Source organism: Kitasatospora cinereorecta (assembly GCF_024172095.1).
GTDB classification, from domain to species: domain Bacteria; phylum Actinomycetota; class Actinomycetes; order Streptomycetales; family Streptomycetaceae; genus Kitasatospora; species Kitasatospora cinereorecta.
In genome coordinates this window covers 448,380-505,360 of the sequence record NZ_JAMZDX010000006.1, presented here as the reverse complement: position 1 = coordinate 505,360, position 56,981 = coordinate 448,380, and the positions used below count along the sequence as shown (strand labels likewise).

Annotated in this window: 47 protein-coding genes and 1 pseudogene (2 of these 48 cut by a window edge); 27 read left to right on the top strand and 21 right to left on the bottom strand. The window is 73.0% G+C overall.

Annotation, left to right across the window (positions count from 1 at the left end; translation table 11 throughout):
* The 4 genes from sigM to FHR36_RS31625 form a co-directional block, all read right to left on the bottom strand.
* A protein-coding gene (gene sigM / locus FHR36_RS31640; protein WP_253802764.1) for an RNA polymerase sigma factor SigM crosses the window boundary here: on the bottom strand, positions 1-397 show its 5' portion. 329 nt of this gene lie to the left of the window's left edge; only the first 397 of its 726 coding nucleotides appear in the window; its start codon is at positions 395-397; its stop codon lies off the left edge, out of view.
* A 100-nt stretch (positions 398-497) separates the two neighbouring features.
* Positions 498-2,798: a protein kinase family protein gene (locus tag FHR36_RS31635; RefSeq protein WP_253802762.1), complete on the bottom strand. Its 2,301-nt coding sequence runs from the start codon at positions 2,796-2,798 to the stop codon at positions 498-500.
* Positions 2,799-2,942: 144 nt separating this feature from the next.
* Positions 2,943-5,237: a murein biosynthesis integral membrane protein MurJ gene (murJ, locus tag FHR36_RS31630; protein WP_253802760.1), complete on the bottom strand. Its 2,295-nt coding sequence runs from the start codon at positions 5,235-5,237 to the stop codon at positions 2,943-2,945.
* A gap of 48 nt (positions 5,238-5,285) precedes the next feature.
* The gene (locus tag FHR36_RS31625) at positions 5,286-7,706 is read right to left on the bottom strand and encodes a DUF6049 family protein (RefSeq protein WP_253802758.1); all 2,421 of its coding nucleotides are present in this window, start codon (positions 7,704-7,706) and stop codon (positions 5,286-5,288) included.
* A 244-nt stretch (positions 7,707-7,950) separates the two neighbouring features.
* Between FHR36_RS31625 and FHR36_RS31620 the strand changes: the two genes are divergently transcribed.
* Both FHR36_RS31620 and FHR36_RS31615 read left to right on the top strand, forming a co-directional pair.
* On the top strand, positions 7,951-9,399 hold the full coding sequence (locus tag FHR36_RS31620) for a CCA tRNA nucleotidyltransferase (RefSeq protein WP_253803229.1): 1,449 nt from the start codon (positions 7,951-7,953) through the stop codon (positions 9,397-9,399).
* Between the two features lie 147 nt (positions 9,400-9,546).
* Positions 9,547-10,254, top strand: a complete 708-nt coding sequence (locus tag FHR36_RS31615) for a restriction endonuclease (protein ID WP_253802755.1) — start codon at positions 9,547-9,549, stop codon at positions 10,252-10,254.
* A 55-nt stretch (positions 10,255-10,309) separates the two neighbouring features.
* Here the strand turns inward: FHR36_RS31615 and FHR36_RS31610 are convergent, their stop codons facing one another.
* From FHR36_RS31610 to FHR36_RS31595, 4 genes are all read right to left on the bottom strand, one after another.
* Positions 10,310-11,410, bottom strand: coding sequence for an LppU/SCO3897 family protein (locus tag FHR36_RS31610; RefSeq protein WP_253802753.1), 1,101 nt, complete (start codon positions 11,408-11,410; stop codon positions 10,310-10,312).
* A gap of 75 nt (positions 11,411-11,485) precedes the next feature.
* Positions 11,486-12,781 (bottom strand): MFS transporter, encoded by a 1,296-nt coding sequence (locus FHR36_RS31605; protein ID WP_253802751.1) that lies wholly within the window; start codon positions 12,779-12,781, stop codon positions 11,486-11,488.
* Between the two features lie 154 nt (positions 12,782-12,935).
* Positions 12,936-14,018: an inositol-3-phosphate synthase gene (locus FHR36_RS31600; RefSeq protein WP_253802749.1), complete on the bottom strand. Its 1,083-nt coding sequence runs from the start codon at positions 14,016-14,018 to the stop codon at positions 12,936-12,938.
* A 130-nt stretch (positions 14,019-14,148) separates the two neighbouring features.
* A complete protein-coding gene (locus FHR36_RS31595) occupies positions 14,149-14,823 on the bottom strand; it encodes a PadR family transcriptional regulator (protein WP_253802747.1) in 675 nt (224 codons plus the stop codon).
* A gap of 271 nt (positions 14,824-15,094) precedes the next feature.
* On the opposite strand from FHR36_RS31595, the gene FHR36_RS31590 reads away from it, so the two are divergent.
* Both FHR36_RS31590 and FHR36_RS31585 read left to right on the top strand, forming a co-directional pair.
* Entirely contained in the window at positions 15,095-17,737 is a 2,643-nt protein-coding gene (locus tag FHR36_RS31590; RefSeq protein WP_253802746.1) for a transglycosylase domain-containing protein, read from the top strand.
* 82 nt (positions 17,738-17,819) lie between these two features.
* Positions 17,820-19,352, top strand: coding sequence for a glycosyltransferase family 87 protein (locus FHR36_RS31585; RefSeq protein WP_380232040.1), 1,533 nt, complete (start codon positions 17,820-17,822; stop codon positions 19,350-19,352).
* Between the two features lie 60 nt (positions 19,353-19,412).
* On the opposite strand, the gene FHR36_RS31580 is transcribed toward FHR36_RS31585, so the two are convergent.
* From FHR36_RS31580 to FHR36_RS31570, 3 genes are all read right to left on the bottom strand, one after another.
* Positions 19,413-20,468, bottom strand: a complete 1,056-nt coding sequence (locus tag FHR36_RS31580) for an alanine racemase (protein ID WP_253802742.1) — start codon at positions 20,466-20,468, stop codon at positions 19,413-19,415.
* 37 nt (positions 20,469-20,505) lie between these two features.
* Positions 20,506-21,624: a lipid II:glycine glycyltransferase FemX gene (locus tag FHR36_RS31575; protein WP_253802740.1), complete on the bottom strand. Its 1,119-nt coding sequence runs from the start codon at positions 21,622-21,624 to the stop codon at positions 20,506-20,508.
* A gap of 190 nt (positions 21,625-21,814) precedes the next feature.
* Positions 21,815-22,120 (bottom strand): hypothetical protein, encoded by a 306-nt coding sequence (locus FHR36_RS31570; protein ID WP_253802738.1) that lies wholly within the window; start codon positions 22,118-22,120, stop codon positions 21,815-21,817.
* 250 nt (positions 22,121-22,370) lie between these two features.
* On the opposite strand from FHR36_RS31570, the gene rpsF reads away from it, so the two are divergent.
* The 4 genes from rpsF to rplI all read left to right on the top strand — a co-directional run bounded on the left by rpsF (position 22,371) and on the right by rplI (position 24,115).
* Positions 22,371-22,661: a 30S ribosomal protein S6 gene (gene rpsF / locus FHR36_RS31565; protein ID WP_253802737.1), complete on the top strand. Its 291-nt coding sequence runs from the start codon at positions 22,371-22,373 to the stop codon at positions 22,659-22,661.
* Positions 22,662-22,767: 106 nt separating this feature from the next.
* The gene (locus FHR36_RS31560) at positions 22,768-23,352 is read left to right on the top strand and encodes a single-stranded DNA-binding protein (RefSeq protein WP_253802735.1); all 585 of its coding nucleotides are present in this window, start codon (positions 22,768-22,770) and stop codon (positions 23,350-23,352) included.
* Between the two features lie 62 nt (positions 23,353-23,414).
* Positions 23,415-23,651: a 30S ribosomal protein S18 gene (rpsR, locus tag FHR36_RS31555; RefSeq protein ID WP_030270170.1), complete on the top strand. Its 237-nt coding sequence runs from the start codon at positions 23,415-23,417 to the stop codon at positions 23,649-23,651.
* 17 nt (positions 23,652-23,668) lie between these two features.
* A complete protein-coding gene (rplI, locus tag FHR36_RS31550) occupies positions 23,669-24,115 on the top strand; it encodes a 50S ribosomal protein L9 (RefSeq protein ID WP_253802733.1) in 447 nt (148 codons plus the stop codon).
* 98 nt (positions 24,116-24,213) lie between these two features.
* Here the strand turns inward: rplI and FHR36_RS31545 are convergent, their stop codons facing one another.
* Entirely contained in the window at positions 24,214-25,563 is a 1,350-nt protein-coding gene (locus FHR36_RS31545) for an MATE family efflux transporter (RefSeq protein ID WP_253802731.1), read from the bottom strand.
* Between the two features lie 453 nt (positions 25,564-26,016).
* Between FHR36_RS31545 and dnaB the strand changes: the two genes are divergently transcribed.
* Positions 26,017-27,654, top strand: coding sequence for a replicative DNA helicase (gene dnaB, locus FHR36_RS31540; RefSeq protein ID WP_380232044.1), 1,638 nt, complete (start codon positions 26,017-26,019; stop codon positions 27,652-27,654).
* A gap of 69 nt (positions 27,655-27,723) precedes the next feature.
* Here the strand turns inward: dnaB and FHR36_RS31535 are convergent, their stop codons facing one another.
* Positions 27,724-28,290 carry a dihydrofolate reductase family protein gene (locus tag FHR36_RS31535; RefSeq protein ID WP_253802729.1) on the bottom strand — a complete coding sequence of 189 codons (567 nt, stop codon included), beginning with the start codon at positions 28,288-28,290 and terminating at the stop codon, positions 27,724-27,726.
* Between the two features lie 88 nt (positions 28,291-28,378).
* Positions 28,379-29,572 carry a mannose-6-phosphate isomerase, class I gene (gene manA / locus FHR36_RS31530; protein ID WP_253802728.1) on the bottom strand — a complete coding sequence of 398 codons (1,194 nt, stop codon included), beginning with the start codon at positions 29,570-29,572 and terminating at the stop codon, positions 28,379-28,381.
* 259 nt (positions 29,573-29,831) lie between these two features.
* Here manA and FHR36_RS31525 point away from each other — a divergent pair, with 259 nt between their 5' ends.
* The 3 genes and pseudogenes from FHR36_RS31525 to FHR36_RS31515 all read left to right on the top strand — a co-directional run bounded on the left by FHR36_RS31525 (position 29,832) and on the right by FHR36_RS31515 (position 33,101).
* Positions 29,832-30,767 (top strand): MBL fold metallo-hydrolase, encoded by a 936-nt coding sequence (locus tag FHR36_RS31525; protein WP_253802727.1) that lies wholly within the window; start codon positions 29,832-29,834, stop codon positions 30,765-30,767.
* A gap of 64 nt (positions 30,768-30,831) precedes the next feature.
* Positions 30,832-31,848: pseudogene (locus FHR36_RS31520) on the top strand (NTP transferase domain-containing protein).
* 5 nt (positions 31,849-31,853) lie between these two features.
* Complete coding sequence (locus FHR36_RS31515) at positions 31,854-33,101, top strand: molybdopterin molybdotransferase MoeA (RefSeq protein ID WP_407660875.1); 1,248 nt, start codon at positions 31,854-31,856, stop codon at positions 33,099-33,101.
* Positions 33,102-33,136: 35 nt separating this feature from the next.
* Here the strand turns inward: FHR36_RS31515 and FHR36_RS31510 are convergent, their stop codons facing one another.
* On the bottom strand, positions 33,137-34,159 hold the full coding sequence (locus tag FHR36_RS31510) for a potassium channel family protein (protein WP_253802726.1): 1,023 nt from the start codon (positions 34,157-34,159) through the stop codon (positions 33,137-33,139).
* 195 nt (positions 34,160-34,354) lie between these two features.
* Between FHR36_RS31510 and FHR36_RS31505 the strand changes: the two genes are divergently transcribed.
* From FHR36_RS31505 to FHR36_RS31480, 6 genes are all read left to right on the top strand, one after another.
* The gene (locus tag FHR36_RS31505) at positions 34,355-35,332 is read left to right on the top strand and encodes an NAD(P)H-quinone oxidoreductase (protein WP_253802725.1); all 978 of its coding nucleotides are present in this window, start codon (positions 34,355-34,357) and stop codon (positions 35,330-35,332) included.
* A gap of 61 nt (positions 35,333-35,393) precedes the next feature.
* Positions 35,394-35,879, top strand: coding sequence for a GNAT family N-acetyltransferase (locus FHR36_RS31500; protein WP_253802724.1), 486 nt, complete (start codon positions 35,394-35,396; stop codon positions 35,877-35,879).
* Between the two features lie 114 nt (positions 35,880-35,993).
* On the top strand, positions 35,994-36,935 hold the full coding sequence (locus tag FHR36_RS31495) for a hypothetical protein (RefSeq protein WP_253802722.1): 942 nt from the start codon (positions 35,994-35,996) through the stop codon (positions 36,933-36,935).
* Between the two features lie 127 nt (positions 36,936-37,062).
* Positions 37,063-37,656 (top strand): bacterial proteasome activator family protein, encoded by a 594-nt coding sequence (locus FHR36_RS31490; protein WP_253802720.1) that lies wholly within the window; start codon positions 37,063-37,065, stop codon positions 37,654-37,656.
* Positions 37,657-37,864: 208 nt separating this feature from the next.
* Positions 37,865-39,352: a protein kinase domain-containing protein gene (locus FHR36_RS31485; protein ID WP_253802718.1), complete on the top strand. Its 1,488-nt coding sequence runs from the start codon at positions 37,865-37,867 to the stop codon at positions 39,350-39,352.
* A 111-nt stretch (positions 39,353-39,463) separates the two neighbouring features.
* On the top strand, positions 39,464-41,179 hold the full coding sequence (locus FHR36_RS31480) for a protein kinase domain-containing protein (RefSeq protein WP_253802715.1): 1,716 nt from the start codon (positions 39,464-39,466) through the stop codon (positions 41,177-41,179).
* Positions 41,180-41,222: 43 nt separating this feature from the next.
* Here FHR36_RS31480 and FHR36_RS31475 read toward each other — a convergent pair whose 3' ends face one another.
* Together FHR36_RS31475 and FHR36_RS31470 are read right to left on the bottom strand one after the other, a co-directional pair.
* On the bottom strand, positions 41,223-42,308 hold the full coding sequence (locus FHR36_RS31475) for a phosphotransferase (RefSeq protein WP_253802713.1): 1,086 nt from the start codon (positions 42,306-42,308) through the stop codon (positions 41,223-41,225).
* 56 nt (positions 42,309-42,364) lie between these two features.
* Positions 42,365-43,024 (bottom strand): response regulator, encoded by a 660-nt coding sequence (locus tag FHR36_RS31470; RefSeq protein WP_253802711.1) that lies wholly within the window; start codon positions 43,022-43,024, stop codon positions 42,365-42,367.
* 315 nt (positions 43,025-43,339) lie between these two features.
* Between FHR36_RS31470 and pdhA the strand changes: the two genes are divergently transcribed.
* Genes pdhA through FHR36_RS39645 form a run of 3 tightly spaced genes read left to right on the top strand, consistent with a single transcriptional unit; the run spans position 43,340 to position 46,919 of the window.
* Positions 43,340-44,488 carry a pyruvate dehydrogenase (acetyl-transferring) E1 component subunit alpha gene (gene pdhA / locus FHR36_RS31465; protein ID WP_380232481.1) on the top strand — a complete coding sequence of 383 codons (1,149 nt, stop codon included), beginning with the start codon at positions 43,340-43,342 and terminating at the stop codon, positions 44,486-44,488.
* Positions 44,488-45,462: an alpha-ketoacid dehydrogenase subunit beta gene (locus FHR36_RS31460; protein WP_407660872.1), complete on the top strand. Its 975-nt coding sequence runs from the start codon at positions 44,488-44,490 to the stop codon at positions 45,460-45,462. The genes pdhA and FHR36_RS31460 overlap by 1 nt, the downstream gene beginning before the upstream one ends.
* A 14-nt stretch (positions 45,463-45,476) precedes the next feature.
* Positions 45,477-46,919, top strand: a complete 1,443-nt coding sequence (locus tag FHR36_RS39645) for a dihydrolipoamide acetyltransferase family protein (RefSeq protein ID WP_301330890.1) — start codon at positions 45,477-45,479, stop codon at positions 46,917-46,919.
* Positions 46,920-46,987: 68 nt separating this feature from the next.
* Here the strand turns inward: FHR36_RS39645 and FHR36_RS31440 are convergent, their stop codons facing one another.
* Positions 46,988-47,824 (bottom strand): hypothetical protein, encoded by an 837-nt coding sequence (locus tag FHR36_RS31440; protein ID WP_253802707.1) that lies wholly within the window; start codon positions 47,822-47,824, stop codon positions 46,988-46,990.
* A gap of 154 nt (positions 47,825-47,978) precedes the next feature.
* Between FHR36_RS31440 and FHR36_RS31435 the strand changes: the two genes are divergently transcribed.
* The 3 genes from FHR36_RS31435 to FHR36_RS31425 all read left to right on the top strand — a co-directional run bounded on the left by FHR36_RS31435 (position 47,979) and on the right by FHR36_RS31425 (position 52,045).
* A complete protein-coding gene (locus FHR36_RS31435) occupies positions 47,979-49,208 on the top strand; it encodes a benzoate/H(+) symporter BenE family transporter (RefSeq protein ID WP_253802704.1) in 1,230 nt (409 codons plus the stop codon).
* Positions 49,209-49,353: 145 nt separating this feature from the next.
* Positions 49,354-50,592 (top strand): M64 family metallopeptidase, encoded by a 1,239-nt coding sequence (locus tag FHR36_RS31430; RefSeq protein ID WP_253802702.1) that lies wholly within the window; start codon positions 49,354-49,356, stop codon positions 50,590-50,592.
* A 91-nt stretch (positions 50,593-50,683) separates the two neighbouring features.
* Positions 50,684-52,045, top strand: coding sequence for an MFS transporter (locus FHR36_RS31425; protein ID WP_301330889.1), 1,362 nt, complete (start codon positions 50,684-50,686; stop codon positions 52,043-52,045).
* 31 nt (positions 52,046-52,076) lie between these two features.
* On the opposite strand, the gene FHR36_RS31420 is transcribed toward FHR36_RS31425, so the two are convergent.
* Together FHR36_RS31420 and FHR36_RS31415 are read right to left on the bottom strand one after the other, a co-directional pair.
* The gene (locus tag FHR36_RS31420) at positions 52,077-52,898 is read right to left on the bottom strand and encodes a BRO-N domain-containing protein (protein ID WP_253802698.1); all 822 of its coding nucleotides are present in this window, start codon (positions 52,896-52,898) and stop codon (positions 52,077-52,079) included.
* A 153-nt stretch (positions 52,899-53,051) separates the two neighbouring features.
* Positions 53,052-53,885 carry a maleylpyruvate isomerase family mycothiol-dependent enzyme gene (locus FHR36_RS31415; RefSeq protein WP_253802696.1) on the bottom strand — a complete coding sequence of 278 codons (834 nt, stop codon included), beginning with the start codon at positions 53,883-53,885 and terminating at the stop codon, positions 53,052-53,054.
* 155 nt (positions 53,886-54,040) lie between these two features.
* On the opposite strand from FHR36_RS31415, the gene FHR36_RS31410 reads away from it, so the two are divergent.
* From FHR36_RS31410 to FHR36_RS31400, 3 genes are all read left to right on the top strand, one after another.
* Positions 54,041-54,838 (top strand): carbon-nitrogen family hydrolase, encoded by a 798-nt coding sequence (locus FHR36_RS31410; protein ID WP_253802694.1) that lies wholly within the window; start codon positions 54,041-54,043, stop codon positions 54,836-54,838.
* Positions 54,839-55,001: 163 nt separating this feature from the next.
* Positions 55,002-55,982, top strand: a complete 981-nt coding sequence (locus FHR36_RS31405) for a GntR family transcriptional regulator (protein ID WP_308199691.1) — start codon at positions 55,002-55,004, stop codon at positions 55,980-55,982.
* A 44-nt stretch (positions 55,983-56,026) separates the two neighbouring features.
* Positions 56,027-56,674, top strand: coding sequence for a putative DNA-mimic protein (locus FHR36_RS31400; protein ID WP_253802692.1), 648 nt, complete (start codon positions 56,027-56,029; stop codon positions 56,672-56,674).
* A gap of 40 nt (positions 56,675-56,714) precedes the next feature.
* Here the strand turns inward: FHR36_RS31400 and FHR36_RS31395 are convergent, their stop codons facing one another.
* Positions 56,715-56,981: the final stretch of an SLATT domain-containing protein gene (locus FHR36_RS31395; protein ID WP_380232488.1), read on the bottom strand. Its footprint extends 519 nt past the window's final position; the window shows 267 of its 786 coding nt (coding positions 520-786); the start codon falls outside the window, past its right edge; the stop codon is at positions 56,715-56,717.

Genomic DNA, 56,981 nt, shown 5'->3' with positions numbered 1-56,981 from the left:
CCAGCGCGGCCGCCACCTCCTGGCGCAGCTCGGCGCGGACCACCGGGGCGTCGGCCGGCTCGGCGCTGCCGAGGGCGCCCTCCAGTGGCCGCGGATCCTGGTCCAGCGAGCCGGCCCGGCGGACGGCGCTCTTGCGGGCCCGGTCGAGGCAGGCGTTGACCACGATCCGGTGCAGCCAGGTCGTGACGGCCGAACGGCCCTGGAAGGTGTGGGCGGAGCGGAAGGCGGAGACCAGGGCGTCCTGGAGGGCGTCGGCGGCCTCCTCGGGGTCGCCCAGGGTGCGCACGGCGACCGCCCAGAGCCGGTCCCGGTGCCGGTGGACCAGGAGGCCGAAGGCGTCCGGGTCGCCGGCGGCGTGCCGGGCGAGCAGGTCGGCGTCACCGGGTTCCGCTGCCATCCCCGCCCCCTCCCGCCCGGTCCGGTCGCCCGCTGCGGGCGCCGCAGTGGACATCGTTGGGGATGGCGTCGGCCGGATCAAGAGGGGCGACGGGTGAGGTTCACCCGTTGACCTGGATCTCGGCGACCTTGCCCTTGTAGCCGCCCTCGCTGTCGGCGGGAATGCCGGTCAGCCAGACCAGCAGGTAGCGGGCGGTCACCGGGGACTCGGGCTTCAGGGTCACCTTGGATCCGGAGCCTGAGGCGACCGAGGCGCCGAAGGCGCGGAATCCGGCCTCGTCGGCGCCCGGCGCGGCGGCGGTGTCGGCCGGGGCGGCCTTCAGTTCGACCTTGTGGTCGCCGAGGAACTGGATGTCGACCGAGCCGACGGACTTGGCGCTGCCGAGGTCGATCAGCAGTCCGGTGCCGGCCCGGTACCCGCCGGAGCCGAACGGGTCGTCGTAGCGCTGGGTGGTCCAGGCGGTGGCCGGGTTGCCGTCGGTGGCCTTGGGCAGGTCCGGGACGTGCTCGTCCTTGGTCTCGCCGAACGCGTTGAACGGGGCGAGCGCGGCGGGGACGAGCTTGGCGCCGGTCAGCGTCGGCTTGGGGGAGGACGAGGGCGCGGGAGCGGCCGCGGTGTGCTCGCCGGTGGTCGGGGTCCGGTCGGTGTGGTGCAGCCGGTCGACCGCCTGCCAGGAGGCGACGGCGATGGCGGCCAGGGCGACCAGCGAGGCGGTCCACTTGGCGGCGGCCTTCAGGGCGCGCCGGCGCGGCCGCGGACGGGGCACCGGGGCGGGCGGCAGGTCCTCGACCGGGGGCAGGACCTGGGTGGGGCGGCCGGCGGCGTACCGGGGCGGCGCGGCCGCCGGCAGCGGGCGCAGCGTCGGCGGGGCGGGCGGCTCGGGCTGACGGATCTTCGGCATCAGCGCGATCGCCTTGGCCAGCTGCTCGGGGCTGGTGATCGGCTCCTTCTGGTGCGGCGGGTTCTCGCACAGGATCCGGGCGGCCAGCTCCGACAGGCCCTTGTGCACACCGGCCTTCACCTGGTCCGGCGGGACGCAGCCGAGGTCCTTGGGCAGGCCCTGGAGGTCGTAGCGGTCCTCGGGGTAGGGCCAGCGGTGGGTCAGCGCGGCGTACAGCAGGGCGCCGATCGCGCGGACGTCGGTGAGTTCGGCGTCCTCGGTGGGCAGGCCGCGCAGGGCGGCGTCCACGGCGATGCCGTTGATCCGGTACTGGCCGCCGTCGGTGCGCAGCACGCAGGTCGGGGTGAGGCGCAGGTGCGCCTGGCCGCGCCGGTGGGCCGCGGAGATGGCGTCGGTGACCTGGCGGACCATCTGGTACGCGTCGTAGGGCTCCATCGCCCCGGCGGCGAGCAGCCGGCCGAGGTCGCTGGCGCCGGGCAGCCACTCGCGGACGACGTAGACCAGGTCGCCCTCCTGCACCGCGTCGAGGACCTGGACGAAGCGCGGGTCGTTCAGCAGGGCGGCCGAACGGGCGGCGGTGAGCACCGCCTTGGCGCGCTGGTGGCCGGCCGCGAGCAGGTGGACGCCGACGGCGCGGCGGAGCTTCTCGTCGACGGCGCGCCAGCTGCTGAACGAGTCCGACTGGGAGATGCACTCCTCCAGCCGGTAGCGGTCGCCGATCTTGTCGCCGCTGTGCCGCTGGGGAGCGGGCAGGAGGGCCGGGAGGGTGGCGGTGTCGGCGTCCAGGGTCTCGGTGCTGAGGCCCGAGCCGGTGGCGCGGCTGCGGGCGGTCTTCTGGCCGGCCCTGCCCGCCGCCGCGCCCTTGGTGGCGGCAGCGGCTGCGGCGGCCTTCGCGGCCTTTCCGGCCGTCAGCTCGGCGGCGATCTCCGCGGCGGAGAGCGGCGCGGTGGACTCCTCGACCTGCTCGGCGGCCTCGGCCTGCTCGACCTGCTCGATGGCCTCGGGGGCCTCGGCGGGCTCCGCGGGTTCCACGGCCTCGACCGGCTCGGTGGGTTCGGTGGGTTCGACCGGCTCGGTGGCCTTGGTGGCCTTGGTGGACTGTGCCGCCGCCGAGGGCTTGCTGCCCGGCTTCGCGGCCGCTGCCGGCTTGGCGACCGGCGTCTTGCGGGCGCCGGCCGGCTTGCCGCCGCCGGGCTTGCGCCCCGCAGCGGGCTTCGCGCCGGTGGTCCGCGCCGCCGGGGCACCGTCCGCGGCGGCCGCGGGGGAGGCGCTCTTCGCGGTGGCGCTCTTCGGCTTGCCGCTCTTCGCGGTGTCGTCCTTCACGGTGCCGTTCTTCCCGGTGTCGTCGGCGGGTTCGCCGGGCCGCTCGTCGGTCGCGCCGGGAGTGCCGGTCCCCGAGGAGGCCTCGGAGCCGTCGTCCGGGAGCCCGTCGAGAGCCGTGGCCAGCGCGGCCTCGTCCGCCACCGACGTGTCGACGACCGCCTTGGTGCCATCAGCCACCGTGGTCCAGCCTCCCCTTGGATCGCCCCGAGTGTGCCAGGACAATTGTGCCCACTCTTCGCCTCCTGGTACGACCGATGAGGCGGCCGACTGGTTGCGCGATCACGCACATTAGGGGGTCCGGTCCATTCGGTTGACGTCGGGTCAACGGCCCAGTCGACGGCGGACCATGGCGGTGAGGGCGCCCAGCTCCTCGATTCGCATACGGCGGGCCAGTACGAGGAACGCGGCGAGCTGCGCCGTACCGGCCACCACCAGGGTGATCACGCTGCCGGCCCAGCCGTCGACCAGGCCGCCGGCCAGCAGCTCGACGGCCACTCCGACCACCGCGGCCGGCACCGAGGCGATCGCCAACCGGATGTACGTCTTGGCGATCCGTCCGGTGTCCAGACCGCCGATCCTGGCCTTCAGCTTCGGGACGGCGACGGCCACGCCCACCGCGTAGGACAGGCCGTAGCCGAGCGCCATGCCGGTCACCGCCCACTGCGCGGGCAGCACCAGCCAGCAGAGCACCGCGGTGCCGGCCTGGGTGACGGCCACCCAGACCGTGTTGGAGAACGGGGTGCGGGTGTCCTCGTACGCGTAGAAGCCGCGCAGCAGCACGTACTGCACCGAGTACGGGATCAGGCCGAGGGCGAAGGCGGAGAGCATGAAGCCGACGGCCGTGGTGCCGTGGGCGACCGCGCCGCCGTTGCCCAGGCCGTAGATGGCGGAGCCGATCACCGGGCCGAGCGCGAGGAACAGGAAGGCGGCCGGGACGATCGCCACCGCCGAGGTGCGCAGCCCGTACGAGAGGTCGTCGCGGACGGCGCCGGCGTCGTGGTCGGCGGCGGCCCGGGAGAGCCGGGGCAGGACGGCGCTCATCACCGAGACGGTGATCACCGCCATCGGCAGCTGCCAGATCAGCAGCGCGTTGGAGTACGCGGCGAGGCCGACGCCCAGGAAGCCCTTGGCCTCGGCGGCCTGGCCGGAGGCGGTGGCGAGCTGGGTGACCACCAGGTACCCGGCCTGGTTGGCGAGGACGAACAGGAAGGTCCACTTGGCCAGTCGGGCGGCCTTGCCCAGGCCGTGCCCGCGCCAGTCGAAGCGCGGCTTGAAGCGGAAGCCCGAGGCCCGCAGGTAGGGGATCATCGACAGCGCCTGCACGGCCAGGCCGAGCAGGGTGCCCACGCCGAGCATCCGGACGCCCTCGGGCGACACCGTCGCCGGGGTGACCTCGCTGTGCTCGAAGGTGCCGTAGACGGCGATGTACATCGTGAAGGTGAAGATCACCACGATGTTGTTGAGGACCGGCGTCCACATCATCGCGCCGAACCGGCCACGGGCGTTGAGGATCTGCCCCATCACCACGTGCACGCCCATGAAGAAGATGGTCGGCAGGCAGTAGCGGGCCAGCGCCACCGTGGTCTCGGCGCTCGCCGGGTCGCGCATCAGCGAGTGCGAGATCAGTTGCACCAGCACCGGCGCGGCCAGCACCGACACGAACACCACCCCGGCCAGACCGGTCATCACCAGGGTGAGCAGCCGGTTGGCGTAGGCGGTGCCGCCGTCCTCGTCGTTCTTCATGCTGCGCACCAGCTGCGGGACGAACACCGCGTTGAGCGCGCCGCCGCCGATCAGGATGTACAGCAGGGTGGGCAGGGTGTTGGCGGCGTTGTACGAGTCGCCCATGGTGCCGACGCCGATCGCGGCGGCGATCACCATGGTCCGCAGGAAGCCGGTGCCCCGGGAGACCAGGGTGCCGGCGGCCATCACCGCGCTGGAGTTCAGCAGGCTCGCGACCTTGCCGCCGGCGCCGCCGACGGGTGGGGCGGTGGGCAGCTCGGCCTCGATCGCCGCGTCGGCCTCCAGCACCGCCGCGTTGGCCTGGATGACCGCCTCCTCCTCGGACAGCGGCGGGTCGAACTCGATCGGCGGGACGTAGGGCCGCCGCTCGGTCTCCGGCTGCTCTTCGGAGGGTTCGTCCCCGGCCGGCTGCTCCGCCCCCGCCGCCGCGGCGTCGCCGCTCAGCAGCGCGTCCACGCCGACGTACTCGGTGGTCTCGGTGTCCCAGCGCGAACCCTCGGCGGCGGCGAGCGCCTGAGCGGCCGGGCCTGCCCCTGGCGCGGAATCGTCCCCCGGTGCGGTCGGCGCGGGGGGACCGGGCGGGGTGCTCTCCGCCGCCGCGGCACCGGCCCAGCGGGCGGCCGGGGCGGTCAGGCGCGGCGCGGCCTCCGGCTCCGGGGCGCTCGGCTGGCCCGGGACGGCGGCCGCGGACTCCTCCGGCGCCTGTGGCGCCGTGGACGCAGACGCCGGGGCCGCCGGTGCCGGGGGCGCGGCCGAGCCGTACGGATCCGGCTCGCCCGTGCCCGTGAACGCCTCGGCGGCGTACGGGTCACGGGCGTAGGTGTCGGCCACGTACCAGTCGTCCTGAATCGGTCGCTCGCTGCGCTCGTTCATGCCACCAATCCACGGCTAGGAGGGTGGAGGCCGCAGGAGGGGACGACCTCAGTGACCCACCTTCTCATCACCGGCGACCCGATCGCGGTCATCTGCGGTCTGCGGGTCGGCCTGCGGGGCATCGCCCGGGCCGTCCTCCGCAAGGGTGTCCGGGGCGGCCTGTGCGGCGCTCTGCGGGCCCTTCCCGGGCTCCTCGCCCGCGCCGCCCTGCGGGGCGGTGGGCGGGTTGTCCAGCAGGCGCTCGGGGTCCTCGTCGGCCTCGCCCGCGGCGGCCCGCTTGCGGCGCTGCAGGGAGAACCGGAGGCCGGCCAGCACCATCAGCACCAGGCCGCCGCCGATCACGTACCAGACGCCGCTGGCCACCGAGGTGACCTCGACCGTGAAGACCACCGGGTCGCCGTACTTCTGCGCGTGCGGGCCGGTCGTCCACAGCTGGGCGGTCACCTGGACCGGCCCGTTGACCTGGGCCTCGGCGGGGAAGCGGTAGGTCTTGCTGGTCATGGCGTCCAGCACCACCGGCTGCTTGTCGCCGACGTTCAGCCGGTTCACCTGGCTGGAGGTCAGCCGAAGCTCCAGGTTGCCCACCGACTGGGTGAGGTCGTTCTTGACGCTGACGAGCAGGGTGGCGTTGTCACCGGGGAGGGTGACGGCGGTCTTCAGCGGGACCTTCACCGCGGTCCGCAGGCCGTGCAGGTACTCGCGGACCGAGACCCGGTAGTCGGCGCCGGCCTTCGGCTGGTCGCGCCACTCGGTGGACATCGAGCGCACCATCGCGGCGCTGAACGGCCCGCGGACCCGCTGCGGCTGGGTCAGGATCACCATCAGCTGGTCGACGCCGTCCTGGACGCCCATGGTGTCGGCGAGCTCCCCGGCGGACAGCTCCGAGCCGGCCAGCTCGTGCGAGTAGCCGTCGGGCACCGAGGTGTTGGCCTCGGGGTCGGCTGCGGTGCCCGCGACCGAGTCCAGCGAGGCCGGGCTGACCCAGCCGCCCGCCTGCGACTTCAGCACGGCGTCGTGCAGCGCCGTCGCCGTGCCGGCGGTCAGTGAGCGCGGCGGCAGCACCAGCAGGCCGCGCGGCTGCTCCGGCTCCTGGTCGCTGATCATCATGGTCTCGGCCAGGAAGCGCTGCACGGTCGCGGTACGGGCCGAGTCGCCCGCCAGGTCGCCCTGGAACAGGCCGGAGACGGTCGGGTCGGCGACCACCGCGGTCTGCCCGTTGCCGATCGGACGGGCCGCGTTCGGGGTGTAGGGCAGGTCCTTCGACTCCGGCATGCTCGCGCCGTTGACCAGCACGACCTTGCCGCCGGTGGTGGCGGCGACGCCCGCCGTCGCCTTGTCCAGCCAGCCCTGGTACGGCCAGGCCACGTTCGCCTTCACCTCGACCGACAGCCGGCCCTCGGCGGTCACCTGGCCGGCCGTGGCCGCCTTGCGCAGCGCGGTCTCCATCCCGTTCAGCCCGGCGCCGTTGTGGGCGATCGAGGCCAGGTCGGGGTCGGCGTACGGCAGCGAGACCACCTCGTCGCCCGTCCGGGCGACCGCGGTGCGCAGCTTGGTCAGCCACGCGGTGGCGGCGTCCTTGCCGGTGCCCGGGACGGTGTTGTCCTCACGCGCGGACTCGCCACCGGTGTCGGGCTTCTGCACCCGGTACGGCTTGGTCATCGCGTACACGGTGTCCAGCAGGTCGGGGTCGACCACCCAGGTCAGGTTGGGCAGGTCGGCGCCCAGGGTGACCAGCTGGTCCAGCCGCCCGCCGGGAGCCAGCTCACCGACCAGGGAGTCGTCGCGCAGCACCGGCATCTGGTCGTTGTCCGGCATGGTCTGGGCGACCAGCTCGGGCGCGTGGGTGATCGGCCACACCACCGACACCTGGGTCGGCTTGGCGGTGAAACCGCTCTGGTACGGCAGGAAGGTCCGGGTGATGCCGAGCTGCTGGGCCTTCTCGCCCGTGCCGCTGTGGACGTCGACCGCCAGCTCGTACACCCCGGCGTGCTTCAGACCGAGGTCGGCGACCGCGACGGGGATGCTGAAGCTCGCGCTCCGGCCGGGGGCGAGGTCGCCGACGTCCTGCTGGGCGTGGTCCAGGGCGACGCCGTCCTGGCCCATCGGCGTGGTCCGGGTGGCGATCAGGTTGAGGTCGCTGCGGGTCTTCAGCGGCCGGCCCTGGACCGGGCCGCGTACCGCGACGGTCGGGGACTTCAGCGTGGACTTGCCCGAGTTGGTGACCTTGCCGGTCACCACCACGGTGCCGTTGTCGGCGGCGCTCTGCGGCGTCACCGTGTCGATCTCGATGGTGGCCGGGTACTCGGGGGACGCCGTCAGCACCGAACCGACGGCCGACGCGGTGGTCGCGGCAGAGGTCGCCAGCAGGCCGCCCGCCACCAGCGCGGAGGCGGCGGCCCTGGCCAGCCGCCCCGTGCGCCGTCCGCGAAGCGCGCGCCCTCCAACGCTCCGCCCGGTCCGCTCGTCCACGCGTCCTCGCCGTTCTCGATCGTGCTCGATCAGTTCACGCACCGCCGCGGTCGCCCGGTGGCACCGGGCCCCCGAGGAGCGTCCCCCAGGCATGGTAACGACGCGGCCGGGCCCGCAGTGTTGCGGGCCGGAAGCTGACCGGACGCACCCCGGCGGGCGAAACGCGAAAGCGGCGGGGGAGGCCGGGCACGTACCCTTGTGAGCCGTGTCCACTGCCAACGCCTCCAGCGCCAATCATTCCAGCATCGCAGCCCCGGCCGCCCTCCCGGGCCTCACCGAGGCGCAGGCCCTCGGGCTGCAGGAACTGCTCCGGGTCTCCCCGGTCGCCGACGAGATCGCCCGCCGCTTCGAGTCGGCCGGCTTCCGCCTCGCGCTGGTCGGCGGCTCGGTACGGGACGCCCTGCTGGGCCGGCTCGGCAACGACCTGGACTTCACCACCGACGCCCGCCCGCAACAGGTCCTCAAGCTGGTCAAGGGCTGGGCGGACGCCGTCTGGGACGTCGGCATCGCCTTCGGCACCGTCGGCGCCCGCAAGGACACCGCCGACGGCTCCTTCCTGATCGAGATCACCACCTACCGCAGCGAGGCGTACGACCGCACCTCCCGCAAGCCCGAGGTCACCTACGGCGACACCATCGAGCAGGACCTGGTCCGCCGCGACTTCACCGTCAACGCGATGGCCGTCGACCTGCCCGGCCGCGGCTTCGTCGACCCCCACCACGGCCTGGAGGACCTCGAGGCCCGGGTGCTGCGCACCCCCGCCACCCCCGAGGAGTCCTTCTCCGACGACCCGCTGCGGATGATGCGCGCCGCCCGGTTCGCCGCCCAGCTGGACTTCGACCCCGCCCCCGAGGTGGTCGCCGCGATGACCGCCATGGCCGAGCGGATCACCATCGTCTCCGCCGAGCGCGTCCAGGCCGAACTCAACAAGCTGCTGCTCGCCGCCCACCCGGTCAAGGGCCTGCGGCTCCTGGTCGACACCGGCCTCGCCGACCACGTGCTGCCCGAACTGCCCGCGCTGCGCCTGGAGCGCGACGAGCACCACCGCCACAAGGACGTCTACGAGCACTCGCTCACCGTCCTGGAGCAGGCCATCGCGCTGGAGACCGACGGGCCCGACCTCGTCCTGCGGCTCGCCGCGCTGCTGCACGACATCGGCAAGCCGCGCACCCGCCGCTTCGAGCCGGACGGCCGGGTCTCCTTCCACCACCACGAGGTGGTCGGCGCCAAGATGACCCGCAAGCGGATGCGCGACCTCAAGTACTCCAAGGACATGGTCGACGAGGTCTCCCACCTGGTCGAGCTCCACCTGCGCTTCCACGGCTACGGCGGCGGCGAGTGGACCGACTCCGCCGTCCGCCGCTACGTCACCGACGCCGGCCCGCTGCTCGAGCGCCTCCACAAGCTGACCCGCTCCGACTGCACCACCCGCAACAAGAAGAAGGCGGCGGCGCTGGCGCGGACGTACGACTCCCTGGAGGAGCGGATCACCACGCTGAAGGCGCAGGAGGAACTGGACGCGATCCGCCCCGCGCTCGACGGCAACCAGATCATGCAGCTCCTCGACCTCAAGCCCGGCCCCGCCGTCGGCCAGGCCTACAAGCACCTGTTGGAGCTGCGCCTGGAGCACGGCCCGATGGACCACGACACCGCCGTCGCCGCCCTCCGCGAGTGGTGGGCGGGACAGCAGTGACGGCTGGTACGTGAGTCGCTTGAGCAAATCCGCTCGATCGTGTTGATCGCCGTCGATCGGGTGATCGGCTGAGTCATGGCCGTGTTGCCTTCTGTTCGAGGGCGGGGGACGGTCTCCCGCTCGCGGAGCGAGAGGAGCGACACGGCCATGGCTGTGGACGCGGTGCTGCTGGAATCCCCGACCATGCGGGCCCGGGTTGTCGAACGCGTCGAGGTGCTCGACCGGGTGAAGGCCCTGGCGCTGCTGCCGGACGGGATGCACGTCACGACGCAGGGCGTGGCGGCGTACTTCGGCGTCGACGAGACGGTGATCAAGGCGATGGTGTTCGACCATCGGCAGGAGCTCACGGCCAACGGGTACCGGGTCGTCAGCGGCGTGCAACTGGGTTACTTCAAGCAACTCAGTGGAATCCAGTCGCGGGCGCGGTCCCTGGCGCTGTTCACCCGGCGTGCCGTGCTGAACGCCGCAATGCTGCTGCGCGACAGCGAAGTCGCACGTCAGGTGCGCTGCCACCTGCTCGACGTCGAGGAGACCGCCCGTCGCGAGGCAGTGGAAAAGCCACCCGCACCGCCTGTGGAGAACCCGCCCGAGGGCAGTGTCGACGCGGCGGTGGCACGGGTGGCCGAGAGCGTGGTCCGGAAGGTGATCGGCACGGCGGTGGTGCCGTTGCTGAACGCGTTGGCGGCCGAGGTCGGGCGCAACAGCAGCAAGCTGGACGCGGTGGCCGACCGGGTGGACCGGCTCGAGCGGATGGTGCTCGACGACGACGCGAAGGCGGTCGCCCGGCGGCGGGTGCGGTTGATGCGGGCCCTCGACGAGGGCGCGGACGAGGACCTCGACGAGCTGCTGGGCTGAGCGAGGCGACGGGCCGCGACTGACTTCCTTCGAGGAAGTCAGTCGCGGTGGGGTGTCAGGAGGTGCCGCCGCTGCCGGGCTTGAGGGACTTCAGGCAGAGGACCCAGTCGTCGGACCCGGTGGAGTCGTGGACGAAGTTGGAGTCGCTGTCGGGGTACTTCTCGCAGGAGCCGCGGCCGTCGGTGGTGCCGCGGACCTTGGCGAGCACCTTGTAGTCGGCGGTGGCGCCGGTACAGGGCACCACGTTGACGATCGGGTCGGAGTCCGTGCCCGCGTTGTGGATGCAGTCGCCGGCCACCGCGGTGCTGACCGTGCCGCCGGTGCTGCCGCTGCCGCCGGGGCTCGCGGACCCGCTGTGGGTCGGACGCGGGGCGGAGGAGCTGTAGCCGGGGGTGGGGGTGTAGTGGTACGGCGCCGGGGTGGGCCGGTCGGCGAAGGCACCGATCAGCAGCATGGTGAAGACGAAGCCCCAGGACAGGATCGGGAACAGCAGCATCAGGATCGCCGGCCGCTGGGTCAGCGGCTTGCCCGGGTCGAGCTGCGGGCCGAGGGTGCCCGGGGTGGCCGGGGGCAGGGCCTTGATCTTGTTGTAGGCGCCGATGTTGCGCAGCAGGGTGATCGGGGTGATCACCGAGGAGAAGTAGCCCCACCAACCGCGGACCAGGGTCTTGGCGGACATGTCGCGCAGCACCGCGAGACCGCAGGTGCGGCAGAACGGTCCGGGCTGCTTCAGGAACTGCATGATGATGATCAGTCCGCGGTGGCCGCGCACGGTGGCCTCGACCGCCGGGAACCCGCCGCAGAAGCGGCAGCTGAGCATTCCGGCCGGGGCAGGCTGGCCGAACGGCCCCGGCTGCCCGTACGGCGCCGGCTGTCCGTACGGAGCGGGCTGCCCGTACGGCGGCGCCGGCTGGGCGTACGCGCCGGGCTGGCCGTAGGGCTGCGCGGGCTGAGCGAGCGGTGCGGGCTGGGCGTACGGTCCCGGCTGCGCCTGCGGGCCCGGCGGCGGGGGCGGCACGGCGGGGTAGCCGTAACCGGCCGGCGGCGGGGGCGGGACGGGTGCGCCGTAGGGCGGCTGGCCGTACCCCGGCTGCGGGGGAACGGGCGCGCCGGGCGGCGCGGAGTACGGGTTGTTGGGCGGGTAGGGCGACGTCAAGGCAGGGTTCCCCGTTGGTTGTTGGCAGGCGCGCCGCGACGGCGCGCCCCCGTACCCTAGCGAGGTGCCGGGCCGTCAGCCGCGTCGGGCCGCGCGGGAGTAGAGAACCGCGCCCAGGGCGTACACCACCGCGACGCCGATCACCACCGCCGCCGATCGGCCGTTCAACGGGAGGACCGCGGCGGTCACGCCGGCCGCGGCGACGAACGAGACGTTGAACAGCACGTCGTAGATGGCGAAGACGCGTCCCCGGTACTCGTCCTCCACCGACTCCTGGACCAGGGTGTCGGCGCAGATCTTGGTGCCCTGGGTGACCAGCCCGAGCAGCAGGGCGGCGATCATCGCCGGGACCTCGGCGAACGGCAGGCCCAGGGCGGGGACGAAGACGGCGGCCGCGGCCAGGCAGGTGGTCATCCAGCCGGTGAGGCCGAGCCGGCGGGTGCACCAGGGGCTGACCACGGCGGCCAGGAAGAAGCCGACCGCGGAGAAGAGCACCGCCCGGCCGAGGGTCGCCAGCCCCCCGGCGCTGTCCTCGGCGCCGTTGAAGGTGTACCGGGAGAGCATCAGCACCACCACGATCAGCACGCCGTAGCAGAACCGGGCGACCGTGACGGCGGCGAGCGCGTGGACCGCCGGACGGCAGTCGCGGACCAGGTGGCGCACGCCGGCCAGCAGCTCGTGCCAGGCGGTGCCGAGGGCCTCGGCCAGTGAGGGCCGGTCGGGATGGATCTCCGGGCCGAGCAGGTCGGGGGAGATCCGCTGGGCGGCCAGCGCGGCGGACAGGTACAGCATCGCGGCCACGGTGACCAGGGCGGCGTCGGTCCGCCCGCCGGGCGGCAGGAGCTGATGGACCACGAAGCCGAGGCCTCCGCCGGCGGCGGCCGCGACGGTACCCAGGGTGGGGGAGAGCGCGTTGGCGGTAACCAGCCCCCCTGGCTCCACCACCCGGGGCAGGGCGGCCGACAGGCCGGCCAGGATGAAGCGGTTGAGCGCTGTGACCAGCAACGCGGCCATCAGGAAGAGCTGATCGGAGGCGTTGGCGAGAAGCAGCCCGGCAGTTGCCAGGCCGAGGACGAAACGGGCCAGGTTGCCGAGCAGGAGAACCTGGCGACGACGCCAGCGGTCCAGCATCACTCCGGCGAACGGGCCGATCACCGAGAACGGCAGCAGCATCACCGCGAGCACGGCGGCGATGTCCGCGGGGGAGGACTCCTTCTCCGGCGAGAAGATGACGGACGCGGCCAGCGAGACCTGGAAGACGCCGTCGGAGAGCTGGGAGAGCATCCGGACGGCGAGCAGGCGGCGGAAGTCCCGGCCGTGCAGCAGCCCGCGGAGGGTCGCCTCCTCGGGCCGGCTGCTGTCGGTGATCACCCGCCAAGGGTGCCACGCCCGGTGCCGATGTTTCACGTGAAACATCGGCCAACAAACGGTGCAGGGCCCCGGTCTGACGACCGGGGCCCCACAGTTGGCGCATCAGCCCGAATGCTCAGCGCTCAGGCCGAACAGCGAGCAGGCTTCGCTGCGCTCAGCGCTCGACCTCGCCGCGGATGAACTTCTCGACGTTCTCCTTGGCCTCGTCGTCGAAGTACTGCACCGGCGGGGACTTCATGAAGTACGAGGACGCCGACAGGATCGGGCCGCCGATGCCGCGGTCCTTGGCGATCTTCGCGGCGCGCACGGCGTCGATGATGACACCGGCCGAGTTCGGGGAGTCCCAGACCTCGAGCTTGTACTCGAGGTTCAGCGGAACGTCGCCGAAGGCGCGGCCCTCGAGGCGGACGTACGCCCACTTGCGGTCGTCGAGCCACGCGACGTAGTCGGACGGGCCGATGTGGACGTTCTTGGCGCCCAGCTCACGGTCGCGGATCTGCGAGGTGACAGCCTGGGTCTTGGAGATCTTCTTGGACTCCAGGCGCTCGCGCTCGAGCATGTTCTTGAAGTCCATGTTGCCGCCGACGTTCAGCTGCATGGTGCGCTCGAGGATGACACCGCGGTCCTCGAACAGCTTGGCCATCACACGGTGGGTGATGGTGGCGCCGACCTGGGACTTGATGTCGTCACCGACGATCGGCACGCCGGCCTCGGTGAACTTGTCCGCCCACTCCTTGGTGCCGGCGATGAACACCGGGAGGGCGTTCACGAAGGCGACCTTGGCGTCGATGGCGCACTGCGCGTAGAACTTGGCGGCGGCCTCGGAGCCCACCGGCAGGTAGCAGACGAGGACGTCGACCTGCTGGTCCTTGAGGACCTGCACGACGTCGACCGGGGCCTCGTCGGACTCCTCGATGGTCTCCAGGTAGTACTTGCCCAGACCGTCGAGGGTGTGGCCGCGCTGGACGGTGACGCCGGTCGGCGGCACGTCGCAGATCTTGATGGTGTTGTTCTCGCTGTTGCCGATGGCGTCGGCCAGGTCGAAGCCGACCTTCTTGGCGTCGACGTCGAAGGCGGCGACGAACTCCACGTCGCTGACGTGGTACTCGCCGAACTGCACGTGCATCAGGCCCGGGACCTTACCGGCCGGGTCGGCGTCCTTGTAGTACTCGACACCCTGCACCAGCGAGGCGGCGCAGTTGCCCACGCCGACGATGGCTACGCGAACCGAACCCATTCCGGTTGCTCCCTGAATCTCATGAGGTCCGCCGTGGTGCGGTGGTTCCTCGTTCAACATCTGTTCTGACTGTCTGACGGGCGCACGGAGCGCCCTCCACCCGCCGCGCGCACAGGGCCGACGCGGCGTGTCAGCGCTCCAGGTCGGAGCGCCCCGGGCGGTCGTGCGGTGGCCTCGGCGGGTCCGAGGACCCGGCCTCCTGGCCACGGCCGTCCGAAGTCTTCTGGCCGGCGCCCGTCCGCCCGGTGCGGGTGGCGCGCTCGGTCTCGATCAGCTCGTTGAGCCAGCGGACCTCGCGTTCCACCGACTCCAGACCGTGCCGCTGGAGCTCCAGCGTGTAGTCGTCGAACCGTTCGCGGGTGCGGGCGATCGAACTCCGCATCCGCTCCAGCCGCTCCTCCAGCCGGCTGCGGCGACCCTCCAGGACGCGCATGCGCACGGCCCGGTCGGTCTGGCCGAAGAAGGCGAAGCGGACACCGAAGTGCTCGTCCTCCCAGGCCTCGGGCCCGGACTCGGCGAGCAGCTCCTCGAAGCGTTCCTTGCCCTCCGGGGAGAGCCGGTAGACGATCTTCGAGCGCTTGCCGTTGAGGGCGGTGGCCGGAACGTACTCGACGTCCGGGTTGTCCTCGACCAGGAAACCCTGGGCCACCAGGCTCTTCAGGCAGGGGTAGAGCGTTCCGTAGGAGAACGCCCGGAACGAGCCGAGCAGGACGTTGAGACGCTTGCGCAGCTCGTAGCCGTGCATCGGTGCATCGTGGAGCAGGCCGAGGACGGCGAACTCCAGCACACCCGAGCGCCTCGTCATGCTGTCGGCCTCCCTTCCCCACACTATGCCGGACCGATGTGTCGCGCCGATGTATCGGCTCGATATATCGAGAACAGTAAACCTGGGTCACGGAACGGGCAAGGGGGGCACGCGTAACAGTGATCACAGGATGTTGGGCAACGGGCGTGTAATGATCTGCCGTCGATTCGTGGGTCTTCGTCCCCGGTGCCTGATTGGTCCGGTTTCAGGGGTGCGTACGCTGTCGCGTGTGCACGAGGACCACCTGCGGGTACCGAGGAGTGGCTGAGAGATGAGCGGACAGCGGCGGAGGCCGACCAACCCGGGCGGCGAACAGCCCCCGGGCCGCGGCCCTGACAGCGGGCGTCCGTACGCCTACGGAAGCCCGGTGGAGGGCGCTCCCAGTTACGACCGGTCCGGGGGCGACGAGCTGCGCTCCGAGGGGATCCGTCGCGGTGTGCGGGAGACCGCCCAGCAGCCGCGGCTGACCCGCGCCGAGATGCGCCGGCAGGGCGGCCGCCGGGGCGGACCCGCGGACGCGGGCGGCCCGGGCGGCCCGGGCGGTGCGGGCGGTGCGGGCGGTTCGGGCGGCGGCGGTCGCCGCGGCGGCGGGGCCGGCAGCGGTCCCGGTGGTCGCGACGGCAAGCCGGGCAAGAAGCGCTTCATCGACTACCCGCGGTTCGGCAAGAGCGGGTTCAAGCGCTGGATCCCGTCCTGGAAGCAGGTCATCACCCTCTTCCTGGTCTTCTTCGGCGGCGGTGTGGCCGCGGTCGGTGCCGCGTACGCCATGACGCCGGTGCCGAACCCGAAGGACCTGATCCACGACCAGAACAACATCTACTACTGGGCCGACGGTTCGGAGATGACCCGCAAGGGCGACACCAACCGGCAGCTGGTCGAGCTCTCCGCGATAAGCCGCCCGGCGCAGGACGCCGTCATCGCCGCGGAGAACGAGACCTTCCGCACCGACAGCGGCATCGACCCCAAGGGCATCGCCCGCGCCGTCTACAACATGGCGACCGGCGGCGAGACCCAGGGTGGCTCGACCATCACCCAGCAGTACGTGAAGAACGCCTACCTGAGCCAGGATCAGACCCTGACCCGGAAGCTCAAGGAGTTCTTCATCACCCTGAAGATCAACGGTGAGAAGGGCAAGGACGAGATCCTCACCGGCTACCTGAACACCAGCTGGTACGGCCGCGGCTCGACCGGCATCCAGGCCGCCGCCCAGGCCTACTACGGTGTCGACGCCAAGGATCTGAACGCCTGCCAGGGCGCCATGCTCGCGGGTCTGCTCAAGGGCGCCGCGCTCTACGACCCGTCGCTGAGCACGGCCAACCACGACCGGGCGGTGGCTCGCTGGAAGTGGATCCTGGACCGGATGGTGGTCACCAAGGCGCTCACCCAGGACGAGCGCAACAAGTGCACCGACTTCCCGGATCCGGTCAAGCAGAAGGCATCGGCGACGATGAACGGCGAGGTCTACTACCTCGTCGAGACCGCCAACAAGTACCTGACCAGCAAGGACCCGTCGCTCACCCAGCAGGTGATCGACCGCGGCGGCTTCCAGATCTACACGACCTTCGAGAAGGACAAGGTCGACGCGCTGAAGAAGGCGGTCGACGACGTCAAGTCCGAGTCGCTGAAGCCGGACAAGCGCGAGGCGGACAAGTTCGTCCAGGTCGGTGCCGCCTCGGTGGTGCCCGGTGACGGCCGGATCGTGGCGATCTACGGCGGCGACGGCATCGAGAACGGCCACTACACCAACAACGCCGACTCCACCGGTATCCCGGTCGGTTCGACGTTCAAGCCCTTCGTGCTGGCCACCGCGATGCAGTACGGCGTGCTCACCCAGAACGGCCCGGACGGCAAGCCGGCCCGGATCAACTCCGACTCGCAGTACCTGGCCGACGACAAGTCCGAGATCCACAACAAGGACGGCGCCCCGGTCATGGGCGACGACGGCAAGCCCTACCACCAGAAGAACGACAGCCCGGGCAAGCCCGGCTACGTGACGCTGAAGAAGGCGATGCAGTTCTCGTACAACGTCCCGTTCGTCCAGCTCGGGCAGGACGTCGGCGGCTCCAACGTCGAGAAGATGGTGCTCTCGCTGGGCCTGCGCAAGGAGAGCCTGGCGCCCTCCTCGACCATCACCTACCCGCTGGGCACCTCGACGCCGAGCGCGATCCGGATGGCCTCCGCGTACTCCGTCTTCGCCGCCCGCGGGCAGCAGAACGACCCGTACTCGGTCGGCAAGGTGCTGAAGGACGGCAAGGAGCTGCCGACCTTCGCCAAGAACCCGCCGAAGACCGTGCTCGACCAGGCCGTCGCGGACAACATCACCGACGTGCTGGAGAACGTGGCCAAGGCCGGTACCGGTACCAAGACCAACCAGTTGGGCCGCCCGGTGGCCGGCAAGACCGGTACCACCGACGCCGGCACCTCGGCCTGGTGGACCGGATACACCCCGCAGCTGGCCACCTCGGTCGGCATGTGGCGGGAGGAGCCGGGCAAGCCCCAGCTGCTCTCGCTGAACGGCACGGCCGGCCACGAGTCCGTCCACGGTGGTGACTTCCCGACCGACATCTTCACCCGGTACATGAAGGTCGCGCTGGCCAACCAGCCGAAGGCCGACTTCCCGGACCCGGAGCCGTTCGGCCAGCAGGTCAACTCCTCCGGCTTCTCGGCCAGCCCGTCCGCGTCCGCCTCGGACTCGGCGTCGCCGACCGCCGCGGCCACCGCTCCCACCGACCCGACGCCGAGCGCCACCACCGGGCCGAGCCCGAGCACCTCGCCGTCGGCGTCGGCCTCGCAGACCTGCCTGGTGCCCGGTCTGTGCCCGACCAGGGGCCCGAAGCCGTCCAAGTCCGGCACCGCCACGGGCACCGCGACCGACACCGCACCGGCCAGTCCCGGAGGGGTGCCGGGGCAGTAGCGACAGCCGACACAGGGGCGCGGGGAGCAGTTTCCCCGCGCCCCTGTTCGTTTGCGCCGAACCGTGCGGCAGTATGTCCGCCATGACGTCCAGCACGCGTGACGAGACTCCCGGGCCCGCCGCGGTGCCGGCCGAAGGACCGCTGCCCAACACCGTGGTCGTTCCCGCGGACGAGGACCCGGTCTCCGCGGCCGGCAGCGAGGTGTTCGGCGGGCCGCCCGGACGGCGCGCGCTGCTCGGTGTGAACTGGTGGACGCCGGCCAAGTTCCTGGTCCTGATCGCCATCGCCACCTACGTGCTGGGCATGATGCAGAAGCTGCCCTGCTACGAGGACGGCTGGTTCCACGGCGCCACCACCCAGTACACCCACGCCTGTTACAGCGACATCCCGCACCTGTTCTCGGGCCGCGGCTTCGCCGACGGGCTGCACCCGTACCTGGACCCGCTGCCGCAGCCCTCGCCGGACATGCAGTACCTCGAGTACCCGGTGCTGACCGGCCTGTTCATGCAGATCGCGGCCTGGCTGACCACCACCGGCGGCACCATCCAGGACCGCGAGCAGTGGTTCTGGATGGTCAACGCCGGGATGCTGATGGTCTGCGCGGTGGTCACCGTGGTGGCGCTCTCCCGCACCCACCGCCGCCGCCCCTGGGACGCCCTGCTGTTCGCGCTGGCGCCCTGCCTGGCGCTGGACTCCACCATCAACTGGGACCTGCTGGCGGTCGCCCTCACCGCCGTGGCGATGGCCTACTGGTCCGGCTCCCGCCCCGGCTGGGCGGGCGTGTTCATCGGGCTGGCCACCGCCGCCAAGCTCTATCCGGTGCTGCTGCTCGGACCGATCCTGGTGCTCTGCTGGCGGTCCGGCAGGTGGCGGGCGTTCGGCCAGGCGCTCGGCGGTGCGACCGCCGCCTGGCTGCTGGTCGACCTGCCGATCATGGCCGCCAACTTCAAGGGCTGGGCGACGTTCTACACCTTCAGCCAGACCCGCAAGGAGGACTTCGGGTCCTTCTGGCTGATCCTGATGCAGGACCGCGGCCGGCAACTGTCCACGCTGAACACCTGGATCGGCGCGCTGCTGGTGCTGTGCTGCCTGGGCGTCGGCTGGCTCGCCCTCAGCGCGCCGCGCCGCCCGCGCCTGGCCCAGCTGGCCTTCCTGGTGGTCGCCGCCTTCGTGCTCACCAACAAGGTCTACTCGCCGCAGTACGTGCTCTGGCTGGTCCCGCTGGCCGCGCTGGCCCGGCCGCGCTGGCGCGACTTCCTGATCTGGCAGACCTGCGAGGTGCTGTACTTCCTCGGCGTCTGGTCCTACCTGGCCTACAGCGGCGACTCCAAGCAGCACGGCATCGGCCAGGACTGGTACCACCTGGCGATCGTGCTGCACCTGGTCGGCACGCTCTACCTCTGCTTCCTGGTGGTCCGCGACATCCTGCACCCGGACCGCGACCCGGTCCGCTGGGACGGCAGCGACGACCCCTCCGGCGGCGTGCTGGACTTCGCCCCCGACCGCTTCGTGCTCGGCACCGCGCGCCGCCTGCGCGAGGACGAGAGCTACGCCGAGTACGCCCCCGAGGGCGAACTCGACTGGCTGGTGGAGGTCGACACCACCAAGCGCTGACTTCCGGGAAGCGCCGAGCCCGGCCGCGCGTGGCGCGGCCGGGCTCCGTGCTGCGGTGGCTCAGGCCGCCTGGCGGTCGGCGCTGCGCCGGTCGGCCACCCGGTCGAAGTGCGTGGTGGTGTGCCGGACCTGGAGGACGAGTTCGTCCCCCACCGCCGGCGGCTTCGCCTCGCCCGGCAGGAAGAGGATCGACACCTGCATGTGCGGCGGCTCGGCGAACCAGAGCTGGCGCCCCTCCCACAGGTAGGGGGAGAGCGTGCGGTTCACCGTGGCGAGGCCGGCCCGGGCCAGGCCCTTGGCGCGCGGCACCACCCCGTGCACGTACTTGGGCGCCTCCAGGCCGACCCCGTGCGCGGTGCCGCCGGTGACCACCAGCAGGTGGCCGTCGGACGGCGCCTTGTGCTGGCGGTAGCCGTAGCGGTCGCCGCGGGCCACCGGGGTGACGTCCAGGACGGTGGCCCGGGACTGCAGGGCCTCGTGGTCGCCGAGCCACAGCCGGGTGCCGATCCGGGAGCGGAACACGGTGTCCGGGAAGAGCAGGCCCAGCCGGGCGACGTCCTTCGCGCCGAGGTGGCTCAGGTAGACGGTGCGGGTCGGCAGCCCGGCCGCGGCGATCGCCCGGACCCACTGGGCGCACTCCGCCACCGGGTCGGACCCGTCCGGCCGGTCCAGCGGCAGGTGCAGGGCGAAGCCCTCCAACTCCAGGTGTCCGGTGGACAGCCGGGGCAGGTCGGCGGGCGCGACACCGTGCCGGCGCATCGAGGTCATGCACTCCACCACCACCCGGGAGCCGGCCGGTAGTGCGGCCAGCACCTCGGCGTGGGCGACCGTCCGCACCACCCGGCCGGCCGGCAGCCCGGCGTCCGGCTCGCCCGCCCGGTACGGCGTCAGCACCAGCAGGTCGCCGGGGAAGGCCCCGGCCACCGCGGCGGCCTCCGCCGCGGTGCCGACGGCCAGCATCGGGCTGCCGAGCCGGGCCGCCTCCTCGGCGAGGCGGACGTTCCCGAATCCGTATCCGTTGCCCTTGGCGACCGGCACCAGGCCGGGGAACTCGGCGAGCAGGGCACGCTGGTGGGCCTGCCACCGCTCGGTGTCCACGTACATCGACAGGGTCATCGGAAACTCTCCCCGGGAGCTCTCACGTGAGGTTCGGTCAGCGCCGCGACATGTAGAGGTCGAGCGCCTTGTGCAGCAGCTTGTTGAGCGGGAAGTCCCACTCGCCCAGGTACTCGGCGGCCTGGCCGCCGGTGCCCACCTTGAACTGGATCAGGCCGAAAAGGTGGTCGTCCTCGTCGAGCGTGTCGCTGATGCCGCGCAGGTCGTACACGCTCGCGCCGAGCGCGTAGGAGTCGCGAATCATCCGCCACTGGATCGCGTTGGACGGCTTGACCTCGCGCTTGTGGTTGGCGGAGGCGCCGTAGGAGTACCAGACATGCTCGCCGACCGTGAGCATGGTGGTCGCGGCCAGCGGCTCGCCCTCGTGGTACGCGATGTACAGGCGCATCCGGTTCGGGTCCTCGGCGGTCAGCGCCTGCCACATCCGCTGGAAGTACAGCAGCGGACGCGGGGTGAAGTGGTCGCGCTCGGCGGTGACCACGTACAGCTTGTGGAAGACCGCGAGGTCCTCGTAGCCGCCCTGGACCACCTCGACGCCGCTCTTCTCGGCCTTCTTGATGTTGCGGCGCCACAGCTGGTTGAAGCCGCCCTGGACGTCGTCCAGCGAGCGGCCGCCCAGCGGTACCTGGAAGACGTACCGGGGCTGGACGTCGCCGAAGCCGGCGCCGCCGTCCTCGCCCTGCAGCCAGCCGGCCTTGCGCAGTCGGTCGGCCACCTCGAAGGCGCGCGGCTCGTACCAGTCCGGCTCGACGTCGCGCAGCCGCTTGGCGTCGGCGCTCGCGATCGCCTCCTTGATGGTGGAGGCCTCCCAGCGGCGCACCACCACCGGCGGGCCCATCTTCACCGAGAAGGCGCCCTGGGACTTCAGGTGCGCCAGCATCGGCTGCAGCCACTGTTCGAGGTCCCGGTCGAACCAGTCGATCACCGGGCCCTCGGGCAGGTACGCCAGGTAGCGCTTGAGCTTGGGCAGCTGGCGGTAGAGCACCAGGCCGGCGCCGACCATCTCGCCGGAGCCGTCGAACCAGCCGAGGCTCTCGGAGCGCCACTCGGCCTTCACATCGGCCCAGGAGGGCACCTGCATGTGGCTGGCCGAGGGGCGGCTCTGGATGAACTTCAGGTGTTCCTCGCGGGTGATCGTCCTCAGGCGCAGGTCCATCTGTGCTGTGCTCCTCCTCGGTCGGCCGGTCCAGGGAATGACCCTATCGTCCGAATGGTCCGTTTCGGGGTGGCCGGCCGGACGCGCGACGCCCTCCCCGCCAACCTGTGCACAGGTACTACGCGGGGAGGGCGTCGGAGGTTACGCGCCGGGAGTGCGGGATGCACCCGCTCCCGGCGCGGAGGGACGGTTACACGCCGCCGAACAGGCCGCCGTGCGACATGGCGAGGTAGAACCCGAGCGCCGAGGCGCCGAACGAGATCACCACGGCGAACCGCTCGGCCGTGGTCACCGACAGCCACATGCCGGCCGCACCGGTGCCGATGCCGATCAGGCCGGTCCACGAGGACAGGATGTGCAGGTTGTAGAAGAACGCGGTGACGAGGGAGATCAGGCCGAGCACCCCGGTCAGGACGACCAGGGTGTTCTCCCGCGGGTGCGGGTGGCCGTCGGTGTTCAGCGTGATCGCGGGCATTCGGTGGACGGTCTGCGCCATGAGGACCCACCTCCTGGTGGAGGACGCTCCGGCTGGAGGGCGGCATTCTGCCGTTCCGTCCAGATTGCGACCGATATGGCCCTGATCACAACCCCGAAGTCTTTTGTGAACGGGTGGTGCGAACCGGTAGGCTGAACTCTCTGCACTGGTGTAGGCGTGGTTCTCCATGCCCATCGCCGGTGCCGACGCTGCACAACCCTCCTGTCACGGAAATGCCGTGGCCGCTGAGTCCAAAGGAGGTGGGTTCCCCATGCGTCACTACGAGGTGATGGTCATCCTCGACCCCTCGGTCGAGGAGCGCGCTGTCTCCCCCCTGATCGAGAACTTCCTCAACGTCGTCCGCAACGGTGGCGGCAAGGTTGAGAAGATCGACACCTGGGGCCGTCGCCGTCTGGCGTACGAGATCAAGAAGCAGTCCGAGGGCATCTACTCGGTCATCGACCTGAAGGCCACGCCGGAGGTCGTCAACGAGCTTGACCGCCAGCTCAGCCTGAGCGAGCAGGTTCTGCGGACCAAGGTCCTGCGCCCGGACACCCACTGAGCCACCTCCTGACGCCCTAGGGCGCCAGGTGGCTCGCGTCCGATGTTTCACGTGAAACATCGCTGACGAGCACCGCAGAACTCCTTTTCCGAGAGGTCATCACCACATGGCAGGCGAGACCGTCATCACCCTCGTCGGCAACCTCGTCGACGACCCCGAGCTGCGCTTCACCCCGTCGGGTGCGGCGGTCGCGAAGTTCCGTATCGCGTCCACCCCGCGCACCTTCGACCGCCAGACGAACGAGTGGAAGGACGGCGAGAGCCTCTTCCTCACGTGCAACGTCTGGCGTCAGCCGGCGGAGAACGTGGCCGAGTCGCTGCAGCGCGGCATGCGCGTCATCGTGCAGGGCCGACTGCGCCAGCGGTCTTACGAGACCAAGGAAGGCGAGAAGCGGACGGTCTTCGAGGTCGAGGTCGACGAGGTCGGCCCGAGCCTGCGCTCGGCGACCGCCAAGGTCACCCGCGCCAACCGCTCCGGCGGTCCCGGCGGCGGTGGCGGCTTCGGCGGCGGCCAGCAGGGCGGCGGGTACGGCGGCGGCCAGCAGGGCGGCAACTGGGGCGGTGGCTCCGGTGGCCAGTCCGGCCCGTCCGACGACCCGTGGGCGTCCAGCGCTCCCTCTGGTGGCAACCAGGGTGGCGGCAGCTGGGGTGCCCCGTCCGGTGGCGGCTACTCGGAAGAGCCTCCGTTCTAAGCGGTGCGGGCCGGGCTCTCGCCCGGTATCGCTGACAGATTTCGTACTCACTGGAGCACTCGATGGCGAAGCCGCCTGCTCGCAAGCCGAAGAAGAAGGTTTGCGTCTTCTGCAAGGACAAGGTCAACTACGTTGACTACAAGGACACGAACCTGCTGCGGAAGTTCATCTCCGACCGCGGCAAGATCCGTGCCCGCCGGGTCACCGGCAACTGCACCCAGCACCAGCGTGACGTCGCCACGGCCGTGAAGAACAGCCGTGAGATGGCCCTGCTGCCCTACACCTCCACCACGCGCTAAGAGAGGGTGACCGAAGAATGAAGATCATCCTCACTCACGAGGTCCCCGGCCTCGGCAGCGCCGGCGAGGTCGTCGAGGTCAAGGACGGCTACGCCCGCAACTTCCTGGTCCCGCGTGGCTTCGCCATCCGCTGGACCAAGGGCGGTCAGAAGGACGTCGACGCCATCCGTCGCGCCCGGAAGATCCACGCCATCCAGACCCTCGAGGCCGCCAACGAGGTCAAGGCCAAGCTCGAGGGCCTGCAGGTCAAGCTGGCCGTTCGCTCCGGCGACGCCGGCCGCCTGTTCGGCTCGGTGACCCAGGCCGACGTCGTCGAGGCCATCAAGGCCGCCGACGGCCCGGTCGTGGACAAGCGCGCCGTCGCGATCGCCTCGCCGATCAAGACCGTGGGCACCCACAAGGTCTCGGTCAAGCTGCACGCCGATGTCCAGGCCGACCTCGACGTCAACGTCGTCGCCGCCTGAGCTCAGCCGTAGCTCTTGCTGCTGAGGGCCGGACTCCTTCGGGAGTCCGGCCCTCGGTGCGTTTCGGGGTGCTCGTCGGACGGCAGGGGGGCCGGGTGTCAGGCGCGGACGGCGCCGGTGACCAGCCAGCGGCCGGTGCGGGCCCGGTGGCCCAGGAAGGCGGCGCGGACCAGCATGAACAGGTTCATCGCCCACCAGAGCCCGACCAGTCCGCCGCCGAGTGCCACAGCGGCCAGCGCCGCCGGGGTGAAGACCGCGAAGGTGGCCAGCATGGCCCAGGCCAGGTAGCCGCCGTCGCCGGCGCCCATCAGCACCCCGTCCAGGACGAAGACCAGCCCGCCCACCGGCTGGGTGAGCGCGGCCAGCAGCAGCACCGCCGCCAGCTGGTGCCGGACCTGCGGGTCGGAGCTGAACAGCGGGACGTACAGCGGGCGGGCCGCCACCATCAGCAGTCCGAAGAGCACGCCGGAGCCGATGCCCCACTGGACCATCCGCCGGGTCGCCGCGCGGGCCCCGGGCGCGTCGCCGGCGCCCAGGAAGCGGCCGATGATCGCCTGCCCGGCGATGGCTGTCGCGTCCAGCGCGAAGGCCACGAAGGACCACACCGTCATGGTGATCTGGTGCGCGGCCACCTCGGCGTCGCCCAGGTTCGCCGCCACCGCGGTGGCCACCAGCAGGGAAGCCCGCAGGCTGATCGTCCGCACCACCAGTGGGCCGCCGGTGCGGGCACAGGCCCGGATGCCCGCGGCGTCCGGCCGCAGGCCCGCCCCCTCCCGGCGGGCGCCGCGGACGACGACCAGCAGGTAGACCGCGGCCATGCCGTTCTGGGCCAGTACGGTGCCCCAGGCGGAGCCGGCCACGCCCAGCCCGGCGCCGTACACCAGGCCGACGTTGAGCAGCAGGTTGGCGCCGAAGCCGCCGATCGCCACCAGCAGCGGGGTGCGGGTGTCCTGCAGTCCGCGCAGCACACCGGTGGCGGCCAGCACCATCAGCATGGCCGGCACGCCGAGCGCGCTGATCCGCAGATAGGTGACCGCGTACGGGGCGGCGGTGGGGGAGGCGCCGAGCGCGGCGGCCGCCTGCGGTGCCAGGGCCAGGGTGAGTGCCACCACGGCGACCGAGAGGATCAGCGCGAGCCAGATGCCGTCCATGCCCTGCTGGATCGCGGCCCGGCGGTCGCCGGCGCCGATCCGGCGGGCGACCGCGGCGGTGGTGGCGTACGCGAGGAACACGAACACGCCGGTCGCGGTGGTGAGCGCGGCCGAGGCCACGCCCAGACCGGCCAGCTGGGCGGTGCCCAGGTGGCCGACGATGGCGGAGTCGGCCATCAGGAAGAGCGGCTCGGCGACCAGCGCGCCGAAGGCTGGCACGGCCAGGGCGAGGATCTCCCGGTCGTGGCGACGTCGGTCCGCGCGGCCCTGGGTGCGGCGGTCGGTGGCGGTGGTCATGAAGGTTAGGGTAGTCATCCACAGGTAAGTGGCACAAGTGCCTGTGGCCTATTACTCGCCACCCCGATCGAACGGTCGCTCGAACGGTGTGGCGAGCGCCTCGCGGCCTGTGTGAAGAAATTCTCATGCACAGGCGGTGGGCGGAGTAGTGCCAGGTCAGCGAGTTGACACCAACGCGATCGTGTGGTTATCCACAGAGGTGTCCACAGGGTTGTTCACAGCTTTGGGCCGGTTCTCCACAGCGGCGGCTCGGTTATCCACACAGCCTGTGGATAACCACCTTGGAGGAACGCCCCCACCCCCCGTAGCGTGGGCGAGGACCAGACCTGTGTGGCCGCGCGACACCGCCCGCCGGGGGCCGGACTTTGTCCTCCCGATGGCGTAAGAAATGAGGATGCGCCATCGGACAGGCCCGCACCAACTCGCACCGCATTCGCTGATCGGGGATTTCGCGTGACCGGCCCCCAGTACGACGACCACGACGTCCCGCCGCCGCCGGAGGACGACTGGCAGCCGTCCGACGACGCCTTCTCCCCGGACGCCTTCCCCGACGTCCCCGGCGACCGCCTGCCGGTCAGCCGCCGCCGGGAGGGGAGCTTCCCGCAGCGCGACGGCCAGGGCGGTCAGGGCGGGGGCTTCTCCCAGCGCGACGGCCAGGGCGGCCGCGACGGCAAGGGCTACCAGGGCAAGGGCTTCCAGGGGAAGGGCGGCGGCGACCGGCGCGACGGCGACCGGGACGACCGCGGCGGCGCCGGCGACGGCTTCGAGCGCGTCCCGCCGCAGGACCTGGCGGCCGAGCAGTCCGTCCTCGGCGGCATGCTGCTCTCCAAGGACGCCATCGCCGACGTGGTCGAGGTGCTCAAGCCCGCCGACTACTACCGGCCCGCCCACGAGCTGATCCACGGCGCCATCCTCGACCTCTACGCCCGCGGCGAGCCGGCCGACCCGATCACCGTCGCCGGCGAGCTCACCAAGCGCGGCGAGCTCGCCCGCGTCGGCGGCGCCTCCTACCTGCACACCCTGGTCAACTCGGTGCCCACCGCGGCCAACGCCGAGTACTACGCCGAGATCGTCCACGAGCGCGCCGTGCTGCGCCGCCTGGTCGAGGCCGGCACCCGGATCGCGGGCATGGGCTACGCCGGCGAGGGCGACGTGGACGAGATCGTCAACGCCGCCCAGGCCGAGATCTACGCCGTCACCGAGCAGCGCACCAACGAGGACTACGCCCCGCTCTCCGAGATCATGGAGGGCGCCCTCGACGAGATCGAGGCCATCGGCTCCCGGGCCGGCCAGATGTCCGGCGTCCCCACCGGTTTCGCCGACTTCGACGCCCTCACCAACGGCCTGCACCCCGGCCAGATGATCGTCATCGCGGCCCGACCCGCCATGGGTAAGTCCACCCTGGCGCTGGACTTCGCCCGCGCCGCCTCGATCCACAACCAGCTGCCGAGCGTGGTCTTCTCGCTCGAAATGGGGCGCAACGAGATCGCCATGCGCCTGCTGTCGGCCGAGGCCCGGGTCGCGCTGCACCACATGCGCTCCGGCAACATGACCGACGACGACTGGACCCGGGTCGCCCGGCGGATGCCCGACGTCACCAACGCCCCGCTCTACATCGACGATTCGCCGAACCTGTCGATGATGGAGATCCGGGCCAAGTGCCGACGCCTCAAGCAGCGCAACGACCTGAGACTGGTCGTCATCGACTACCTCCAGCTGATGCAGTCCGGTGGCTCGCGCCGCGCCGAGAGCCGCCAGCAGGAGGTCTCGGACATGTCCCGTAACCTCAAGCTGCTGGCCAAGGAGCTGGAGCTGCCGGTCATCGCGCTCTCCCAGCTGAACCGTGGACCCGAGCAGCGTACGGACAAGAAGCCGATGGTCTCCGACCTCCGCGAATCCGGCTCGATCGAGCAGGACGCCGACATGGTCATCCTGCTGCACCGCGAGGACGCGTACGAGAAGGAGTCCCCGCGCGCCGGCGAGGCCGACCTGATCGTGGCCAAGCACCGTAACGGCCCCACCGCCACCATCACGGTGGCCTTCCAGGGCCACTACTCCCGCTTCGTCGACATGACCCGCGACGTCACCTGAGGTGGTGTGGAAGCCCGCTGACACCGCGGGCTCACGCGGCATCCGGGCCGTGCGACAGCGGGAAGCCGCTCAGCGCCTGGTCTCGTACCTGGTCAGGACCACGCCGCCGGGAAACGTCCGCGTCTCCACCAGGTTCAGGTTCACCCAGCTGTCCAGCGCGGTGAAGAACGGCGTGCCGCCGCCCACCAGGACCGGGTGGGTGGCGATCACGTATTCGTCGATCAGCCCGGCGCGCATGGCCGCTCCGGCGAGCGTCGCGCCGCCGATGTCCATCGGACCGCCGTCCTCGGCCTTGAGCCGGGTGATCTCGGCGATCGCGTCGCCGGTGACCAGGCGGGTGTTCCAGTCGACCTGGTCGATCGTCGAGGAGAACACCACCTTCGGCGTGTCCCGCCAGTTCCGCGCGAACGCGATCTCCGCCGGGGTGGCGTCGGGCTGCCGGTCGCCGGTCGGCCAGTAGGAGCTCATCGTCTGCCACAGCTTGCGCCCGTACAGCGACAGGCTGCTCGCCCGCTCGTGGTCGAGCCACCACTGGAACAGCTCGTCGCTGGGCGGTCCGCTCCAGCCGATGTCGTCGCCGGGCGCGGCGATGTAGCCGTCCAGGGTCAGGTTCATGCCGTAGATGAGTTTCCGCATGGCGCCAGCATTCCGTGAGTCGGTCCCCAACGGACGGACCGGCGCGGCGAGGACCACCGCCAGGGCGAAGGGGCGGGCCGAGGGGCCGTCAGAGGGTGACGGTGGCGCGGAAGACGGTGGCGCCCGGACCCTGCAGCACGGTGGTGGTGCCGGTGGCGGGGAGGAAGGCCGACTGACCGCGGGTCAGGGTGAGGGCGGTGCCGTCGGCGGCGGTCAGCTCGGCGGTGCCATCGGTGCAGAGCAGGATCTGCGGGGCGTCGCCGGTCAGCGGGGCGGACCGGGTGCCGAGGACGTAGCGGGAGATCCGGAACTCGTCGATCGGCACCGGGTAGAGCCGCTCGCCGTGGGCGTCGGGCTCCGGGCGCAGCACGTCCGGGTCGGTCGCGCCGAACTCGACCACCCGGAGCAGCTCGGGGACGTCCACGTGCTTGGGGGTGAGCCCGCAGCGCAGCACGTTGTCGGAGTTGGCCATGATCTCGACCCCGGTACCGCGCAGGTAGGCGTGCGGCACGCCGGCGCCGAGGTAGAGCGCCTCGCCGGGCCGCAGGACCACGTGGTTGAGCAGCAGGGCGGCCAGCAGTCCGGTGTCGCCGGGGAACTCGCGGGCGGCGTAGGCGTAGCCGGCCAGGGTGCCGCCGCTGTCGCCGGGGGCGGCGGCCTCGATCGCCTCGGCGACCTGGGCGACGGTGTGCTCGGCCTCGGCGCCGGTCATCGACAGGACGGTGGCGAGCACCTCGCGCAGCGCCTCGGACTCCGGCTTGCCGCGCAGGATGTCGATCAGCGGCTCCAGCGCGGGGGCGCCGAGGGAGGCCATCAGGTCGGCGGTGGCGGCGGGGCTGCGGAAGCCGCACAGGCCCTCGAAGTCGTCCAGGGCGCAGATGAGTTCGGGCTTGTGGTTGGCGTCGCGGTAGTTGCGGTGCGGGGCGTCCAGCGGGATGCCGCGGGCCTCCTCGTCGGCGAAGCCGGCCCGGGCCTGGTCGAGGGTCGGGTGGGCCTGCAGGGAGAGCGGGGCGCCGGCGGCCAGCACCTTCAGCAGGAACGGCAGGGTGGGGCCGAACTTGGCCACCGAGGCGGCGCCGAGCTCGCCCTCGGGGTCGGCGGCGATCACCTCGGAGAGCGGGCGGGCGCCGGCGCCGCGGTCGACCTCGGACGAGTCGCCGGGGTGGGCCCCCATCCAGAGCTCGGCCTGGGGCTCGCCGCTCGGCGCCTGCCCCAGCAGCGCGGGGATGGCGGTGACCGATCCCCAGGCGTAGGGGCGGACCGCGTTGCGGAGCCTGTCCATGGCGTGCTCCTTGCTCGTTCCTGCGGTGGTTGTCCGGATTGAAGGGCTCCGACTCTAGCCGACGCCCGGAAGGCCGCCCCGCGCCCCCGACGGGGCGCTCGGCGCCTCTACCGGGCGCACCGTCCCCGCCGTGCGCGGCCGACCGGGCAGATGATCACTCTCCTGGGCGCGCCTACCCGGCGACGGCCCCTGCCACCTCCCAAGCTGGTACGGACAGGGGCCCGCGCGGCCCGCGGACCGGAGCCACGAGGGAGCTGCAGTGACGGCGTTCCCGCCCGACCCGACCGCCGGAGGGGACCGGCCGGGCCACGGCGCGCCCGACGGGTACCCGCCGGTGCGGCCGTTGGAGGTGGACGTCTTCACCGGCCCGGAGACGGCCTTCTTCGCCACTTCGACGCTGGTCATGGGGGAGCAGGCGGCGATCCTCTTCGACGCCCAGCTGACCCGCAGCGCCGGACGTGAACTGGCGGAGTGGATCGCCGGCAAGAACCGGCAGCTGCTCGCCGTCGTCGTCACCCACCAGCACCCGGACCACTACTTCGGCGCCGAGGAGGTGCTGCGGCTCTTCCCCGGTGCGCAGCTGCTGGCCGCGCCGGAGGTGGTGGCGGGGATCGTCCGCACCGCGGAGGCGAAGGTCGCCCAGTGGAAGCCGGTGTACGGGGACGACATCCCGGACCAGCCGCTGGTGCCCGCCCCGCTGCTGCCGCAGCCGCTGATGCTCGACCGGCAGCTGATCCGGGTGCTGCAGCTGGGGCAGGGCGACTGCGCGGACTCGACGCTGGCGCACGTGCCGAGCATCCGCACCGTGGTGGGCGGCGACTTCGTCTACAACGGCACCCACGTGTGGACGGCCGACACCGGTCCGGCCGAGCGGGCCGTCTGGGCGGGCAACCTGGCCCGGATCGCCGACCTCGGCGTCGACCGGGTGATCGCCGGGCACCGGGCGCCGGGGGCGGACGACGACGCGATGCGGGTGCTCTCCTTCACCGACGCGTACCTGAGGGACTTCGACCGGGCGCTGCGCGCCCACCCGCACGACCCGGAGGCGCTGGCCGCAGCGGTCAACGAGCGGTACGGCGGGCTCACCCTGCCGGCGATCCTGGAGCTGGGGGCCGCCGCGAACACGACGCCGTACCCGGTGGCGGACGAGGACGGGATCGTCGACGCGGAGATCGTCGAGGACGGCGAGGAGTAGGCGGTTCCGGTGGGGCGTGGGGCGGCCGTCCCGGGCCGTGGGGCGGCGGGCGGATACTGGCGGCATGACGGCGTATGACGCGGTGGTGCTGGCGGGTGGGGCCGGGCGCCGGGTGGGCGGGGTGGACAAGCCGGGGCTGGCGGTCGGCGGTCGGACCCTGCTGGACCGGGTGCTGGACGCGTGCGCGCAGGCCCGGCAGGTGGTGGTGGTCGGCCCGGAGCGGGCGACCGCCCGCGGCGGGGTGCGCTGGACCCGGGAGGAGCCGCCCGGCGGCGGCCCGGTCGCCGCGGTCGCGGCCGGGCTGGCGCTGGTGGACGCGGAACGGGTGCTGCTGTTCGCCGCCGACCTGCCCTTCCTCGACCGGCCCACCGTCGAGCGGCTGCTCGCCGGGCTGGCCGACGCCGACGGCGCCCTGCTGGTGGACGCCGCCGGACGGGACCAGCCGCTGGCCGCCGCGTACCGGACCGCGCCGCTGCGCGCCGCGCTGAGCCGGCTCGGCGACCCGGCCGGACAGCCGCTGCGCCGGCTGCTCGGCGGCCTGCACCTGCTCCGGCTGGCCGACCCGGAGGGCGTCGCCTACGACTGCGACACCTGGGAGGAGCTGGCCCAGGCCGAGGAGCGCGACCGTGCCGGGACCGGGAGCTGAACCGGGTCCTCGGGCCGGGCACGCGGCCGGGCTCACCGCGGGAGAGCCGGCCCGGCTCACCGCGGGCGAGCTGACACAGTGAGCGGAACGACGCGCGATGCTCACGGGGTGGGGCACCCCCGGGGGCGGGGTTTCGGGCAGCATGGGGCTATGGAGCGCACGCTGGACGACTGGATCACCGAGGTCAGCACCGAGCTGGGGATCGACCTGGAGGTCGACGTCCGCGGCCTGCTGGACCTCGCCCGGGTGGTCGCGCACGGGGTGGACCGCCCCGCGGCGCCGCTGACCGCCTTCCTGGTCGGCTACGCGGCCGCCCAGGCCGGTGGCGGCCCGGATGCGGTGGCCGCCGCCGGTGCCCGGGTCGCGGAGCTGGCCGACCGCTGGGCCGCGCGGACCGAGGCCGAGGCGACCGGCGAGGGGCCGGCGGGGACGTGAATCCGGTGGACTCGCTGCGCCCGGTGGACCGGCCGGTCGACGCGGACGGCCCGCGGGCCGATCCGACGCTCCGGCACGCCCCCTGGCCGCAGGCCCGGCGAGCGGCCCGGCGGGCCGGTGCGCCGCTGCCCGCCGAGCTGCTCGGGCCCGTCGCTGCGCTCGGCCGCACCCTGGCCGAGCCGCTGACCGCGCTCACCGACCTGCCCGCCTTCGACACCTCGGCGATGGACGGCTGGGCGGTGGCCGGACCCGGCCCGTGGCGGCTGACCGGCCGCCTGCTGGCCGGTGAGCGCTGCCGTCCGCTGGCCGACGGCGAGGCGGTCGAGATCGCCACCGGCGCCCAGCTCCCGCCCGGCGCGACCGGGGTCCTGCGCCGCGAGCACGGCCGCGTGGAGCCCGGCGACGCCGAGCCCGGCGACGGCGGGGAGGGCGGGCTGCTGCGCGGAGCGGTGGGGCCCGGCCAGGACGTACGGCCGCGCGGGCAGGAGTGCCGGTGCGGCGACGAGCTGCTGCCGGCCGGAACGGTGGTCACCCCGGCGGTGCTGGGGCTGGCATCGGCGGCCGGGCACGACGCGCTGACGGTGCGACGGCGGCCGACGGTCGAGCTGCTGGTGCTCGGCGACGAGCTGCAGGAGTCGGGGCTGCCCGGGCCCGGCCGGGTACGGGACGCGCTGGGGCCGCTGCTGCCCCCGCTGCTGGCGGCGGCCGGGGCCGAGGTGCTGGGCCGGCGCTACGTCCGGGACGACTTCGGGCTGCTGCGGGACGCGATCCGGCACTCGCCCGCCGACGTGGTGCTGACCACCGGCGGTACCGCGGCCGGTCCGGTGGACTTCCTGCACGCCGCGCTGGAGGCGACCGGCGGGCACCTGCTGGTGGACGGGGTGGCCGTCCGGCCGGGGCATCCGATGCTGCTGGCCGAGCTGCCCGGCGGGCGCCGGCTGGTCGGGCTGCCCGGCAATCCGCTGGCGGCGGTGGCGGGCACGGTGACCCTGGCGCTGCCGCTGCTGGCCGCGCTGAGCGGGCGTCCGACCGGCGCGGGCCGGGAGCGGATCGAGCGGGCCGCGGTCGACCTGCCCGGGCACCCGGCGGACACCCGGCTGCTGCCGGTGGTCCGGCGGGAGGACGGGGTGGTGCCGCTGGCCTTCGACGGGCCGGCGATGCTGCGCGGGCTGGCGCTGGCCGAGGCGTTGGCCGTGGTGCCCCCGGGCGGGGTACCGGCGGGCGGCCGCACCGAGCTGCTCACGCTTCCCTGACCGGATCGGCCGTCCCCCGGTGCGCCCGCGGTCGGCTACTGCGGCAGGCCGGCCGGTCTGATGACGATCAGCCGGTCGGTCAGCTGGAGGGTGGCGACCTCCGGTTCGGTGTAGTTGAGCAGCCGCCGCCCGCGGACCACCGCGACCACCAGGTCGCCGCTCTCCCGCGGGCTGTGTCCGGCCTCGGCGCGGGTGACCGGGCGTTCCACCACGTCCAGGCCGCGGCCGTAGGTGAGCAGGTCCTCCATCACCGAGCCGGCGTGCGGGCTGAGCATCGACATGCCGAGCAGCCGCCCGGCCGAGCTGGAGCTGGTGACCACCACGTCGGCGCCGCTCTGGCGCAGCAGCGGGGCGTTCTCGTCCTCGCGGACGGCGGCGACCACGGTGGCGCCGCGGTTGAGCTGGCGGGCGGTCAGGGTGATCAGGGCGGCGGTGTCGTCGCGTTCGGGGGCGACCACCACCCGTGCGGCGCGGGGCAGTTCGGCGCGCAGCAGGGTCTCGGTCCGGGTGGCGTCGCCGACCACGCCGGTCAGACCGTCCCGGGTGGCCTGGTCGACGGCCCGGGACTGCGGGTCGACCACCACGATCGAGGAGGCCTCCACGCCCTGGCCGAGCAGGGCGGACACCGCGCTGCGGCCCTTGGTGCCGTAGCCGATCACGACGGTGTGCTCGCGCACGGAGGACCTCCAGCGTCGGATCCGCCACTGCCGGCGGGTGCGTTCGGTCAGCACTTCGAGGGTGGTGCCGACCAGGATGATCAGGAAGAGCACCCGCAGCGGGGTGATCACCAGGATGTTGACCAGGCGGGCGCTGTCGCTGACCGGGGTGATGTCGCCGTACCCGGTGGTGGAGAGGGTGACGGTGGCGTAGTAGGCGGCGTCCAGCAGGGACACGGCCGCATCCGCGTTGTCGTGGTACCCGTCGTGGTCGGCCCAGACGATCAGAGTGGTCAGGAGCAGGACGCCCAGCGCCAGTGCGAGGCGCTTGAGGACCTGGCGCAGCGGAGGCCGGGCCGGCCGGGTGGGCAGGGCGACGGTGGGCGGGTTCGGGTCCGGCACAGGGTCAAGGATGCGGTGCGGGACGCCCCACGGACGGGCGCCCCGCCGTGCCTCACACGCGGCCGAGGGCGCGCGCTCCCGCGACGACCCGGGTCGCCCCGGGTCGGGTGGCGCCCCTGGATCGTCCTGGCGGATCCGGCGGGCCCGCCGGTGGATGGTGCCGGATTCGGGCGGGCCGCCGAGTAGTTTCGGGGCATGCATGCGATGACGATCCCTCAGCCCGGTGGACCCGAGGCGTTGACGTGGGCCGAGGTGCCCGATCCCGTGCCCGGGGCGGGCGAGGTCCTGGTCGAGGTGGCGGCCACCGCCGTCAACCGCGCCGACCTGCTGCAGCGCCAGGGCTTCTACGACCCGCCGCCCGGCAGTTCGCCCTACCCCGGACTGGAGTGCGCCGGCCGGATCGCGGCGCTCGGCCCGGGCGTCGCCGGGTGGGCGGTCGGCGACGAGGTGTGCGCGCTGCTGGTCGGCGGCGGCTACGCGCAGCAGGTGGTGGTGCCGGTCGGGCAGCTGCTGCCGGTGCCCAAGGGGCTGACCGCGGTGGAGGCGGCGGCGCTGCCCGAGGTGGCCTGCACGGTCTGGTCCAACCTGTTCATGGTGGCGCACCTGCGGCCGGCCGAGACGGTGCTCGTGCACGGCGGCGGCAGCGGGATCGGCACCATGGCCGTCCAGCTCGCCAAGGCAGTCGGAGCCCGGGTGCTGGTGACCGCCGGCAGCCCGCAGAAGCTGGCCCGCTGCGCCGAGTTGGGCGCGGACGTGGGCATCGACTACCGCGAGCAGGACTTCGTCGAGGCGGTCCGGGAGGCGACCGGCGGGGCCGGGGCCGACGTGATCCTGGACATCATGGGCGCCAAGTACCTGCAGCGGAACGTGGACGCCCTGGCGGTCAACGGCCGACTGGTGATCATCGGCCTGCAGGGCGGGGTCAAGGGCGAGCTCGACCTCGGCACCCTGCTGCGCAAGCGCGCCGCGGTGGCCGCGACCAACCTGCGCGGCCGCCCGCTGGGGGAGAAGGCCGCCATCGTCGCCGCCGTCCGCGAGCACGTGTGGCCGCTGCTGGAGGCCGGTGTGGTGAAGCCGGTGGTGGACCGGGTGCTGCCGCTCGCCGACGCCGCCGAGGCGCACCGGGTGGTCGAGGCGGGCGAGCAGGTCGGCAAGGTCGTGCTGCGGGCCTGAGACGGCCCTGGGGGCGCAAATTCGGGGGACCGGGGCCGGTCGGCCGGTTAGCGTGCGGACCATGGAGATCCGTGAGTTCACCGAGGCCGACTGGCCCCAGGTCTGGAGCATCGTCCGCGAGGTGGTCCGGGCCGAGGAGACCTTCGTCTACGACCCCGCGATGACCGAGGAGCAGGCGCGGCAGACCTGGCTCGAGCCCGTACCGGGGCGGACCGTGGTGGCGGTCGAGGGCGACCGGGTGCTGGGCACCGCGAAGATGGGCGCCAACCGTTCCGGGCCCGGCGCGCACGTGTCGACCGCGAGCTTCATGGTCGCCGCGGGCGCCCGGGGCCGCGGCGTCGGTGCGGCGCTGTGCCAGGACGCACTGGCCTGGGCCGGGGCGCGCGGGTTCGCCGGGATGCAGTTCAACGCGGTGGTGGAGAGCAACGAGGCGGCGGTCCGGCTCTACCGCCGGCTCGGTTTCCAGGTGCTCGGCACCGTGCCGGGGGCCTTCGACCACCCGACGCTGGGGAGGGTAGGGCTGCACCTGATGTACCGGGAGCTGTGAGCCGCCGAATCCGCCCGACATGCCCGGAATGTCCGACTGTGTGACGCTGGTCCAGAGCTGTTCCGCCCTCGAACGGACCGTGGTGCGTTCGGCCGTCGGAAGGATCTGCTTTCCATGGCTGCACTTCCGTACACGCGCTCAGCATTCGCCGCGGTGTCCTCCGCGGCCCCCTCCCTTCTGCCCGTGGGCGCCCGCTGCCGGGTGGCCCTGACCGGCGTCGGGCTGGCCCTGCCGCTGCTCCTGGCCGGCCCCGCACTGGCCGTCGATCCGGCCGGCGCGGGCCGGGCCCCGGCGGCGCAGGGAGCTCCGGCGCAGGGAACTCCGGCGCAGGGACCGGCGGCGGAGACGGTGTCCACGCCGGTGTCCGCCCTGGCGGTCGCCCAGGCCCTCGCCGCGGCGCAGTCGGCCGGTGCGCTGCTGCCGATGGTCGCGCTGCCGCCGAACGTTCCCGCCCTGCCCACGATGCCCGACGTCCTGCCCTCGCTGCCCGACGTCCTGCCCACCGACTCCGCGCCGGCCGGCGACGACCCGTCCGGGACCTGCCCGCCGACCGCCGCGCCCACCCGGTCCACCCCCTCGCCCTCCGGCGGGGCCACCGAGCAGCCGGACCCCTCGGCCTCCGCCTCGGATCCGGCGAGCCCCTCCCCGTCCACGTCCACCACGCCGTCGGAGAGCCCCGACGCGTCCCCGTCCGCGTCGGCGGCGTACCCGCGGGTCCCGCACGGCGAGGGCGGCATGCGGCACCAGCCGCAGCTGGCCCCGATGCCGCAGGAGCCGCCGTCCCCGACCGCCGAGGACCCGGCCGACGGCTCCACCGGGGCACCCGGGGACGACCTCGCGCTCCCGCCGCAGGCCGGTGGATCGGACTCCGCGCTCCCGGTCGACCCGCCTGCTGGGGACCAGCCGCAGATCGAGGCCCAGGCCCGCCCGGAGGCCGAGGCCGCCGTCCCGCTGCACTGGAGCGACCCCTCCGCGCTGCAACTGCCGCTGGGCACCGGTCTCACCCTGATCGGCTGCGGCCTGCTGCTGATCGGCCTGCGGCTGCGCCGCCGCTGACGGCGGTACGGGCCCGCCCGGCGGGCACGGCGGCTCGCCGTTTGCCCGTCCGGCGCGTCCGGGGTGTGGGACGATCACCGGGCCCGGTTCGTTGACCCGCGCGACGGACGAAGCATATGAAGGAGCCATGACCCCCTCGATGAACGAACGGTCGCAGCAGGAGCCCTCGGAGGAGACCCCCAAGGTGCTGATCGTCGGTCCCGACGGGATGCCCGTCGGCATGACGGCCGGTGTCGGCCTGGGCAGAGGTGGTGACGAGGCGGTGGAGCCGCGCGAACTGCCGGTGACCGAGATGGTCGAGCAGCCGGCCAAGGTGATGCGGATCGGCAGCATGATCAAGCAGCTGCTGGAGGAGGTCCGGCAGGCCCCGTTGGACGAGGCCAGCCGGGTCCGGCTGAAGGAGATCCACGCCAGCTCGATCAAGGAGCTGGAACTCGGCCTCGCCCCCGAGCTGGTCGAGGAGTTGGAGCGGCTCTCGCTCCCCTTCACCGACGACACCATCCCCACCGAGGCGGAGCTGCGGATCGCCCAGGCCCAGCTGGTCGGCTGGCTGGAGGGCCTGTTCCACGGCATCCAGACCGCGCTGTTCGCCCAGCAGATGGCCGCCCGCGCGCAGCTGGAACAGATGCGCCGGGCCCTGCCGCCCGGACTGCACGGCGGCGAGCTCGACGAGGAGGAGCCCGGTCCCGGCCGCGGCATCCGCTCGGGCCCCTACCTGTAACCCGGCACCCGTAACCCGGCGCCTGCAGCCCGGCGCCTGCAACCCCGCACCTGCAGCCCGCCCGCGCCCCGTCATTCGCTCCGTGGACGGAGCTGCAGTGAGCCGCGCGGCACCCCGTACCACCGAGCGGGGGCCGCGCGTCGGCAGCGCCCGGAGCCGATACCCTGGCCCCCTTCGGGACGTTTCGCGCCAAGGGGGACCACGGACCATGAGTGACGGCACCACGGCCGAGGGCCACTCCCTGGGCAACGGTCGCTATGTGCTGCAGCGCCTGCTCGGCCAGGGCGGCATGGCCTCCGTGCACCTGGCGTACGACAGCGTGCTGGACCGCCAGGTCGCGGTGAAGACCCTGCACACCGAACTGGGCCGGGAGGCTTCGTTCAAGGAGCGCTTCCGGCGCGAGGCGCAGGCGGTGGCGCGGCTCCAGCACATCAACATCGTCTCGGTCTTCGACTCCGGCGAGGACGTCGCGGCCGACGGCACCGCCACCCCGTACATCGTCATGGAGTACGTCGAGGGCCAGGCGCTCAAGGACGTGCTGGACGACGCGGTCACCCGGTACGGCGCGATGCCGACCGAGCAGGCGCTGAAGATCACCGCGGCCGTGCTGTCCGCGCTGGAGGCCTCGCACGACCAGGGCCTGGTCCACCGCGACATCAAGCCCGGCAATGTGATGGTCAGTTCCAAGGGCGTCGTCAAGGTGATGGACTTCGGCATCGCCCGCGCGCTGCAGTCCGGGGTCACCTCGATGACCCAGACCGGCATGGTGGTCGGCACCCCGCAGTACCTCTCGCCCGAGCAGGCCCTCGGCAAGAGCGTGGACGCCCGTTCCGACCTCTACTCGGTCGGCTGCATGCTGTTCGAACTGCTCAGCGGGCAGCTGCCGTTCGACGGCGACTCGGCCTTCTCGATCGCCTACAAGCACGTCCAGGAGGCGCCGCCCGCGCCGTCCACGCTGAACCGCGCGGTCACCCCCGCGGTGGACGCGCTGGTCGCCCGCGCGTTGCGCAAGGACCCGGCGCACCGCTTCCCGAGCGCCGCCGCGATGCGCGAGGAGGTCGAGCGGGTGGCCGGGGGCGAGCAGGGCGGCACGCCGCTGCAGGCCTCCACCCCGCTGGTGATCAGCGAGGGCCCGCGCTCGGTGCACGCCGCGCCGTCGCTGGCCAACTTCCCGCAGGTGACCGGCGATCTGCGCACCCCGGCGCCGCAGGTGCAGCAGCCGTACCAGCCCGGTCCGCAGACCCCGCCGCCGTACGCCACGCCGGGCCCGTACCCGGCGCCGCAGACTCCGCCGCCGTACCCGCAGACCCCGCAGCCCTTCCCGCAGGCGCCGCAGACCCCGCAGCCGTTCCCGCAGGCCCAGGCGCCGCACACCCCGCAGCCCTTCCCGCAGACCCCGCCGCCGTACCCGCAGGCGCCGCACACCCCGCAGCCCTTCCCGCAGCAGCAGGTCAACCCGGTGCGGCCGATGCCGGGGCCGCAGTTCACGCCCACCCGGACCGCCAACAACGGCGGCTGCTCGACCGCGCTGATCGTGGTGGGCGTCATCGTCGGCGTCATCGTGCTGGCCGTCGTCATCGTGGCGATCGCCGCCACCGCCGGGTCCAAGAGCACCACCGACAACCCGTACGGGGCGCCCCGCCCCGCCACCGTCCTCGACCTGGGTGGATCCGCCCAGGGGGACGGCCTGATCTGATGGGGGGTCCGGCCGCACCGTTCCACGGGTGACGGCCGGACGCGGTAGCGTTTCCGGGGACGGAACCGACAGGGCGACTGCGCGCCGAGCGACTGCCCGGGGCGAGGAGCGATGGGTCAGACTGAGCAGCCGGGCGACAGCGAGGCGGAGCAGCACCCCAAGGCGGGCGAACCCGGGGCCGACGCCCCGGCGCCGGCCGGCGAGCCGGACGCCGATGCCGAGACCACGGTCCTGCCCGCGGGCGCCGGCACCCCCGCACGCGGCACGGCCGCCCCGCTCGGCACCCTCGGCGAGGGCCGCTACCGGCTGACCCGCAAGCTCGGCCGCGGCGGAATGGCGGAGGTCTTCGCCGCCCAGGACGTCCGCCTCGGCCGCACCGTCGCCGTGAAGCTGCTCCGCCCCGAGCTGGCCCAGGACGACACCGCCCGGCTGCGCTTCACCCGCGAGGCACACTCGGTCGCCTCGCTGAACCACCACTCGATCGTCGCGGTCTACGACACCGGCGAGGAGCACGGCGAGGACGGGGAGACCACTCCGTACATCGTGATGGAGCTGGTCGAGGGCCGCACCGTCCGCGAACTGCTGGTGGACGAGGAGGCGCCGCCGGTCGACCAGGCGCTGATCATCACCGCCGGGGTGCTGGAGGCGCTCTCCTACAGCCACCGGCACGGCATCGTGCACCGGGACATCAAGCCCGCCAACGTCATCATCACCACCACCGGTGCGGTCAAGGTGATGGACTTCGGCATCGCCCGGGCGCTGACCGGCGCGGCCTCCACCATGACCCAGACCGGCATGGTCATGGGCACCCCGCAGTACCTCTCGCCGGAGCAGGCCCTCGGCAAGTCGGTGGACCATCGCTCCGACCTGTACGCGGCCGGCTGCATGCTCTACGAACTGCTCACCCTGCGGCCGCCGTTCACCGGCGACACCCCGCTGTCGGTGGTCTACCAGCATGTGCAGGACGCCCCGGTGCAGCCCTCGCGGGCCAACGACCGGGTGCCGCCGCAGCTGGACGCGCTGGTGCTGCGCGCGCTGGAGAAGAACCCGGACGACCGGTTCCAGACCGCCGACGAGTTCCGCGCCCACCTGCAGCACGCGCTGCGCGAGATGCACGGCACCGGCGGCGCCGGGTACGCGACGGGTGCCGCCGCTGCCGCGGCCGCCGCCGGGCTGGCCGCCGCGGCCTCCGGCAACACCGGCAACTACCCCGGCTTCGAGGGCCCGGCGAGCGGCGGTACCTCGGTCACCGAACCGTTCGGCGCGGTCGGCCGCACCGGCCCGACCGAGGCGATGCCGTACCAGGTCACCTCGCCCTACCGGACCCCGGCCCAGCCGTACCCCGGCGTCTCGGGCCCGGGCGGGGGCGACACCGGCGGCCCCGGCCACGGCGGGGGAGGCGGCAACGGGGGCGGCGACGGCTCCAAGCGCCGCAACCCGTGGGGCTGGGCGCTGGGCGTGATCGCGGTGCTGCTGGCCGCCACCGTGGGCATCGCGCTGGCGCTGACCAACAGCGACAAGCCGACCACGCCGCCGGTGACCCCGCAGCCGACCGTCACGGTGACCTCGACCCCCAGCACCCCGTCCGAGCGGCCGACCACCCAGGCGCCCACCCGGAGCCAGAGCACCAACCGTCCGACCGAGCAGCAGACCTTCATCCCGTCGCCGTCGGCCTCCCGCTCGGCCTCGCCCTCGGCCTCGGCCTCCGCCTCGGCCAGCCCGAGCAGCTCGTCCACGTCGACCCACACGCCGACCCCGACCACCAGCCAGACCGCCCCGAGCAGCCCCACCGCCCCGCCGCCCACCAAGGGCACCACGTCCGGCTGACCGGTCCCGCCACCCCGCCCCCGCGGGGTGGCGCCCCGTCCGCTCAGTTGGTGAAGGCGTCCAGCACCTGCTCGTACTCCTCGCACCACCAGGTCAGCTGCCCGGCCGAGGCGGGGAAGAGCGGGTCGGCCCTCAGGTCGCGGCGTTGGTAGCGCCACTGCAGCATCCACAGGTCGTTCAGCCGCTCCCACCACACCCGGTGGACGGCGGCGGCCACCTGCTCGGCGTCGGCGGCGCCGCAGGCCCGGTAGGCGCGGGCGTAGTGGCGCACCCGGCCCAGGTCCAGCACGCCGCTCGCGCGGTCGTTGAACAGCAGGGTCGCGGCCCGGACCGCCTCCTCGGCGGTGGGGTGCAGGCCGAGCTTGTCCCAGTCCAGCACCGCGACCACCTGGTCGCCGCGGTGCAGCAGGTTGAGCCCGTGGAAGTCGCCGTGCGTCCAGCCGGTGGGCGGGGCGTCCGCCCGGCCGGGGCGGCGGTGCCCGTACGCGGCCAGCAGCTCCAGCCGCTCGGTCAGCCGCCGCTCGGCGAGGGCGTCGAACTCCCCGTACGGGCGGTTGGCCCGGGCGCGGTCGCGCAGGTCGGAGACGATCCGGGCGGTCTCCTCCGGGTCGGCCGAGAGCACTCCGGACGGCTGCCGGACAGGGGCGCAGACCTCGGCGAGCGCGCCGTGGACGTGCCCCAGCAGCGCGCCGAGCGCGGCGCACCCCTGCGGTTCGAGTTCGGCGCCGTGCCGGTGCTCCCCCTCCACCCACGGGTAGAGGCCGAACAGCCGGCCGCCGTGCGCGGTGACCGTCCGGCCGTCCCGGGCGGCCAGCGGGGCGACGGCCGGCAGGCCGAGCGTCCGCAGCGCCGCGGTGGCGGCGTGCTGGGCGGCGATCGCCGCCCGACCCGCGGTGGCCTGGTCCACGTAGCACTTGAGGAAGTAGTCGCCGGTCTGGGTGGCGACCCGGTAGCCGCGGTTGAGCAGTCCTTCGGCCACCGGTGCGACCGCCACGATCGGGGCGGTGCGGTAGGAGCGGAGCACCCCGGCGACGGCGGCGTGCGCGACCGGGGGGCTGAGGGTTCCGACAGGGGGAGCGGCCGCGTCGGGACGGGCGGGCGCGAGGGCGATGATCTGACCGTACGTCACGGAGCCGAGACTAATACTCGGCGTGATAGCGACTTGACATACCGTCACCGATCTGATCAGTGATGATGATCGGCCTGGCGGCGGGCCACGTAGGCGGCCGCCTGGGTCCGGCGCTCCATACCCATCTTCGCGAGCAGGCTGCTGACGTAGTTCTTCACGGTCTTCTCGGCCAGGTGGAGCTCGTTGCCGATCTGCCGGTTGGTCATGCCCTCGCCGATCAGGTCCAGGATCCGGCGCTCCTGCTTCGTCAACTGGGCGAGCCGTTCGTCCTCCTTCTCGCCGCCCTCGCGCAGCCGCTCCAGCACCCGGCTGGTGGCGACCGGGTCGAGCAGCGACTTGCCGGCCGCCACGTCGCGGACCGCCGCGAGCAGGTCGGTGCCGCGGATCGCTTTCAGGACATAGCCGGACGCCCCCGCCATGATCGCGTCGAACAGCGCCTCGTCGTCGGAGAACGAGGTGAGCATCAGGCAGCGGATCGAGGGGTCGATCGAGCGCACCTCGCGGCAGACCTCGACGCCGTTGCCGTCCGGCAGCCGGACGTCCAGCACCGCCACGTCCGGCCGGACCGCGGGGATCCGGGCGAGCGCCTCGGCGGCCGTCCCGGCCTCGCCGACCACCTCGACGTCCCCCTCGGTGGACAGCAGGTCGTGTACGCCGCGGCGCACCACCTCGTGATCATCGAGGAGAAAGACCCTGATATGTCCGTTATCGCTCATTTGCAAAGCCTCGCACAAATCGATGCCTGTTACCCCCTTACGCAGGAGGCTCTGCCCGGATAACGTGCGCAGGTGTCCTGACGGCAGTGAAAACGAGAGCCGCACCACACCTGCGGCGCTCGTCCGAGAACAACTAGGACGTCCTAGCTCAAGCGCGCCAAGGGTCGTCGCTGGGTAACGTTCTCGTGAGGGCCGCCGTCGGAATCGGAACACCACCTACCCGCAATCGGTGCGCACACCCACGTGCACCCTGCGAGGAGGTGACCGGACCGGTCACCGGCGACCCCGGGCGGCCGGACAGACCGAGGAGTGAACGTGACCGTCAAAAGCACGGCGAGGGCGCGCAAGAAGGCCGCCCCCTCCGTCCCTGACAACCTCCAGGCCGGCTCCGCCGCGCCGGAGCTCGTACAGCTGCTCACGCCGGAAGGTGACCGGGTCGAGCACCCGGACTTCCCGCTGACGACCACCCCCGAGGAGCTGCGCGCGCTCTACCGCGACCTGGTGCTGGTCCGGCGTTTCGACGCCGAGGCCACCTCGCTGCAGCGCCAGGGCGAGCTGGGCCTGTGGGCTTCGCTGCTCGGTCAGGAAGCCGCCCAGGTCGGTTCCGGTCGCGCGATGCGACCGGGCGACTACGCCTTCCCGACCTACCGGGAGCACGGTGTGGCCTGGTGCCGCGACGTGGACCCGCTGAACCTGCTCGGCATGTTCCGCGGTGTGAACCACGGCGGCTGGGACCCCAACGAGAAGAACTTCCACCTCTACACCATCGTGATCGGCTCGCAGACCCTGCACGCCACCGGATACGCGATGGGCATCACCAAGGACGGCGCGGACGACGCGGTCATCGCCTACTTCGGCGACGGCGCCTCCAGCCAGGGCGACGTGAACGAGGCCTTCACCTTCGCCTCGGTGTACAACTCGCCGGTGGTCTTCTTCTGCCAGAACAACCAGTGGGCGATCTCCGAGCCCACCACGGTGCAGACCCGCATCCCGCTCTACCGCCGCGCCGCCGGCTTCGGCTTCCCCGGCGTCCGGGTGGACGGCAACGACGTGCTGGCCTGCCTCGCGGTCACCCGCTGGGCGCTCGACCACGCCCGGACCGGCCAGGGCCCGGTGCTGATCGAGGCCTTCACCTACCGCATGGGCGCGCACACCACCTCCGACGACCCGACCCGCTACCGGCTCAACGAGGAGACCGAGGCCTGGAAGGCCAAGGACCCGATCCTCCGGCTGAAGGCGCACCTGGAGAAGGAGGGCCTCGCCGACGAGGCGTTCTTCGCCGAGGTCGAGGCCGAGAGCGAGAAGCTGGGCCTGCGCGTGCGCGAGGGCGTCCGCTCCATGCCGGACCCCGACCCGACCCTGATCTTCGACCACGTCTACAGCGAGCCGCACACGCTGGTGGACGAGGAACGCGCCGAGTACCTCGACTACGCGGCCTCCTTCGAGGGTGGGGAGCACCACTGATGACCGCTCAGCTCAGCATCGCCAAGGCGCTCAACGAGGCCCTGCGCAAGTCGCTCGAGAACGACCCGAAGACCGTCCTGATGGGCGAGGACATCGGCAAGCTCGGCGGCGTCTTCCGGATCACCGACGGCCTGCAGAAGGACTTCGGCGACGACCGGGTCATCGACACCCCGCTCGCCGAGTCCGGCATCATGGGCACCGCGATCGGCCTCGCCCTGCGCGGCTACCGCCCGGTGGTGGAGATCCAGTTCGACGGCTTCGTCTACCCGGCCTTCGACCAGATCGTCACCCAGCTGGCGAAGATGCACGCCCGCGCCCTCGGCCACGTGAAGATGCCGATCACCGTCCGCATCCCGTACGGCGGCGGCATCGGCGCGGTCGAGCACCACAGCGAGTCGCACGAGGCGTACTTCGCGCACACCGCCGGTCTGCGCGTGGTCAGCCCCTCCAACGCGCACGACGCGCACTGGATGCTCCGCCAGTCCATCGAGTCGGACGACCCGGTGATCTTCCTGGAGCCCAAGCGCCGCTACTGGGACAAGGGCGAGGTCGGCGACGACCCGCTGATCCCGCTGCACTCGGCCCGGGTGGTCCGCCAGGGCACCGACGCGACCCTGATCGCGTACGGCCCGATGGTCAAGGTCTGCCAGGAGGCCGCCGCGGCCGCCGAGCAGGACGGCCGCCGCCTGGAGGTCGTCGACCTGCGCTCGCTGTCGCCGGTCGACTTCGCCACCGTCGAGGAGTCCCTCAAGCGCACCGGGCGCGGCATCGTGGTGCACGAGGCGCCGGTCTTCCTGGGCATGGGCGCCGAGCTGGCCGCCCGCCTGACCGAGAAGTGCTTCTACCACCTGGAGGCGCCGATCCTGCGGGTCGGCGGCTACTTCGCCCCCTACCCGCCGTCCCGGGTGGAAGAGACCTTCCTGCCCGACCTGGACCGTGTGCTCGACGCTGTCGACCGCGCGATGGCCTTCTGAACCGGAGAGCGAGAATGACCAACGCTGTTCGCTCGCTCCGCGAGTTCAAGATGCCCGACGTGGGCGAGGGCCTCACCGAGGCGGAGATCCTCACCTGGTACGTCAAGCCGGGCGACACCGTCACCGACGGCCAGGTGGTCTGCGAGGTGGAGACCGCCAAGGCGGCGGTCGAGCTGCCGATCCCGTTCACCGGCACGGTCGAGGCGCTGCACTTCCCGGAGGGTGCCACCGTCGACGTCGGCACCGTGATCATCGCGGTGGCCGTCGAGGGTGCGGCTCCGGCCGAGGCCCCGGCACCGGCCGCCCCGGCGTCCGCCGCCGCCCCGGCGGCGGAGACCGAGCCCGAGCGCCGCGAGGTGCTGGTCGGCTACGGCCCGCGCACCGGCACCGCCCAGCGCCGGGCCCGCCGCACCGCTCCGGCCCCCGCCGCGAGCGCTCCGGTGACCCCGGCGGCCGCGGCTCCCGTGGCCCCGGCAGCCCCGGCTCCGGTGGCCCCCGTGGTGCCGGCCCAGGTGTCCGCCCCGGCGTCGGCTCCGGCCGAGGACCGGCCGCTGGCCAAGCCGCCGGTGCGCAAGCTGGCCAAGGACCTCGGGATCGACCTGCGCGCCGTGGTGCCGACCGGCCCCGGCGGCGTGATCACCCGCGAGGACGTGCACGCCGCCGCAGCCCCGGCCCCCGCGCCGGTGGTGGAGACGCCGGCCGTCGCGCCGGCCGCTCCGGTGGCCGCCGCCCCGGTCGAGCTGCCCACCGGGTCCGGCGACGTCCGGGTGCCGATCAAGGGCGTGCGCAAGGCAACGGCGGCCGCGATGGTCTCCTCGGCCTTCACCGCGCCGCACGTCACCGAGTTCGTCCAGGTCGACGTGACCCGCACGATGAAGCTGGTCGCCAAGCTCAAGCAGAGCGGAGAGCTGGGCGCCGGCGTCCGGGTCAGCCCGCTGCTGCTGGTCGCCAAGGCGCTGCTGACCGCGGTCAAGCGCCACCCGGAGATCAACGCGGCCTGGGACGAGGCGGCCCAGGAGATCGTCATCAAGGGCGCGGTCAACCTCGGCATCGCCGCGGCCACCCCGCGCGGCCTGATCGTGCCGAACATCAAGGACGCCGGCGCCAAGACGCTGTCCCAGCTGGCGATCTCGCTCGGCGACCTGGTCGACACCGCCCGCCAGGGCAAGACCTCGCCGGCCGACATGACCGGCGGCTCGATCACCATCACCAACGTCGGCGTCTTCGGCGTCGACACCGGCACCCCGATCCTCAACCCCGGCGAGGCCGCCATCCTGGCCTTCGGCGCGGTCCGGGACATGCCGTGGGTCCACAAGGGCAAGGTGGTGCCCCGCCAGGTCACCACGCTCGCGCTCTCCTTCGACCACCGCCTGGTCGACGGCGAGCTCGGCTCCAAGGTGCTCGCCGACATCGCGGCGATCCTGGAGTTCCCGAAGCGACTGATCACCTGGGGCTGACCCCGCCGGTGACACGCCGATGGCCCCTGCTCCCGCCGGAGCAGGGGCCATCGGCCGTTCTCGGGGGCTCAGCCCTTGGTGATCCGGCGCACGCCGTAGAGCACCCCGCCGCCCAGTGCCAGCGAGGCCAGCGCCGAGGCGAACAGGAAGCCGGTGACCGAGGACGGCCCGGTGGAGGCCAGCTCCTGCTGCGGGGCCGCGGCCGGCTCCGTGCTCGCGGTGGCGGTCGCAGTGGCCGCCGGAGCGGCCGCCGCGGTGGTGGTGACGGCGGCCGGGACGGCCGGGGCCGGCGTCGTGGGCGCCGTGCTCGCCGTCGGCCGGGAAGTGGGCTGCTCGGCCGGCTTCGACGGCTTGACCGCCATGTCGAACGTCGGGACCTGGCCGTTCCCGCTCAGGCCGCCGTACACACGCATGGTGATCGCGGTCTCGAGCCGGTCCGTCACCCCGAAGCGGAAGAGGTACCGGCGGGTGGCGCCGTCGGCGAGCGGCGCGGCGAGCGGCGAGGTGTCACCGATCCGGGTCGGGTCGCAGCCCGGACGCAGCTTGAGCGGAATCCACTGCCCGTCCTTCATGACCTCGAGGCTCAGGTCACTGATGTTGGTCGGACCCCCGACGTCGTAGAAATCGAGGGTCGGCGCGAAGCGCTGGTACGCCTGACCGGTGGTGTTGACCACCTCGAGACCGATCTCGACCTTGCCGCCCGCCGTCATCGAACCGGGCGTGGGAGCGATGAACGCGATGACCGGACGGGTCGCGTGCTGCTCCGGCAGCGCCTCGACGCTGGTGTTCTGCTCGTCGCCGCAGGCCCAGGCGGTGCCGGTGCCGGACAGCAGCGGGAGGCCGATGCCGAGCACGACGGCAGCGGCAGAGGTGGCGACAAAGCGGGAGATAGCGGGCGCACGCATGACAGGAGTCCCCCCAGGACGGCGTGTGAGTGGAAGTCGGCTCCGGTCCCTCCCGGTGCCCTCACCCTGATGGACGTCCATCCCCCGGCGGGGTTGCAGGTGGTTCCGAAAAATTTTCCGCGACCTCGCCGCGGCCCTCCGGGATACTGCCCGGGTGGCGGAACAGCAGACAGCGACACAGGCCGGAGCCGTACGCACCGAGGACCACGGGCGACCCTCGCTGCGCCGGGACGCCTCGCTCCCGGCCCTGCTGGCCGGCCTGGTGTGCATCGCGGTCTCCTTCTCCGGCCCGCTGGTCGTGGTCCTCGCCGCGGCCGCCGCCGGACGGCTGGACCAGCCGCACACCGCCTCCTGGATCTGGGCCGTCTCGATCGGCAGCGGACTGACCTGCCTGCTGCTCAGCTGGTGGACCCGCACCCCGGTGATCACCGCCTGGTCCACGCCGGGCGCCGCCCTGCTGGTGGGCAGCCTCGGCGCGTACCCGTACCGGGAGGCGGTCGGCGCCTTCCTGGTGGCCAACGTCGCGGTGGCGCTGTTCGGGGTGACCGGTCTGTTCGGGCGGCTGATCCGGGCCATCCCGGCGGGGATCGTCCACGCGATGCTGGCCGGCATCCTGTTCTCCTTCGGCGCCGGCATCTTCACCGAGCTGCGCGCCGCCCCGGTGCTGGTGGTGGGCGGCCTCGCGGCGTTCCTGCTCGCCAAGCGCCTGCTGCCGCGCTACGCCGTGCCCCTCGCGCTGCTGGTCGGCGCCGCACTGGCCGCGGCGACCTCCGGGCTGCCGCTGCACCTGGGCGCCGGCGGCCCGGTCCGGCCGGTGTTCACCGTCCCCGCGTTCTCCGGACCGGCCCTGGTCGGGCTGGCGCTGCCGCTCGCCATCGTCGCGCTGGCCTCGCAGAACGCGCCCGGCCTCGGCATCATGCGGGCCTCCGGCTACCAGCCGGACGACCGGCTGCTGATCGGCTCCACCGGAGGCGTGTCGGTGCTGCTGGCGCCGTTCGGCTCGCCCGGGGTCAACCTGGCCGCGATCACCGCCGCGATCTGCACCAGCCCGGAGAGCCACCCCGACCCGCGCCGCCGCTACGTGGCCGGGATGTCCGCCGGTGTGCTCTACCTGCTGGTGGGTACCTTCGGCGGGGTGCTGGTCAGCCTGTTCACCGGCCTGCCGCACGCCCTGATCGCGCTGGTCGCCGGAGTCGCCCTGCTGGCCTCGTTCCAGGGCAGCCTGGCCGGCGCGGTGGCGGCCGAGGAGGGCCGGGACGGGGCCGTGGTGACCTTCCTGACCACCGCCTCCGGGATGAGCCTGTTCGGCATCGGCGCGGCCTTCTGGGGCCTGCTGCTGGGTCTGGCCACCCACCTGGCGCTGACCGCCCGGCGCCGCGCCTGACGAGGCGGCCCGGGCCCGCCGCGATTGCTCCGCCCGGGGGAGATTCGCAGGTCCACGGCCGGGTCACGGCCTGAACCGGGTACGTCTGAGCGACCATCCACCCGAGCGTCCGGCCGGGTGACCGTCGCAGCGAGGACGCCCGCGTATGACGTCTGGCAATCCCGGACCCGTGATGCGCAGCGCCGCCGCCCTGGTGCTGCTCACCGCGGCCGTGCTGCCCGCGGCGCTGGAACTGGCCTCCCCCGCGCCCTCCACGGTGATAGGCCCGCCGATCGGCCAGGTCACCGACCGCGCGGCGCCGCCCGACCGGTCGCACCCCGCCGACCTGCGGGCCCGCGGCGCCGCCCCCACGGTCGACCTGAAGCTCTCCGGCGACCCGGCCAACCGGATCACCCTGGTGCTGCTCGGCGACGGCTACACCGACATCCAGCAGAGCCTGTTCCGGGACCAGGCGGACCGGGCCTGGCGCGCCCTGCTGGACATCGAGCCGTTCCGCACCTACCAGGGCTTCTTCAACATACGGCGGGTCGACGTGGTCTCCTCGGCCTCCGGCATCGCCGAGAGCGAGCCGGGCGGCAACAACCCGACCACCCCGCTGGGCATGCACTTCTGGTGCGAGGGCACCGCCCGGCTGCTGTGCGCCGACGAGGACGCCACCGCCCGGTACGCGGGCGCGGGGGACGGGCCGCAGTACCTGATCGCCCTGGCCAACTCGACCGAGTACGGCGGCGCCGGCGGGACCGGGGTGACCACGCTGGCCGGTGGCAGCCCGGACGCCGGGCGGATCATCCAGCACGAGATCGGGCACACCATCGGCGACCTCGGCGACGAGTACGACAGCGCGCCGACCGACTCCGACTACCCGAACCTGGCCACCGTGGACGCCGACGAGATGCTGCGGACCCGCACCAAGTGGTGGCGGTGGATCGGCGCCGCCTCGCCCGACGGCGCCGGCACGGTCGGCGCCTACCGCAGCGGCAACGGCCTCTACCGGCCCACCGCGGACTCGGTGATGCGCACCCTCGGCGGGACGTACAACCTGCCCTCGCGCGAGGCGATCATCGAGCAGATCTACCGCCGGGTGCGGCCGATGGACGCCCCCGACCCGGCCGCCGGCGCCGTCACCGGCCGGCCCCGGCTGAGCGTCCACCCGGTGGCGCTGAGCGGTCAGCGGCAGCTGCAGGTGGACTGGACGGTGGACGGCAGGCCGGTGGAGTCCACCGCGCTCGACCACAGCTGGCTGGACACCGGCGCGCTGGGCCTCGCCCCCGGCCGCAAGGTGACGGTCACCGCGACCGTGCGGGACACCACCGACTGGGTCCGCGACGAGGCGTTCCGCGCCCAGTACATGACGCGCTCGGTGAGCTGGACCGTGGCGGGCTGACCGGCCGTCGGGCGTCGATCGCGCGGCCACCCGCACCGACCTGCGACCCGGCGAATAGATCATTTGATGGGATGACTAGCCTGGATCCACTATGACCGTGGACCCGCCAGGCACCGCCCCGTCCGCACCGTCCGTGTCCGCCGTATCGGCCGTGCCCGCCGCGGCCGCCGGCGCGGTACCCGCGCCCCGTGCCGTCACGGAGGTGCTCGTCCCGCCCGGTGGGCGCGCCGCCTGGCTGGCCTGGTCGATCGGCTCCCTGGTCTACGTCCTCGCCGTGGTGCACCGCACCAGCCTCGGCGTCGCCGGCCTGGACGCCGCCGCCCGGTTCTCCATCGGGGCCTCCGCGCTCTCCACCTTCTCGATCCTGCAGGTCCTGGTCTACGCGGCCATGCAGATCCCGGTCGGCCTGCTGGTCGACCGCTTCGGTCCGCGCCGGGTGCTGCTGCTCGGCGCCCTGCTGATGAGCGCCGGCCAGCTCGCCTTCGCCCTGTCCGACGCGTACGGGCCCGCGCTCGCCTCCCGGGCCGTGCTCGGCTGCGGCGACGCGATGACCTTCATCAGCGTCCTGCGGGTCGCCGCCCGCTGGTTCCCGCCCGCCCGCAACCCGCTGGTCGCCCAGCTCACCGGCTTCGTCGGCACCGGCGGCAACCTGGTCACCACCGTGGTCCTCGCCCAGGCCCTGCACACCGCCGGGTGGACCCGTACCTTCGGCACCATCGCGCTGGCCGGCGTCGGCGTCTTCGCCCTGGTGGCGCTCGCCCTGCGGGAGGCCCCGCCCGGCACCGCCGCGCCCGCCGCCCCCGGTCGCCGGCTCTCGGTCCGGCGGCAGATCCGCGACTCCTGGCGCGAACCCGGCACCCGGCTCGGCCTGTGGGTGCACTTCACCACCGCCTTCCCCGCCGCCGCCTTCGGACTGCTCTGGGGCCTGCCCTACCTGGTCGAGGCCCAGGGCATGACCCGCGCCGCCGCCGGTGGGATGCTCAGCCTGCTGGTGCTGGCGAGCATGGCGTTCGGCTTGCTCTTCGGCCGGCTGGTCTCCCGCTCCGCCGCCCTGCGGATGCCCGTCGCGCTGAGCGTCCTCGCCGCCACCGGCACCGTCTGGGCCCTCGCCCTCGCCTGGCCCGGCGGGCACCCGCCGACCTGGCTGCTGGTCGCCCTGGTCCTGGTGATGGGCAGCAACGGCCCCGCCTCGCTGATCGGCCTCGACTACGCCCGCTCCGCCAACCCGGTGGAGCGAATCGGCACCGCCTCCGGCATCGCCAACATGGGCGGCTTCGTCGGCGCGATGATCACCCTGCTCGGCATCGGCGTGCTGCTCGACGCCCTCTCCCACGGGGACGGCTACACCGCGGGCGCCTACCGGCTGGCGTTCTGCTTCCAGTTCCTGCCGCTGCTGCTCGGCAGCGCCATGATCCTGCGCCTGCGGCGGAAGGTCGCCGCGACCCCGCGCTGAACGGGACCGCGGCGACCGGTCGGGCAGGCCGCTACAGCTCGCCCATCTCCCGCATCAGCGCGGCGATGTCGGGCGCCTCGCCGTAGATCCGGGCCCGCCCGTACTCGAACACCAGCGGGCCGCCGTCCGGCTGGCGGCGGGGCGCCTGCAGCCGGGCGTACGCCAGGTGCGTGGTCAGGTCGACCAGCTTCAGCTTGGCGCACCGCGGGATCGCCCGACCGCCGCGGATCCCCACCCTCTCCACGCTCGGGCAGCGGAAGTACCCGCCGTACGGCGGCCCGCTGTCCTCCTCCGGCGACGGCATCACGAACTCCATCTCGCCGTGTCGGCAGTGCACCGTCCCGTCCGAGCGGACGTTGATCCCGAAGACGGTGTCGTGGTCGAACTCGGCGAGGATGTCGACCTCCTGTCCGATCGCCTCGGCCAGGGTCTCGGCCATGCGCCGACGGTGCCACGGTCCGTCGGTGTCACCCCGCCGCACGGACGGCAGCAGCTCGCCCGTGACCCAGTCCTGGAACGGCCGGGCGTTCGGCTTGTTCGAACGCAGCAGGAGCGTGTAGAGCCCCGCCTCGCTGATCACGCCGAGCAGTGGGTTCCCGCGTCCGCGGTGCTGCTGACCTGCGGCTTCGGGAATACCCGAACCATCGGTAAGGGAAATGGTTCGGGTATTCACGGTGCGCTGGTGTTCCCGTCCGATGCCGCGGACGGCCTTGCTCGGGTTGGTGTGTTCGAGCACCCGGCAGACGTCCGCCGTGGCGAACCAGGGCTCGCCGTCGATCATGACGACCCGGATCGGGTCCCCCGTGACGGGGAAGTGGGAGTGCACCAGCACCATGTCGGCCTCGTCGTTCAAGGCTGCCCCTCCTTCACTCTCGGTGATGGGCTGCCCGGACAAACGAGGCCGAACGGGTGAGCGTGACGGGGTGGCGCGGTCGTACGGAGGCGCGAAGTGCGGCGCCCGAGTGCGTCAGTGCGCGATGCCACTAGTCATATGTAACCCGTCTGATCAGGGCTTCTGTGAGAAGTGGGCCAGAACCCTCGTCGATAGTTCGTGGTCGCCCGCAAAGCGCAGGCGGTCACCGACCGCTTCCGGGCGGACCCGGCCGCAGGCGAGTCGGACGAAGGTCTCCCAGTCGAGGGTGATCCGCGTGTCCGGGCCGAGGACCACGGACTCGTCGACGGTGCCGCGGCCGCTCGCGTCGACCCGGACGGTGCGCAGGAAGCCGACCGGTCCGGTCACCTCGAAGGCGACGGTGGTGCCGGCCGGGGCGCCGGCCCGCTTGGCGACCACGTCCGGCAGGCCCTGCAGCAACAGGTCGCGGGTGACCAGGGCGCCGGGGGCGGAGAGGTTGCCGGGGGTGCGCAGCGCGCGCCGCAGGTCCTGCTCGAGCACCCAGACGTCGCCGGCGCGCCGACGCAGCAGTTCGACGTACGGGACGTCCTCGGAGAGCGGACCGGCCGGCCAGCGGACCAGGTCGCCGGGTTCGTGGCGGGCGTTGCGCAGCGCCCGGGAGCGCCGGATGACCGTGTACTCCAGCTCGCTGATCACCTCGATCGGGGTGTGGCAGCGGCGCTTGTCGACCGGGAGCTCGATGTAGCGGGCGTACTCGCCGGTGACGTGGCGCAGGTCGCCGGGGAGCGAGTGGATCGGCCGCGGGTCGCCGAGCAGCTCGGACTCGACGCCGATGATGTGCGAGACCACGTCGCGGACGGACCAGCCGGGGCACTCGGTGGGCCGGTTCCACGAGTCGGTCGGGACGGGGGCCAGCAGCTCGGTTATCGCTTCGACGGAATGCGTCCAGGCGTCGATGTAGGACTGCACGGTCTGGTTGTCCGTCACGGGAATCTCCGGCCCTCCGTAGGCTTCCGTCGCTCGCGGTCCGGGCCGCGGGGACTCCCGGGCGGACGCGCTACCGGCACGTTACGCTGCCCGGTGTGAGCAGGGCAGCGCTTTCGGGTGACGATCGTAGGACTCTTGCCGTGGACGGTGGTACTGTGCGCGCTTCATTGATCCAACTCGCGGTCTCCGATGCGGAGCCGCCCGCCGAGCGGCGGGCCCGGGCCGCGGCGCTGGTGCGCGCCCAGGAGGGCGCCGACCTGGTGATCCTGCCCGAACTCTGGGCGCTCGGCGGCTTCGCCTACGAGCTCTGGTCGCAGGGGGCCGAGGCGCTGGACGGGCCGACCGCGGAGGCGATGTCGGCGGCCGCCAAGGCGATCGGCGCCTGGGTGCACGCGGGTTCGATCGTCGAACGCGACCCGGACGGTCCGATCTACAACACCTCGCTGCTGTTCGCCCCCGACGGCGAGCTGGCGCACACCTACCGCAAGATCCACCGCTTCGGCTTCGACAGCGGCGAGGCGGTCGCGATGGGCGCCGGCCAGGAGATCGTCACCGCCGCCACCGACTTCGCCACCCTGGGCCTGGCCACCTGCTACGACCTGCGCTTCCCGGAGCTGTTCCGGGCGCTGCTGGACGGCGGGGCCGAGCTGCTGGTGGTCCCGGCCGCCTGGCCGGCCCGCCGCCGGGAGCACTGGACGCTGCTGGCCCGGGCCCGCGCGGTGGAGGAGCAGGCGTACGTGCTGGCCTGCAACACCGCGGGCACCCACGGGGGAGTGGAGCAGGCGGGCGCCAGCATCGTGGTCGACCCGTGGGGCCGGGTGCTGGGCGAGGCCGGTGCCGAGGAGCAGGTGCTCACCGTGGAACTGGACCCGGCCGAGGTGGCCAAGGCCCGGGCGGAGTTCCCCGTGCACCGCGATCGCCTGCTCGGCATCCCGGCCCCGGTCCAGCGCTGACGGGCCGCGGCCCGGCGCTGACGGGCCGCGCCGAGCGGGTCCGGAGCCCGCTCAGGGGCGGGGGCTTGGTCCGGATTGCCGGTCTTGGGTAGCCTGTGCGCGATTTTCGGGCAGGTGTGAGCCCGGACGGATCGGTTCGGCGGGCGCGGGAGGGGGTGGACGGATGACGGTCGGCAACGGGCTGTACGGCGGCGGGGAGCCCGGTGAGGGCCGCTCCGCGATCCGGCGCAACAGCCTCCGCGAGCAGATCGCCGAGGCGCTGCGCGAGGAGATGATGGCCGGCCGCTTCCCGGCCGGACGCAACTTCACCGTCAAGGAGATCGCCGAGCTGTACGGCGTCTCCGCCACCCCGGCCCGCGAGGCGCTGGTCGACCTGGCCGCGCAGGGCCTGCTCACCACCGAGCACCACCGCGGCTTCACCGTGCCCGCGTACGGCTGGGACGACTTCCTGGAGATCTTCGAGGCCCGCGCGCTGCTGACCGACAACGCGCTGCGCCACCTGGCGGCCCGGATCGGCCGCTACGACTGGGCCCGGCTCTCCTCGCTGCGCCGCCGCGCCGAGGCCGCCTCCCGGGCCTCCCGGGCCGGCCAGCTGGACGTGATGGTCGGCTGCGACCTGCGGTTCTGGCGGGAGGCGGCGGCGCTGCTGTGCAACGACCGGATCGCCGGCTACCTGGGCTGGCTGCGGGTGCAGTCCTGGATGTTCGCCGCTCCGCACCTGCGGGCGGCCGGCGAGCTGAGGGGGGTGTGCTGGGACCGCCACGGCGAGCTGGTCGACCGGATCGAGGCCCGGGACCCGGTCGGCGCCCACCGCATCGTCAACGACTACAACCGGTTCACGCTGGAGCTGCTGGCCGGACTGCTGGGCAAGCCGCTGGACGGGGTCGAGGTGCTCCCGCTGCTGCGCGAGCCCGGGACGGCGGCGCCGGCCGCCGGGGACGGCCCCGACCCGGTGGTCCGGGAGACGCTGGCGCGGGAGACGGCCGCGCGGGAGACGGCGGCGGAGGTGGGGCTGGGCATGGTGCCGATGCCCCGGTTCGCCTCGCCGGACTCCCCGGACCCGGCGCACCCGCCGGCGCAGCACCCCGGGTACCCGCTCCGGCCGCCCCGGGCGGGGAACGGGGAGTCGGCGCCGGGCCGGTAGGGTGGGCCGTCGTTGCCCGCCCGTCGGAGAGGATGAGCCGGCCCATGGCCTGCGACCTCTGGCTCGTCCCGCTCGTGGACGTGCTGACCCACAACCCGGAGAACCCGTTCCGGGACGATCTCGCCCGCTACAATGGTGTGCTGGCCTCGCACGGCCTGCCGGCCGTGCCGGTGCACGGCTACGTACCGGGCTTCAGCGGCGAGGTGGAGGCGATAGCCGCCTTCGACTACGACTCGCTCCACTTCCTGCGCCGGGCCTACATGTTGGGCATCACCGGCTTCGAGATCACACCGGTGGACGCGCTCGGTGGTGACTACGAGCAGCTGCTGGAGATGTTCGAGTCGACGGCCGAACAGTCGCACCTGGTATGGCACTTCGACCACGCGGGCGCCTACGTGCCGGTGGACTTCGCCGTCCCGCTGGTCGACGACGGCCTGCTCGCGGCCGGTGGCCCGCTCGGATCCTCGTACGGCCTGCTGCGCGAACTGCAGGCGGTGGCACCGGTGTTGGGGATCGACGTGCTCAACCCGCCGGCCCCCACCCGCCCGCTCAACCCGACCGAGCTGGAGCAGCCCTTCGGGCCGCCGCTGGACGACGTCCACCCCTACGCCCGGGAGCGGCACGCCTGGGCCGGCCTCTACGCGGCGGCGACCCGCAGCGTCACCCAGGGCTCCATGGTGGTCTTCGCCTGAGGCGGCGTCCCGCGCCGCCGGCCGGGGCTTGCGCCGCAGGTCAGCGGAGCGGTCCCTCCGGGGGCCGCTGGCGCGGCATGGTCGGCCGGGTGCCCGGCGCCGGCAGGACGCGGACCTGGGCGCCCATGCCGCCCTCGGACCGCCCGCCCCAGCTGCCGGGGGCCTGGGTGGGCAGCTGGGTCATCCCGGCCCGGAACTCCAGCATCCACTCCGAGGTCTCGGTGCGGACCAGCTCCGAGACGTCCTCGCAGAAGCGCCGCAGCACCCCCAGACAGCGCTCGGCGGCCTCGCCGGCGGTGCCCTCGGT

Bases quoted from the DNA above. Each gene is read 5' to 3' on its own strand.
- FHR36_RS31470 (WP_253802711.1), bottom strand. From the start codon at position 43,024: ATGAGCGATAACGGACATATCAGGGTCTTTCTCCTCGATGATCACGAG.
- FHR36_RS31535 (WP_253802729.1), bottom strand. From the start codon at position 28,290: ATGCGGAAACTCATCTACGGCATGAACCTGACCCTGGACGGCTACATC.
- murJ (WP_253802760.1), bottom strand. From the start codon at position 5,237: ATGAACGAGCGCAGCGAGCGACCGATTCAGGACGACTGGTACGTGGCC.
- FHR36_RS31595 (WP_253802747.1), bottom strand. From the start codon at position 14,823: ATGACGAGGCGCTCGGGTGTGCTGGAGTTCGCCGTCCTCGGCCTGCTC.
- rpsF (WP_253802737.1), top strand. From the start codon at position 22,371: ATGCGTCACTACGAGGTGATGGTCATCCTCGACCCCTCGGTCGAGGAG.
- FHR36_RS31480 (WP_253802715.1), top strand. From the start codon at position 39,464: ATGGGTCAGACTGAGCAGCCGGGCGACAGCGAGGCGGAGCAGCACCCC.
- FHR36_RS31490 (WP_253802720.1), top strand. From the start codon at position 37,063: ATGACCCCCTCGATGAACGAACGGTCGCAGCAGGAGCCCTCGGAGGAG.
- rplI (WP_253802733.1), top strand. From the start codon at position 23,669: ATGAAGATCATCCTCACTCACGAGGTCCCCGGCCTCGGCAGCGCCGGC.
- FHR36_RS31500 (WP_253802724.1), top strand. From the start codon at position 35,394: ATGGAGATCCGTGAGTTCACCGAGGCCGACTGGCCCCAGGTCTGGAGC.
- FHR36_RS31545 (WP_253802731.1), bottom strand. From the start codon at position 25,563: ATGACCACCGCCACCGACCGCCGCACCCAGGGCCGCGCGGACCGACGT.
- FHR36_RS31585 (WP_380232040.1), top strand. From the start codon at position 17,820: ATGACGTCCAGCACGCGTGACGAGACTCCCGGGCCCGCCGCGGTGCCG.
- FHR36_RS31405 (WP_308199691.1), top strand. From the start codon at position 55,002: ATGACGGTCGGCAACGGGCTGTACGGCGGCGGGGAGCCCGGTGAGGGC.
- FHR36_RS31430 (WP_253802702.1), top strand. From the start codon at position 49,354: ATGACGTCTGGCAATCCCGGACCCGTGATGCGCAGCGCCGCCGCCCTG.
- FHR36_RS31600 (WP_253802749.1), bottom strand. From the start codon at position 14,018: ATGGGTTCGGTTCGCGTAGCCATCGTCGGCGTGGGCAACTGCGCCGCC.
- FHR36_RS31400 (WP_253802692.1), top strand. From the start codon at position 56,027: ATGGCCTGCGACCTCTGGCTCGTCCCGCTCGTGGACGTGCTGACCCAC.
- FHR36_RS31495 (WP_253802722.1), top strand. From the start codon at position 35,994: ATGGCTGCACTTCCGTACACGCGCTCAGCATTCGCCGCGGTGTCCTCC.
- FHR36_RS31570 (WP_253802738.1), bottom strand. From the start codon at position 22,120: ATGGCGCAGACCGTCCACCGAATGCCCGCGATCACGCTGAACACCGAC.
- FHR36_RS31615 (WP_253802755.1), top strand. From the start codon at position 9,547: ATGGCTGTGGACGCGGTGCTGCTGGAATCCCCGACCATGCGGGCCCGG.
- FHR36_RS31580 (WP_253802742.1), bottom strand. From the start codon at position 20,468: ATGACCCTGTCGATGTACGTGGACACCGAGCGGTGGCAGGCCCACCAG.
- FHR36_RS31440 (WP_253802707.1), bottom strand. From the start codon at position 47,824: ATGCGTGCGCCCGCTATCTCCCGCTTTGTCGCCACCTCTGCCGCTGCC.
- FHR36_RS31505 (WP_253802725.1), top strand. From the start codon at position 34,355: ATGCATGCGATGACGATCCCTCAGCCCGGTGGACCCGAGGCGTTGACG.
- FHR36_RS31425 (WP_301330889.1), top strand. From the start codon at position 50,684: ATGACCGTGGACCCGCCAGGCACCGCCCCGTCCGCACCGTCCGTGTCC.
- FHR36_RS31485 (WP_253802718.1), top strand. From the start codon at position 37,865: ATGAGTGACGGCACCACGGCCGAGGGCCACTCCCTGGGCAACGGTCGC.
- FHR36_RS31590 (WP_253802746.1), top strand. From the start codon at position 15,095: ATGAGCGGACAGCGGCGGAGGCCGACCAACCCGGGCGGCGAACAGCCC.
- FHR36_RS31560 (WP_253802735.1), top strand. From the start codon at position 22,768: ATGGCAGGCGAGACCGTCATCACCCTCGTCGGCAACCTCGTCGACGAC.
- FHR36_RS31575 (WP_253802740.1), bottom strand. From the start codon at position 21,624: ATGGACCTGCGCCTGAGGACGATCACCCGCGAGGAACACCTGAAGTTC.
- manA (WP_253802728.1), bottom strand. From the start codon at position 29,572: ATGGACAGGCTCCGCAACGCGGTCCGCCCCTACGCCTGGGGATCGGTC.
- FHR36_RS31460 (WP_407660872.1), top strand. From the start codon at position 44,488: ATGACCGCTCAGCTCAGCATCGCCAAGGCGCTCAACGAGGCCCTGCGC.
- rpsR (WP_030270170.1), top strand. From the start codon at position 23,415: ATGGCGAAGCCGCCTGCTCGCAAGCCGAAGAAGAAGGTTTGCGTCTTC.
- FHR36_RS39645 (WP_301330890.1), top strand. From the start codon at position 45,477: ATGACCAACGCTGTTCGCTCGCTCCGCGAGTTCAAGATGCCCGACGTG.